The following is a 56390-nucleotide window of genomic DNA, read 5'->3' as shown; positions in this document are numbered from 1 at the left end:
GAGCGCGCGCTCCATCGAGGGCCTGGCGCAGATCATGATCGAGACCCCGCGCGGGCGGGTGCCGCTGTCGCGCCTGGCCAGCATCGAGGACGGCGACGGCCCCAACCAGATCAGCCGCGACGACGGCAAGCGCCGCATCGTGCTCTCGGCCAACGCGCAGGGCAGGGCGCTGTCCGACGTGGTGGCCGACATCCGCCGGGTGGTGGGCGAGACGCGCCTGCCGGATGGCTACTTCATCACCCTGGGCGGCCAGTTCCAGGCGCAGGAGGAGGCCAGCCGCCTGGTGGGCATGCTGGCCGTGGTCTCGCTGGTGCTGATGTTCGTGGTGCTGTACACGCGCTACCGCTCGGCCACGCTGTCGGCGCTGATCATGGCCAACATCCCGCTGGCGCTGGTGGGCGCCGTGCTGGGGCTGTGGATCTCGGGCCAGCCGCTGTCGGTGGCGGCGCTGATCGGCTTCATCACGCTGGCGGGCATCTCGGTGCGCAACGGCATCCTGAAGGTCAGCCACTACCTGAACCTGATGCGCGTGGAGGGCGAGAACTTCGACCACGCCATGATCGTGCGCGGTTCGCTCGAACGCCTCTCCCCCGTGCTCATGACCGCCCTGGTCACCGCCTTCGCGCTGGCCCCTCTGCTGCTGGAGGCCGAGCGCCCCGGCACCGAGATATTGCACCCGGTGGCCGTGGTGATCTTCTCGGGCCTGATCAGCTCGACCTTGCTCGACACCTTCCTGACTCCGGCCCTGTTCTGGCTGTTCGGCCGCAAAGACGCCGAACGTCTGCTGGATGACAAGAACGCCGAGGCTTTCTGAGTTTTTCCTGTTCTCTATTTCTCTATTTCTCTAGTTTTCCATCCACCCTTTGAAAGGACCGTCATGAAAACCACAACCCATCTCTTTGCCGCCCTGGCCCTCACCGTCAGTGTCTCCGGCACAGCATTTGCCGCAGGCGACCACGCCCATGGCCACGACCACAAGCCGCTACACGGCGGCATCGTGGTCGAAGCCAACGACATGGACTACGAACTGGTTGCCAAGCCCGACACCCTCACCCTGCACTTGCGCGACCACGGCAAGCCCGCCAAGACCGAAGGCGTGAGCGCCAAGCTCACCCTGCTGAACGGCACCGAAAAAACTGAGGCCGTGCTGGCGCCTGCAGGGGAGGGCAAGCTGGAGGCTAAGGGTGCGTTCAAGGTCGGAGCTGGCACCAAGGTGGTGGCGCTGGTGACGCTGCCGGGCAAGAAGGCAGCGAATGTGCGGTTTGCGGTGAAGTAAGGGGAAAGGAGGGCAGGGAGCTGCCCTTCCACTCTGCTGGCGCAGTAGTGCCAATTTTTAAGCGAAATCGGGCTCTAGCGCTTATCTATGAAGCGCTGGTAGCTATCAAATCAGTAGTTTCCCCGTTGCTCGCTGGATTGATGTCTCGGCGGGCTCTTGTTGACCAGCAGCAGTCGGAGGCGGTAGATGAAAGCGGACGTTCACTGTAAAGATGACCGGTGACGAATAGCAGTGGCAGAAGATTGAGGACGATATTGGGCGTCCGTCTCGATCGACAAGTTAGCCCATACCCGCGGCTTCCCTACCCAAGACCAATTGTCGAGATGGTTAACCTGCGTCTTTTCTGAGAAGAAAGCGGTCGATCTCGTTATCCAGTACAACGAATCACAGCTCCAAGGAAACTTGGGCAGACCAGTCTCCCGGATCGCGCCGTGGATTTTTCGCTCAAACAAGCCTCTTGCGAATCGCAATCTGAATAAGCGCTACTAAAAAACAAACAGCGGAAATGACCGACGAAAAACCTCTGCCTTGATTGAAGTGTTCGTAAGGCAATATCGCTTGATTTTGAGCAACCAGTTGATAAACTTTTTCCCCGTCGTGCCATACGCTTACGTGTGTACTCTTATCCAAGAAAGATTTCATCTTTTTTGGATCGCATCCTCCTGTCTTTGTGTGGATACATTTTAAATTTTGACCAGTGCTGGTTATCAGGTAAGTAGTTGTCGATACATAGTTTTCCTTTCTCACCATATGGATGCGAGCATCATCCTTTTTAAGCGATTCAAATGCTGGGGCGAACGGCCACAACGCAATTAGCCCAAAGACGCTCGCGAAGGCGAGAAAGAAAATCACACTACCTCGTGTTGGGCCGTTCGAGCTTGCAGTTATTTCTTTGACCATAGGCTGTCTAGAATAATTTCGACTACGTATACCTACAAGGCTTATTTGCGTGTTGATTCCGCGTGCAGGCCTGTCTTTGAATGTAGCGTCACATAACCTCCACGAAACCTACGTTTCCCAGTCGCGTTGGCGTACAAAACTGGTCATAGACGTGTCACGTCGCAGGGAGTCAAGTTGTCTTCGATAGCCATTTTTGACGAAAGGAGTCCACCGTCGGCTCAGGGCCCGCTAGCGCCCCTCGCCGTGGGGCAGAATCCGGCCTCAACCTGGCATTCAGGGATACGCAATAGACATCACGGTGCATGAATGGGACCGTTTCATCAAGGCTGGACAGAGGCCGATATTGACGCCGCGCTTCAGCGTGGCGACCCTGAAGAACTTCTCTACGTTCCAATTGTGCTGGGCATGAATGCCCCGGATTTCGAGCGCGGCTGGGTCGAGGGCATCTGCTTCCACCTCGCAACGCACCCCCACTTTAATGTTCGTGGGAATGCAATTCTCGGGCTGGGGCATGTCGCTCGCACCTGCGGAGCACTTGATACAGAAACCGCTGTTTCCATCAGCGCTCGTGCATTGACTGACGAAAGTGAGTTCGTTCGAGGGCAAGCGCAGTGCGCCACGGATGACATAGAAACTTACCTCGGCGTCAAGGTGACTGGGGACCGATGACTCAAGGGGCATCAAAGCAACCTTCTTAGCAATTGCTGGGGAGCTTCCGCTTTGGGCCCAAACCAGTCCCCATACCGACCATCGTTGCTGTTCTCCGCGCCGTAAAAACCGTTCAAGACGAATCCAAGCAGCGCTAGACAGAAAAATTGCTATTCAATTTATAGCTGCTAGCGCTTTCTGAATAAGCGCTGGAGCCAATTTCCATCAAAAAATTGGCGGTTGCGCACTCGAGAGACGCAGCGTCACCTCTGCACTGCCTCCCCCTCAATACTCCAACCTCTCCGGCCGAATCTCTTGCAGGATCGTCGTCGCAATCTCTTCAATCGACTTCGTGGTCGTAGACAGCCACCGAATCCCCGATCTCCGCATCATCGCCTCGGCCTCGGCGACCTCGTGGCGGCAGTTCACCAGGCTGGCGTACTTGGAGTCGGGGCGGCGTTCGTTGCGGATCTCGGACAGGCGCTCGGGCTGGATGGTCAGGCCGAAGATCTTTTTGCGGTGCGGCTCCAGCGCGGGGGGCAGCTGCCGGCGTTCGAAGTCTTCGGGGATCAGCGGGTAGTTGGCGGCTTTCATGCCGTATTGCATGGCCAGGTACAGGCTGGTGGGGGTTTTGCCGCTGCGGCTCACGCCCACCAGAATCACGTCGGCGCCGGCCAGGTCGCGGTTGCTCTGGCCATCATCATGGGCCAGGCTGAAGTTGATGGCTTCGATGCGGTCGGTGTATTCCTTGCTGCGGCTCACGTCGCTGAACCGGCCCACACGGTGGTGTGATCGGATGCCCAGTTCTTCCTCCAGCGGGTGCACAAAGGTGCCGAACATGTCCAGCAGCATGCCTTTGCAGCCGTCCTGGATGACTTTGAGCACTTCCATGTTCACCAGGGTGGTGAAGACAATGGGTTTTTTGCCCTCGACCTCGCCGGTGTGGTTGATCTGCCGTACGGCCTGGTGGGCTTTGTCCACCGTGTCGATGAAGGGCAGCCGCACGTGTCGCGGCTTCATCTCGAACTGGGCCAGGATGGCATTGCCAAAGGTTTCGGCGGTGATGCCGGTGCCGTCAGAGACAAAAAATACGGTGCGCGAATGCATGGAGGCCCTTTGTGTAAGGACTTGCGCAAATCTGGTTCCGGCAATCGCCGCCCCCTCTTGGGCGCGTAGGTGGCGATTCCCGTTTTGCGCAAGCCGTGTGAAAGCGTCAGCCCGCCGCCAGTGGCACAGGCCTACAATTGTCACAATTATCCAATTCTCACCATGCACACCGTCGGCCTACAACCACAACAACAAAGTCGCAGCCTGTGCATGGCCGCTTGCCTGGGGCTCCCGACAGCCCGGCATGCAGACCCGGTTTCAACTTCTGGAGCTTTCCCATGTCTGCACTTTTCAGCCCGACCGCCCTGGTCGTACCGTTTGAAAACCTGAGAATGACCGATGTCGAGTCGGTGGGCGGTAAAAACGCCTCCCTCGGCGAGATGATCTCCCAACTGCCCCAGGGCGTGCGCGTACCCACGGGCTTTGCCACCACGGCCCACGCGTTTCGCCAGTTTCTGGCCCACGACGGCCTGGCCGATAAGATCAGCGCCAAGCTCAAGGTGCTGGACACCGAAGACGTACGGGCGCTGGCGAAAGTCGGCGCAGAAATCCGCGCCATGGTCGAGGCCCAACCTTTCCCGGCCGACCTGCAACAAGCCATTGCCGACGCCTTTGCCACGCTGAGCGCGGGTAACCCTGCTGCCTCTTTTGCCGTGCGCTCGTCTGCCACCGCCGAAGACTTGCCCGACGCCTCGTTTGCTGGCCAGCAGGAAACGTTCTTGAACGTGGTGGGCATCGACGATGTGCTTCACAAGATGAAGGAAGTGTTCGCGTCGCTGTACAACGACCGCGCCATCTCTTATCGCGTGCACAAGGGTTTTGAGCACGATGTGGTGGCCCTGTCGGCCGGTGTGCAGCGCATGGTGCGCTCTGACCTGGGCGCGGCGGGCGTGATGTTTACCATCGACACCGAATCCGGTTTTGAAGAAGTTGTCTTTATTACCAGCAGCTATGGCCTGGGCGAGACGGTGGTGCAGGGCGCTGTGAACCCTGACGAGTTCTATGTGCACAAGCCCATGCTCAGAGCGGGCAAGAAAGCGCTGATCCGCCGCAACCTGGGCAGCAAGCTGATCCAGATGGTGTTCTCGACGGCGGACGAGAAGGCCCAAAGCGGCAAGCTGGTCAAGACCGTGGATGTGCCGACCGAGCAGCGCAACCGCTATTCGCTGACCGATGCCGATGTGGAGCAACTGGCGCGCTACGCGCTGGTGATCGAACAACATTACGGCCGCCCCATGGACATCGAGTGGGGCAAAGACGGCACCGACGGCCACCTTTACATCCTGCAAGCACGGCCCGAGACGGTGAAGAGCCAGTCCAAGGGCCAGGCCGAGTTGCGTTACAAGCTCAAGGGCCAAGGCACCGTGCTGGCCGAAGGCCGCGCCATTGGCCAGAAGATCGGCACCGGCCCCGTGCGCCTGGTGCACAACATTTCGGAGATGGACAAGGTCCAGCCCGGCGATGTGCTGGTGACCGACATGACCGACCCCAACTGGGAGCCCGTGATGAAGCGCGCCAGCGCCATCGTCACCAACCGGGGCGGCCGCACCTGCCACGCCGCCATCATTGCGCGCGAGCTGGGCATTCCGGCTGTGGTGGGTTGTGGTGATGCCACGGAGCTGCTGAAAGACGGCACGTTGGTCACGGTGAGCTGCTCTGAAGGCGACACCGGCAAGATCTACGACGGCCTGCTGGAAACGGAAATCACCGAAGTCCAGCGCGGCGAGATGCCTCCTATCAAGACCAAGATCATGATGAACGTGGGCAACCCCCAGCTGGCGTTTGACTTCTGCCAGTTGCCGAACGAAGGTGTGGGCCTGGCCCGGTTGGAGTTCATCATCAACAACAACATCGGCGTGCACCCCAAGGCCATCCTGGACTACCCGCAGATCGATGCCGACCTGAAAAAGGCGGTTGAATCGGTGGCCCGCGGCCATGCCAGCCCCCGCGCTTTCTACGTGGACAAGGTTGCCGAAGGCGTGGCCACCATTGCCGCCGCGTTCTGGCCCAAGCCAGTCATCGTGCGCCTGTCGGACTTCAAGTCCAACGAGTACCGCAAGCTGATTGGCGGCAGCCGCTACGAGCCCGAAGAAGAAAACCCGATGCTGGGCTTCCGTGGCGCTGCGCGTTACTTGAGCGCTGATTTTGGCGAGGCGTTTGCCATGGAGTGCGAGGCACTGAAGCGCGTGCGCAACGACATGGGTCTGACCAATGTGCAGGTGATGGTGCCCTTTGTGCGCACCCTCGGTCAGGCCGAGCGCGTGACGCAGCTGCTGGCGCAGCACGGCCTCTCGCGCGGCAAGGACGACCTCAAGGTCATCATGATGTGCGAGGTGCCGAGCAACGCCATCCTGGCCGAACGCTTCCTCGAGTTCTTCGACGGCTTCTCCATTGGCTCCAACGACCTGACTCAGCTCACCCTGGGCCTGGATCGTGATTCGGGCCTGGAACTGCTGGCGCACGACTTTGACGAGCGCGACCCTGCCGTGCAAGCCCTGATCCACCAAGCCATCAAGGCCTGCCTGGCGCAGGGCAAGTACATCGGTATCTGTGGCCAGGGCCCCAGCGACCACCCTGACTTTGCGCAGTGGCTGGCCAAAGAGGGCATCTCGTCGATCTCGCTCAACCCCGACAGCGTGATCGCCACCTGGCAGCAACTGGCAGCCGCTGGCGAGCTGACCTGAGTTGACCTGACCGGACCGGGCTGCCCATGCGTCATCTGCACCAGCTACCCGTGTGCCCGTGATGCTGCAGCCCCGAAACCCCAACCCGCACCATCCCCGTGCGCACGATGCAGAAATGGCGGGCCCGTTCCCGCCGGATCTGCATGACGTGCGGCACCTTTGGCTCAAGGCCGGGCTGCTGGTGGTGTGGGCGCTGGTGTCGTTTGTGGCCACGTATTTCGCCCGCGACCTGCAGTTTCTGGTGGCGGGCGGTTGGCCCCTGGGGTACTGGATTGCGGCACAAGGCGCGGTGCTGGTGTTCATTGCGCTCGTGGTGGTTTATGGCTGGGCCATGAACCGTTTTGAGCGGCAGGATGCAGAGCGGCTTGCCGCCAGCGCCCAGTTGCCCGACGCAGACAAACCGCGCGGTGAAGGGGCTTTGCCCCATGGCTGAGCCCAGCGCGTCTGAAGCGGCGAGCGACCGCGCCTACCTCTGGCGGCTGCACCGCATTCTGGCGCTGTATGTGATTGGCGTCCTCGGCTTTCTGCTCCTCATGGCCTGGGCCGAGCGCCAAGGCCTGTCGCGCCACTGGATTGGCCCCATCTTTCTGTTCCTCACCGTCATGGTCTATGCGGGCATCGGTGTGTATTGCCGCACGACCGACGCCGAGGAGTATTACGTGGCGGGGCGGCGCATTCCGCCCATGTACAACGGCATGGCTGCGGCGGCTGACTGGATGAGCGCAGCCTCGTTCATCAGCCTGTCTGGCGCGCTGTACCTGCAGGGCTTTTCGGGCACGCCGGGGCAAGCGGGTGGTTTGGCCTATCTGCTGGGTTGGACGGGGGGCTTTTGCTTGGTGGCCATGCTGATTGCGCCGCATTTGCGGGCCATGGGCCTGTACACGGTGCCCGACTTTTTCCATGTGCGTTTCGGTGGGCGCTGGCCCCGCGTGATCGCCGCGTTGGCGGCGGTGTTGTGCTCGTTCACCTACGTGGTGGCGCAGATCTACGGTGTGGGTTTGATTGCTTCACGCCTGACCGGCGTGCAGTTCGAGATCGGCATCATGCTGGGCTTGGGCGGGGTGCTGCTGTGCTCGTTTCTGGGCGGCATGCGCGCCATCACCTGGACGCAGGTGGCGCAGTACGTGGTGCTGCTGCTGGCATTTTTGATTCCGGTGTCGTGGCTGGCGTACAAGCAGCTGGGCAACCCATTGGCGCCGTTGGTCTATGGCGCGCAGATCAGCAAGATTGCCGACCTGGAAGCGCAGCTGCTGGATTCGCCCGCAGAACACCAGGTGGTGCAGGCCTACCAACGCCGCGCTAAGGAGTTTGAAGCCCGGCTGCTGGACGTGGAAAGCGCGCTGGAGAACGAACGGGAAAAAGCCCGAGAGCGCATTCGGACCCTGCGCAATCAGAATGCCGACGTGGGCCTCATCGTGTCTGCCAGCCGGGAGCTGGCGGCTTTGCCGCGGGATGCCGCAGCCGCCCGCGAACGCTGGACGCGCGAAATGCGCGAAAACTACGAACGCGCGCGCCCCTTGGGTGGGCTGCCGCTGCACAGCCAGGCCTACGTGGGCGACCCGGACGGCACGCCTGAGGAGCAGCGCGACTACGAGCTGACCCGGCGCAACTTTTTGGCGCTCATGTTTTGCCTGATGGTGGGCACGGCCGGGTTGCCCCATCTGCTGACGCGGTACTACACCTCACCCACCGTGTCGGCGGCGCGCGCGTCGGTGGGATGGTCCTTGTTTTTCATTGCGCTGCTGTATTTGAGTGCGCCCGCTCTGGCGGTGCTGGTGAAGTTTGAAGTCATGCAAAACCTGGTGGGCAGCAGCTTTGAGGCCTTGCCCAACTGGATGGCGCAGTGGGCGCGCGTGGACAGCTCGCTGCTGTCGGTCGAAGACGTGAACGGCGATGGGTTTGTGCAGTTTGGCGAGATTCGCCTGGGCGCTGACCTCATCATGCTGGCCACGCCCGAACTGGGCGGCTTGCCTTATGTGGTGTCGGGCCTGGTGGCTGCCGGGGGCCTGGCGGCGGCGCTGTCCACCGCCGATGGATTGTTGCTGACCATCAGCAATGCGCTGGTGCGGGACCTGTACTTTCCGGATGCGCAACGCAAGGCGTCGCCGGAGCAGCGGGTGATTCTCACCAAATTCACCTTGCTGGCCGTAGCGTTGTCGGCCGCGTTCGTGGCCGCCCTCAAGCCGTCCGAGATCTTGCCGATGGTGTCGGCATCGTTTTCGCTGGCGGCGTCGGCCTTTGTGCCGGTGATGGTGCTGGGCATCTTTTGGCGCGGCACCACGCGCCAGGGAGCGGTGGCAGGCATGTTGGCAGGGCTGGGGGTCGCCGTGTATTACATGCTGTCGCACGTGCCCGTTCTGAAGGTGCTGCCGGCCTGGTTGTTGGCAGATGGCCTGTGGTTCGGTATTCAGCCCATCTCGGCGGGCGTGTTTGGCGTGCCTGCAGGGTTGGTGGCGGCGGTGTTGGTGAGCTGGGCTACCCGCCCTGCGCCCCCGCGGCCCGTGGTGCGCTCTGAAATGTGACTTGCTGGCTCGCTCTGATCAGAGCAAGGTTCTTTTTTGCAAACCGCTGAAAACAAAAAAGCGGCCCTCAGGCCGCTTTGGTTGTCACTGCACCGTGTGGTGGCAGGGCGCAGAGAGCAGCAGCGCTTAGCGGCCGACCTTCAGCAGTTCCACATCAAATTTCAGCGTGGCATTGGGAGGAATCACGCCGCCTGCACCGCGGGCACCATAGCCCAGGGCTGCCGGAATGATCAGCGTGCGCTGGCCGCCGATTTTCATGCCCTGAACACCTTCGTCCCAGCCTTTGATGACCATGCCTGCACCCAGCGAGAACTCGAACGGGTCGTTGCGGTCGCGGCTGGAGTCGAACTTGGCGCCTTGTTCGCCATTGTTGTAGAGCCAGCCGGTGTAGTGCACCGAAACGTTCTGGCCCTTGGCGGCTTCAGCGCCTTCGCCCACAGTGGTGTCTTCGTATTGGAGGCCGGATGCGGTGGTGGTCAGTGCCATGGATGAAATTCCTAGTTTGCTATTGAAAATATAGCTATCAGCGCTTGATGGATAAGCGCTAGAAGCATTTTTGACCCTTATTTTAACGAAAGCCCCGCTCGGACGGGCCGGCGGGGCTTTGCCCAGAACGGGCAGGTCGGTGGGGCAGCCTCCTGGCCTATGCGGCCTTCTTGGCCCTGCCAGCCACCCAACGGGTGGCAAAGGCCTGCACATCGCTGAGGCGCTTGAGCAAATCAGCGCCCGAGGGAGTGACGGTGTAGCCGTCACTGCCGTGGTCCACAAATCCGGCTTCGCGCAGTTCTTTGATGCGGGTGTTCAGCGTGTTGGGGGTGATGCCCCCCACGCTGTCTTGCAGCAGACGGAAGGTCTGGGGGTGGCCATCCTTCAGGGCCCACAGCACGCGCAACGCATAACGGCATTCAAGTCGCTCAAAAAGCTGGTTGATGGCGACATTTTCTTTGGAGCTCATGGACGCTTCTCCTCGCGCAAGTGTTAAATCTAAGTTCGGAGCGGGTGGCCTGTGCCGAGCCCGCTGATGCGCTGAGACTATAGCGCGGAACCCGTTTTGCTACAAGTTTGGTAGCTCAGAACGCACGGCACATATGCGCTAAGGCGAGAAAATACGATATTCGCTATCAAAATGTTGCGAAGCGGCCACGGATCGGCACCGTCATTGTGGGTGGCCCTGCCGGGCCAGATGACTCACCAGCAGGTGTGCCGCCGGGGGCAGGGTCATGGCGCTGCGGTAGCAAATGGCAAACCGCCGCCGCGCCCAAGGATCGCTCAACGGGACGATGCAAACCGGCGCTGATTGGGCAAAGTGTGCCGCCACTTCACGCGGCACCACACTGATGGCCAGGTTGGCACGCACCACGCGCAAAGCGGCGTCAAAGTTGGACACCAGCACCCGGTGCGCCAGCATTTTTCCTTCCACCGCTGCGGCACGCGCCAGCAAGACTTGCACTGCGCTCAGCGCGGGCATGCTCACAAATTCGTAGTCCAGCACATCGGCAAACCGCACGCTGGGCAGCTGTGCCACGGGGTGTGAGGCATGGGCCACCACGGCCAGGTGGTCGCTGCGGTAGCCGCAGGTTTCCAGCCCGGAAAGGTCGGCCGCGTCCCAGCAAATGCCGATGGAGGCACTGCCTTCACGAATGCCTTGGACGACTTCCGGGCTCACGCGTTCTTCCAGGCTGACCTGGATGTCGCGGTGGGCAGGGTCTTGCAGAAAGGCCGCCACATCGTCGGCCAGTGATTCGGCCATGACCGATGCGGTGACCAGCATGCGCACATGGCCCCGGGTGCCGGTGGCATAGGCCGCCATGTCGCGTTCGATCTGCCCCACGCTGGCCAGCATGGTGCGCGCGTGTTCCAGCAAGGTTTCACCCGCTGGGGTGGGCACCACGCCCCGCCGTTTGCGCACCAGCAGTGGGGTGCCAACGGTGTCTTCGAGTTGAGCTAGCCGTTTGCTGATGGCAGAACCCACGATGGACTCTTGCTCGGCCGCACGGGCAATGCTGCGGTGGTCGCACACCGCGGCAAAAAACCGCAGGGTTTGCAGGTCGAGGTTTCGCATGGTTGGGCTTCGAAAGGGGGTTTTGATATTCCGTTTGGGAAGCATAGGGCTTCCAAAATGTATTTTCTGATTCAGTTGGGAATTTTTAGAATCCAACCCATACCGAAAATTCGACGGAGACAAGCTTTGAACACTGCTCTTCATTCCCCCGGGCACAGCGCGCCCACCCACCGTGGGCGCCCGAGCGCTGTGGTGCGCGAAGTGGGCCTGCGCGATGGGCTGCAGAGCATTGCCACCGTGGTGCCCACTGCGCACAAGATCGAGTGGATCAACGCCGCCTACGCAGCCGGTCAGCGCGAGATGGAAGTGGGCTCCTTCGTGCCTGCCCGCTTGTTGCCACAACTGGCAGACACCGCCGACGTGCTGGCCCATGCCAAGACGTTGGCGGGGCTCTTCGCATCCGTTCTGGTGCCCAACTACAAGGGGGCCGAGCTTGCGCTGGACCGGGGCGCTGATCTGATGGTGGTGCCACTGTCTGCCAGCCACGCTCACAGCCTGGCCAACCTGCGCAAAACGCCTGACGAGGTGGTGGCTGAAGTCGCGCGCATTCGTGCGCTGCGCGACGCAGGCGGTCACCACTCGCTGATTGAAGGAGGTGTGGGCACCGCTTTTGGCTGCACCCTGCAGGGCGAGGTGGCTGAAAGCGAGGTTCTGCGCCTGATGCAGGCACTGCTGGACGCAGGCGCTGACCGGGTGAGCCTGGCCGACACCGTGGGTTATGCCGACCCTGCTTCTGTCCATCGCCTTTTCGACAAAGCCCGCGCCTTGGTGGGGGACCGCCTGTGGTGCGCGCATTTTCATGACACGCGGGGAATGGGGCTGGCCAATGCTTATGCCGCTTGGCAAACAGGTATCGCACGTTTTGACGCCTGCCTGGCGGGCATTGGCGGCTGCCCCCATGCGCCGGGCGCCAGTGGCAATGTCACCACCGAAGATCTGGTTTTCATGCTGGAGCGCATGGGGGTGGCGACTGGCATCGACTTGCCCGGGTTGCTGGCACTGCGGCAGCGTGTGGCGGGATGGCTGTCGGGCGAAACACTGCATGGCACGCTGTGGCGGTCCGGATTGCCTCGCACGTTCGTCCACGGTGCGCCCCCTGCCGTATTGGCTGCGGCTTGATGAAGCAGGCGCCTGCTCGCATCCCTTATCGTTAGCCCATGACTTCTACCTCCACCCCCTCTGCTTCATCGTCTGCCAGCGCTTCGGCGCCTCACGCGCCTGACGCGCCCGTGCCACGCCCTTTGCCACTCGACGGGCTGCGGGTGGTGGAGTTCACCCACATGGTCATGGGCCCCACCTGCGGCATGGTGCTGGCCGATCTGGGCGCCGAAGTGATCAAGGTAGAGCCGGTGGATGGGGACCGCACGCGCCATTTGTTGGGCGCAGGGGCGGGTTTTTTCCCGATGTTCAACCGCAACAAGAAGAGCATCGCGCTCGACCTGCGCAGCCCCGAGGGGCTGGAGGTGGCACGCAAACTGGCCGCATCGGCTGACGTGGTGGCCCAGAACTTCAAGCCGGGTGTGATGACCAAGTACGGGCTGGACTACGCTGCGCTGAGCCAGATCAACCCCCGTCTCATCTATGTCAACCACACCGGTTTTTTGCCCGGCCCCTACGAACATCGCACGGCGCTTGATGAAGTGGTGCAGATGATGGGCGGGCTGGCCTACATGACCGGCCGCCCAGGTGACCCTCTGCGCGCGGGCAGCAGCGTGAACGACATCATGGGCGGCATGTTCGGCGCCATTGGTGCCATGGCGGCCTTGATGCAGCGTGGCATCACGGGGCGCGGGCAAGAGGTGGACTCGGCCCTGTTCGAAAACAACGTTTTTCTGGTGGGCCAGCACATGATGCAGTACGCCGTCACCGGCAAGCCTGCTGCGCCCATGCCCGACCGCATTTCATCGTGGGCGCTGTACGACGTGTTCAGCGTGAAGGATGGTGATCAGATTTTTTTGGCGGCCGTCAGTGATGCGCAATGGATCACCTTCTGCGATGCGCTGGGGTTTGCCGACCTGAAAGCCGCCCCGCACCTGGTTACCAACAACGACCGCGTGCGTGCACGCGCCACGCTGATGCCTGACTTGCGCCAGCGACTCGCCGCCTACAGCGGCGCTGAATTGGCAGCCATCTTTGAAAAGCACGGGCTGCCGTTCGCTCCCATCTTACGGCCCGAACAGCTGTTCGATGACCCCCACCTCAACGCTACGGGCGGGCTGGCCGACATCACCCTGCCCGACGGAGAGCGGGCAGGGCAGACCGCCCGCACGACGCTGTTCCCACTGCGCATGGATGGCCAGCGCCTGGGAGTGCGCTTGCAGCCGCCGGTGCTGGGCCAGCACACGGCTGCACTGATGGAAGAGCTTGGCTACACACCCGAAGAGGTGCGGGCCCTGCAGCAAAGGCATGCCGTGGCCTGAGCCGCACAACCCGGTCGTACCGCGGTGGGCACAGCGCCTGGCATTGAACGAATACAACAACGGAGACAAAACGCCATGCATCACGACACACCTTTCACACCACCCCATTTGCAGCGCGGTGGTATGCCGCGGCGCACCGCACTGGCCACTCTGGCGGGCTTGGCAGCGGGCGTTGCAGCGCCTTTTGGCGCCTGGGCGCAAGCGACTGACCGCCCGGTGCGCTTGATCCTGCCGGTGAGCGCTGGCTCGGGCGTGGACGGCCTGGCGCGCGCGTTCGGTCCCAGCTTGGGCAAGTCGCTGGGGCGCCCCGTGGTGGTGGAAAACTTCCCCGGTGCGGGCGGTATCACGGGCACCTCCATGATCGTCAAGGCGCCTAAAGATGGCGCTGCGCTGGGCATGGTGTCGAACAACCACGTGGTCAACCCCAGCGTGTTCAAGAACATCCCTTACGACGCGGTGGACGACATCACGCCGATCACGGTGATTGGCGCTACCCCGTTTGTGCTGGTGGCGCATCCGTCGGTGGCCGCCAGGAATGTGCAAGAACTCATTATGCTGGCCAAGGCGCAACCCGGCACGCTCAACTATGGCTCTTCGGGCAATGGAACCATCCTGCACCTGGCTGCAGAAATGTTCGTGCATGAAGCCCAGGTGGACATCAAACACATCCCCTACCGCGGCATGGGCCCGCTGACGGCCGACGTGCTGGGCGGGCAGATTCAGCTGGCGTTCATCGCCGTGGCGGTGGCGGTTCCCCACTTGAAGGCGGGCACGCTCAAGGCCATCGGGTTGTCGTCCACTACCCGCTCTGCGCTGTTGCCAGACCTGCCCACCATTGCAGAACAAGGGCTGCCGCAGTACGCACTGGATGGCTGGGTAGCCTTGGTGGGACCGGCGGGTCTGCCCAAGGCAGAAAGCGACCGCATCTACCAGGCTGTGCGCGCCACCCTGTCGGTGCCGGAGGCCCGAGACGCCTTGCTGGCGCAGGGCTACCAGTTGCAAGGCACCACGCCTGAGGCGACCACGGCCTTTTTTCGGGCCGAAGTGGTGCGCATGGCGAAGCTCGTCAAGCAGTCGGGCCTGAAGATCGACTGACGCTGTGCTCCGTAGCCTGGCGTTGTAATTCGAGGTTTCAGCGCCCCGGCTGTGACGGCGCAGCCAGTGCGGGTGCACGGAGGGCTCCGCGCAGGCGGAACACCTCTACCGCCTCCACCAGCTGGCGGGCTTGGCCACTCAGGCTGCCCGCCGCGGCCGCACTTTCTTCTACCAGGGCGGCATTTTGCTGGGTGGCTTCGTCCATGCGGACGATGGCCTGCGTCACGCGCAGCATGTCGCTGGTTTGCGCCGCGCTGGCCTGACTGATTTCTTCCATCAAGGCGCTCACGCCCTGGATGGACGAGACTACCTCGGTCATGGTGGTGCCCGCGTTGCGGGCCAGGTCAGATCCCGCCTGTACGCGCTCCACGCTGGTCTGAATAAGTTGCTTGATCTCGCGGGCCGCGCCTGCGCTGCGGGTGGCCAGGCTGCGGACTTCGCTGGCCACCACGGCAAAGCCGCGGCCTTGTTCGCCCGCTCGGGCTGCTTCGACCGCCGCGTTGAGCGCCAGGATATTGGTCTGAAACGCGATACCGTCGATGACGCCAATGATGTCCGCAATGCGGCGCGAACTGTCCTGAATGCCTTGCACCACTTCCACCATCTGCGTCACCACATCGCCGCCACGCTGGGCCACGGTAGCACCGTTGCGCGCGAGCTCGTTGGCGCGTTGGGCGTTGGATGCGTTCTGTTGCACGGTGGCTTGCAGTTGCTGCATCGATGACGTGGTTTCGTCCAGCGACGACGCCTGGTCTTCTGTGCGCATGCTGAGGTCCGCATTGCCTTGTGCGATCTCCGCACTGGCGCTGGCCACGCCTTCTGCATTGCTGCGCACGCCCGACACCACGTTTTCCAGGTTGTCCTGCATGGAACGCAGGGCTTGCAGCAGGCGGGCGGGTTCGTCTTTGCCGTCGACCTGAATGGTGGTGGTCAGGTCTCCGGCAGCCACCTTGTTGGCCACCGACACCGCCACCTGGAGCGGGCGGACCACCGAGCGTGTCAGCAACCAGCCTGCGCAACCGCCCAGGGCGGTCACCAGCGCCAGCGCCACCAGGCTGCTGATGAGTGCCCGCCGCGCGTCCAGTGCGGCTTGCTGCGCAATGGCCGCACTGCTGGCGGCCACCTGCTGCCCCAATGTGGTCAGCAGCTTGGCAGGGCCCTGGTCAATGTCGGCCACATCGGCGTCTCCTGCCGACGGCACAAAACCCAGGGATTGAAACACCTCAAACCCTTTGCGGTAGCCCTGCGCCATCTGGGTGTGTGCGTTGGTGAAGTTCTGCAGCGCGGCTTTTTCCTGCGCATCGGTCAGTTGTGGCTCCAGCGCCTTGGCAGCGTCGGCCACACGTTTCTCGCTGGCCTGAAATGCGGCCCAGTGCAGCTCCCGTTTGCGCGCGTCCTCCCCGCGCAGCAACGTGTTTTTCCATTCCAGCACCTGGGTTTTGAATTCGCTCTCCATGCGGCTCACCGCGCGCTCCTGGGCCACTCGGTCCTGCACGGTGGAGTCGTAGGTGCCGAGGGTCTTGTAAAGGGCTGCGATGCCAAACAGCGCGGCGCCTAAAAGCAGCGCGAGGACAAGGCCCAGTGCGGTGGCCATGCGGGCACCGATGGAGTGGTTGGACATTTTCATCAGAAGATCCTTGCGATGCGTTTCAGCTTGACTGGCTGCAATAGACACTGGCGCGACCCTAGCCAATAGCAATGGCCGCCGTGCAAGGGCTGCCGCGCCGCACGGGTGGCATCTCCCTCGTGGCTAACGCGGGACGCGCTTAAAGGGGTTTCAAGCCTTTAACTTGAGCAAGTACACCATCACCCGCGCCGTGGTGAGGTCCAACTCCATGAACTCTGCCAAATCCTTACCTGCCAGCCAAGAGGGCTCCCACCGGTTCTGTTTGAGCGTACGCAGCCACGATTCGTGCGCTGTGGCTGCTTCTACGGCTGCGAGCATTTCTGCAGTGCGTGCTGCGGACACCCCTTTGCCGGTGAACACCCCGCGCCAGTTGGCCATGGTGGCGTCCAGCCCCTGCTCGCGAAACGCTGGCAGCCCAAAGACGCTGCGGCGTGAGGACACACCGATGGCGCGAAGCTTGCCGGAAGCGATGGCGTCGCTGAATTCGCTGTAGCCAGAAAGGCCCACCGAGGCCGTCCCCGTCACCAGCGCCTCCACCACTTCAGCGCCGCCCGCAAAAGGCTTGTAAACCAGGTCGTCCGGCTTGGCTTTGGACGCACGCGCCAGCACCCCGGCAAAGATGTGGTCCACCCCACCGGCAGAGCCACCTGCGACGGGCATCGAACGCAAATCTGCGCGCATCGCCTCAGACAGATCCTTGGTGTTCTTGATGGGTGACTTGGCGGCCACGGCAGCCACCAGATAGTCACTGGTCAGACGCGCAAGCGGCTGGATCTGCGTCATGTCCACCGCAGGTTTTTGCAATGCTACGGCGCCGACCATCACCATTCCACCCATGAACAGGGCGTTGGCATCGTTGCCATATTTTTCGACGTATTTGGCAAGTCCTATGGTGCCGCCTTTGCCGCCCATGTTTTCGTATTCCACCTGGTCCGTCGCGCCCGCGGCCACCAACGCCGCACCCAGGGCACGGCCAGTCTGGTCCCAGCCTCCACCAGGGTTGGCAGGAATCACGATGCGCAGCGTGCCTGTCAGTTTGGGCGCTTTGGCCGGAGCGGGGCGGGGCGCATTGGTGCTGGTCTGAGCCCAGGCAGAGGGGCCGAATGTGGTCCAGGCCGTGGCGGCCAGTACGGATTGCGCGATGGCTTTGCGGCGGTTGATATCTGCAGACATGGGGTATCCCTTGAGAGGTCGTACGTGGTTCAGAATCACCGGATGCGGCTGTTGCCGTGATCGAACCTTTGGCTGTGCTGCTGTGTGCCAGCAACCCCACCACCTCGCGCGGCATCGAATCTTCCCGATGTGCGGGCAATGGTCGCCCTCCAAACTGTCAGTCTGCTGTCCGTGGCATCAGGGTAAACGAGGAGTGTTTACTTCATCACAATGAAAAACGCCCTGCGCCGCGATTGCGGGGCGGGGCGTAAGCGGTTGGAAGTGCAGGCTTACAGCGAGTCGATAAAGCTGCGCAGCTTGTCCGAGCGGCTGGGGTGTTTGAGCTTGCGCAGCGCCTTGGCTTCTATTTGGCGGATGCGTTCGCGCGTCACGTCAAATTGCTTGCCCACTTCTTCCAGCGTGTGGTCGCTGGTCATTTCGATACCGAAGCGCATGCGCAGCACCTTGGCTTCGCGGGGGGTCAGGCCATCGAGGATGTCCTTGACCACATCGCGCAGGCCGGCCTGCATGGCGGCTTCGATAGGCGCGGTGTTGGCACCGTCCTCGATGAAATCGCCCAGGTGGCTGTCGTCGTCGTCCCCGATCGGCGTTTCCATGGAGATCGGCTCTTTGGCGATCTTCATGATCTTGCGGATCTTGTCCTCGGGGATCTCCATCTTGGCCGCCAGGATGGACGCATCGGGCTCAAAACCAAACTCTTGCAAGTGCTGGCGGCTGATACGGTTCATCTTGTTGATCGTCTCGATCATGTGCACCGGGATCCGGATGGTGCGCGCCTGATCGGCAATCGAGCGGGTGATGGCCTGGCGAATCCACCACGTGGCGTACGTCGAGAACTTGTAACCACGGCGGTATTCGAACTTGTCCACGGCCTTCATCAGGCCGATGTTGCCTTCCTGGATCAAATCGAGGAACTGCAGACCACGGTTCGTGTACTTTTTGGCGATGGAAATCACGAGCCGCAGGTTGGCCTCAATCATTTCCTTCTTGGCATCGCGCGAAGTGGCTTCGCCTTCGTTCATGCGCTTGTTGATGCCCTTGAGCTCTGGCAGCGGCACGACCACACGCGACTGCAGGTCCATCAGCTTTTGCTGCAGGTCCTGAATGGGCGGCACGTTGCGCGCCATCACGGCAGACCAGGGCTTGCCGGCAGCGGCTTGCTTTTCCACCCAGTTCAGGTTCAGCAGGTTGGGCGGAAAGTCCTTCACAAAGGTTTCCTGCGGCATGCCGCACTTGTCCACGATGATGCGGCGCAGCTCGCGTTCCTTCTTGCGCACATCGTCCACCTGGCCGCGCACCATGTCGCACAGCTTTTCGATGGTCTTGGCGGTGAAGCGGATGGTCATCAGCTCGGCCGACAGGGCCTGCTGGGCCTTCACGTACGCAGGGGTGCCGTAGCCTTCCTTGTCGTACACCTTGTGCACCTTTTCGAACAGCTCGCGCAGCTTGTCAAAGCGCTCCAGCGCCTGCTTCTTGAGTTCTTCAAGTTTCTTGGTCAGGGCCTTGGAGCCGCCCTTGCCGTCGTCGTCATCGGCTTCGTCGAACTCGTCGAAGTCTTCTTCGGCCACATAGTCGTCGGCCTCGTTGGGGTTGGAGAAACCGTCCACGATGGTCGAGATGACGACCTTGCCTTCGCGGATGTCCTCGCCCATGTTCAGGATCTCGGCGATGGTGGCGGGCGATGCACTGATCGCTTCCATCATCGCCATCAGGCCGCCTTCGATGCGCTTGGCGATTTCGATTTCGCCTTCGCGGGTCAGCAGCTCGACCGTGCCCATTTCGCGCATGTACATGCGAACCGGGTCGGTGGTGCGGCCGAATTCCGAGTCCACGGTGGACAGCGCGGCTTCGGCGGCTTCTTCGGCTTCTTCTTCGGTGGCGCCTGCGGGGGCGTTGTCCGTGATGATCAGCGCTTCGGCGTCGGGCGTCTGTTCGTACACCGCCACACCCAGGTCGTTCAGGGTGGTGATGACGGCTTCAAGGGTTTCGGCATCGACCAGCTTGTCGGGCAAGTGGTCGTTGATTTCTACGTGCGTGAGGTAGCCGCGTGTTTTGCCCAGCTTGATCAGCGCCTTCAGGCGCGCACGGCGCTTGGCCATGTCTTCTTCGGACAGGACGGTTTCGTCCAGGCCAAATTCCTTCATCAAGGCGCGTTCCTTCGCCTTGCTGATCTTCATGCGCAGGGGCTTGACCTTTTCGACCGTGGCAGCGGTTTCGGTGGTCGTCTCTTCGACTTCACCTTCCAAGTCGGCTTCGATGTCAGACAGATCGGTGTCGTCACCGCTGTCGTCACTGGCGGCACCCGCCTTTGGCTTGCGTCCACGCTTGGCGGGAGCCTTGGCTTCGGCGGCACCTGCGGCTTTGGCGGGACGGCCTGGGCGCTTTTTCGGGGTTTCGTCGTCGTCAGACACCACAGCCTTGGCGGCGGGCTTCTTCTTCAGCAATTCATCGGCAGCTTTTGTCAGCTCGGCAGAACTTTTCACGGGCACAGTTTTCACTTTCTTGGCAACCGGGGCGGGCGCGGCGGCAGCCTTTTTAGGGGCAACCTTGGCCGGGGCTTTGGCAGCGGTTTTGGAGACAGCCTTTGCGGCGGTGCCTGGGGCGGACTTGGATGGCTTCGCGGACTTTTGAGCAGGCATGTAACAACCTCAGGATCAAAAACGGACACAAAGAAAACGCAAGCGCCTTGGGTCCCGGCGCGGGTGGCAACGCAAAGCTACAACTGCTTTGCGCTTCGAGGGGAGGCCCTCAGAGGCAAGATGTCTGGGCGATCATTTGGTGTGCAGTCCTTGCGATAAGTGGGCCCATCAGCGCATAGGTGCGCGTTTGTCACGGTGGCCCGGCTCGGAGGTGCTGCTGTCGCTCTTGCCGATAACTAACCCTACATTATACCTTTGGCGCAGATTTCAAGCCATTTTGACCGCTGCACTCTGCAAAGCGTTGCGCTTTTGCTCCAAGGCGCGGTAGCGCTCCAGCGCCGTCGGGTCTTGCGCCACCTGCAAAACCAGCAGCTTTTGCTGCTCTTTGATCTCTTCGATCTGCATGCGATTGAGCAGATCGCGCAGCTCCAACCGAAGCTCCTGCAGGTCTCCTTCGGTTTGGGCGTGCGACCCGGTCATCACTTTGACGGCCAAGGCCTCGCACTCATGGTCGCGCAGGCTCTCGCGCAGCACGGCCCAGGCCAGGGGGCCGTGTTCGTGAAATTGGTCTTCCAGCCAGGCAAACAGCGGTCCGTGCGGCGACGGCTGTGCGCACAGGGTGGCGTGGTCGTCGTGTGTCAGCTCTTCCAGAAAAGCCATGTGCGACAAAAGCAGGCGCGCCGCGTGATCTGTGCGGCTGGCCGTGGGCGTGCGCGGCAGTCGGGGTTGTGGGGGCCACTGCGCAGCGTCTTTGTCCCGCTTTTTCCAGCCGCCGCCCTTCCAGTCGCCACTTTTGCGAAACGTTGGCGGGCTTTGCTGTTCGACGGAGTGGCCATAGCTGCCGTAACCCGGGTTGGAGGGCTCAGCGTGGGGTGGCCATCCGTCCGAATCCGGTGGGTGGCCCCACGGGGGTGATTCTTCTTGCGCCGGGCTGTGGCTGCGGCGTGGCGGGTTGCCGGGGCCGGGGGAGCGGGGGGCGTCCCGCCCGGTGCCTTGGCTCCACAGCTCTGACAGATCCCGGGCGTTGAGCTGGGTTTGATCGGCCAGTTCGCTGAGCAACTGGCGCTTGAGCACGCCATCGGGCAGTGCCGTCCACAGCGGGCGCGCGTTGCTGGCCATGTGAGCGCGGCCTTCGGCGGTGCCCAGGTCGCAGCCCTCGCTGGCGGCTTCGACCAGAAACCGGCTCAGCGGCATGGCGTCGCCCACCAGGCGGGCAAAGGCCTCGGTGCCGTGGGCGCGGATAAAACTGTCCGGGTCGTGCTCGGTCGGCAAAAACAGAAATTTGATGCTGCGTGTGTCCGTGGCGTGGGGCAGGGCGCCGTCCAGCGCCTTGCGGGCAGCGCGCCGTCCGGCGTTGTCGCCATCAAAGCTGAACACCACTGATTCGGTAAAACGCAGCAGCTTTTGCACGTGTTCTGGCGTGCAAGCGGTGCCCAGCGTGGCCACCGCGTTGGGAAAGCCCAGCTGCGCCAGCGCCACCACATCCATATAGCCTTCGGTGACCAGCGCGTACCCCGCCTCGCGGATGGCCGTGCGGGCCTCGAACAGTCCATACAGCTCGCGCCCTTTGTGGAAGACCGGGGTTTCGGGCGAATTGAGGTATTTGGGTTTGTCGTCGCCCAGCACACGCCCGCCAAAACCGATGAACTCGCCCTTCACATTGCGAATAGGGAACATCACCCGGTCGCGAAATCGGTCATAGCGTTTTCCCCCGTCTTCGTCGTTGACGATGACCAGCCCACTTTCTTCCAGCAGCGGGTCGTCATAGCTGGGGAACACGCTGGCCAGACTGCGCCAGCCTTCGGGCGCATAGCCCAGTCCGTACAGTTTGGCCACCGCACCCGATACGCCCCGGCCCTTGAAATAGCCAATGGCGCGCTGCGATTCGCGCAACTGGCGGCGGTAGGCATCGGCCGCTTTTTCCAGCACATCGCTCAGCGTGGCTTGTTTTTGGCGGGCCGCTGCGGCGCGCTCTTTTTCTTGGGGCGAGACGTCATCGTCCGGCACCTGCAGGCCCACCTGCTGCGCCAGGTCTTGCACGGCCTCCACAAAGCCCATGCCCGCGTGTTCCATCAAAAAACTGATGGCATTGCCGTTTTTGCCACACCCAAAGCAGTGATAGAACTGTTTGGCAGGGCTGACGCTGAAAGAAGGTGACTTTTCGCCATGAAAAGGGCACAACCCCATGAAGTTGGCCCCGCCTTTTTTCAGCTGCACATAGCGGCCCACGATGTCGACCACGTCAACACGGGCGAGCAGTTCCTGAATGAAAGACTGAGGGATCGTCACGCGGCTATTGTCCGCGTAAACTGTTTGTTACCAGATATGCAGGGCAGGGATTGCGGTATGGCCTTCACAACGTGGTGGCGAAGGGCGGGTGCCAGGGCGCAGCAGGCTGCGCGGCGCGGGGGAATGGCTGCGCTGCTTTCGGTAGTTGCTGCGGTTTCTGGGCTGGCTGCGTCGAATGTGCAGGCCGCAACGGTCCTGCGGGTGTTGTCGTGGCCCGGTTATGCGGACCCCGACATCGTGGCGGTGTTCGAGAAGCGGCACGGGGTCAAGGTGGAGATCACCACGGTGGCGTCCGACGACGTGCTGCGTGCCCAGCTTGCCAACACTGGGGGGCCGGGTTTTGACCTGGTGGCCGCCAACACCGCAGAAATATCCCGCTTGGTGGGCCAGCGCTTGCTCACCCCGCTGCCCATGGGCAGCATTCCCAATGCTGCACGCCAGTTGCCGCGGTTTCGTCAGTTGCAGGCCATTGCCGGCATCACGCAAGGCGCCGACGTGTATGCCATGCCCTACACCTACTCCGAAATGGGGCTCATCTACGACCGGCGGCAGTTCATGGCGCCGCCGCAGTCGATTTCGGTGTTGTGGGACCCGCGCTGGCAGGGCAAGGTGCTGGCCTTTGACGGCAGCAGCCACGGGTTTTCGCTGGCAGCCATGTACCGGGGGCTTTCGCCGTTTCGCATTGAACCCGGCCACTTCAGCGCGCTGGCCAAGGACCTGGTGGCGCTGCGGCGCAATGTGCGCTCTTTCTACAGCCTGCCGGAAGAATCGCTGGAGCTTTTTCGCAAGCACCGGGTGGCGGTGATGCACGCCAACTATGGCCAGCAGCAGCTCAAGCAGTTACGTGACGCGGGCCTGGATGTGGGCTATGTGGTGCCACGTGAAGGCGCCTTAGCCTGGCTGGATTGCTGGGCCATCACCCGCCGCTCTACCCAGGTGGCATTGGCTGCAGAGTGGATCAACTACATGCTCGACCCGAGCGTGAGCCGAACCCTTACCCAGCGCCAAGGGTTGGCCAACACGCTGGATGAGCCGCCCGCGCTTTCGGACGATGCGCCTACGGGCGCCATCGTATGGCTGGAGCCGGTCGAAGACGAAGCCCGCCGCGCCCAGCTGTGGCAGCGCATTCTGTCGGGCGACCGGCCCTCGCGGTTCTGAACGGTTCGCCATATGAAATGGGGCATAGCGCTGAGACTCGGGGCCTTGCTGGCCTCGTTCAGCGTTTTTGCGGCTGTTCTGGCGGGCTACTACGCCTTTGATTCCAGCCGCGACCGCCTGCAGGGCCGTGCCGAGCGCTCGCTGATGGACACCACGCAGGTGCTGGCGCGCCACATGCAGGCAGGTTTTGGCTCCGTGGCGCGGGACACGGCCTTTTTGGCCAAAGCGGCGGCGGTCGAACAAGACCTGGACCACCTCACAGAGCTGTTTCAGGCCGGCGTGGTGGCGCATCCCGCCTATCTGCAGATTCGGTTCATCAGTGCACAAGACCATGGACTGGAACTGGTGCGCGTAGACCGCAAGGGCGAAACCACCACCGTGGCTGCGGCAGAAGACCTGCAAGAGAAGGCGCACTTTCCGTTTGTGTTTGAGGCCCTCGCCCTGGCGCCCGGCCAGGTGTACGTGTCCGAGTTCGGCATCAACCACGAAGGCGTGGCCGACGCGGAGACCGTGCCCGTGTTCAGCATGGCCTCGCCTGTGGTGTCGGGCGGCAGGGTGCGGGGTGTGGTGGTGGTGCGTTTGTCTGCCGCGGAGTTCTTGGACAACTTTGACGGCTCGCTGCCTTCACCCTATGGGTTTTATCTGAGCAACCGCTGGGGCGATTTTCTCGTCCATCCAGACGCCAAGCAGACTTTTGGTTTTGACCGCGGCCAGCGCATTCTGGTCCAGGACAGCTTTGCGCCCACGGCGGCGCTCATCAGTGGCGCGCAGCCCTCGGCCGTGTTCAGCCAGCCAGGCACCGCAGACAACGAGGCGCTGGTGTATTCGTTTGTGCGCATGCCGTTTGGCCGCGACGATGAAGGCCGGTTCATGGTGGTGGGCCTCTCGCAGCCGCTGGCCGCGGTGCAGGGCGAGGTGCTGGACCTGGGGCGCAGCATTTTCAAGATCCTGCTGGTGCTGAGCGGGGTGGGGGTGCTGCTGGCGGCGTGGGTGTCCCGCGTGGTGACGCAGCCCCTGCAGACCATGGTCAACGCCGCGCAGGCGTTTTCGCAAGGCCGACCGCACGGTGCGTTGCCTTTGGACCGCAACGACGAGGTGGGCGAACTGGCGCGCAGCTTTCACGACATGGAGCAGCAAATCAGCCGCCAGATGACCGAGCTCAACGCCAGCCGCGACGCCATGGCGCATCTGGCACACCACGACCCGCTCACTGCCTTGCCCAACCGCCGCATGTTCGAACAGCGCCTGGCGCAGGTGCTGGAGCTGTCGCGCCGCAGTGGGCGCAGTTGTGCGCTGCTGTTTGTCGACCTGGACGATTTCAAGGCCATCAACGACACCCGTGGCCACGCGGTGGGCGACGAGGTGCTGCAGGCCGTGGCCCGCACCATTACCGGCGCAGTGCGCCAGGTCGACACGGTGGCGCGGCTCGCAGGCGACGAGTTCACCGTGTTGTGTGAAAACGTGGACACCGAAGAGGCCGCCTTGCAGATCGCCGCCAAGCTGGAACAGGCCTTTGAAGCGCCGCTTTCCATCGACGGCCAGCCCTTTCCGGTGCGCGCCAGCATTGGCGTGAGCCTGTTTCCGCGCGACGCGCAAGATGCGCATACGCTGATGGCCAGTGCCGACGCGGCGATGTACCGTATCAAGCAAAGCCGCCGCCAACGGGTTTGAGCCCCCCTTACACGACGCCGCCCACCCACCGGCAGGCTGTGTGTACCCCGATCACCCCCTTGAAGTGCCCATGACCTCCATCTTTGACCAGCACCTGCCCCGCACCGAGGCCAACTTTGCCCCGCTGTCGCCCCTGTCCTTCATCGAACGCACGGCCGAGGTCTACCCCGACCGCCTGGCCATCGTGCACGGCGACCTGCGCCAGACCTGGGGCCAGACCTACGCCCGCTGCCGCCAGCTGGCCAGCGCCTTGCAGCGCGCAGGCATCGGCAAAAACGACACCGTGGCCGTGATGCTGCCCAACACCCCACCCATGGTGGAGGCGCACTTTGGCGTGCCCATGGCGGGCGCTGTGCTCAACGCCATCAACACCCGGCTCGACCCGGAAACCGTGGCCTTCATGCTGGACCACGGCGAGGCCAAAGCCGTCATCGTCGACCCCGAGTTCACCCCCGTCATGGCCAAGGCGCTGGCGTTGCGCCAAAGTGCTGCACCCCTGCTGGTCATCGAGGTGGAAGACGCCTTGTACGGCCCTGCCAGCCAGCCACTGGGCAGCGTCACATACGACGCATTTGTGGCGGGCGGCGATGCGCAGTTTGCGTGGAGCCTGCCCGCCGACGAGTGGGACGCCATAGCGCTCAACTACACCAGCGGCACCACCGGCAACCCCAAAGGCGTGGTCTACCACCACCGCGGTGCGGCCAGCAACGCCATCAGCAACGTGCTGGAGTGGGACATGCCCAAACACGCCGTCTACCTGTGGACGCTGCCCATGTTCCATTGCAACGGCTGGTGTTTTCCGTGGACGGTGGCGGCCCGCGCAGCCGTCAACGTGTGCCTGCGCCGCGTGGACGCGCAGGCCATCTTCGACGCGATTCGCAACCACGGCGTCACCCACTACTGCGGCGCGCCCATCGTGCAGGGCCTGCTCGTCAACGCGCCCGATGCGATGAAGGCGGGCATCCCCGCAGGCGTCAAGGCCATGGTGGCGGGTGCCGCGCCCCCGGCGTCCATGATCGAGGGCATGGAAAAGATGGGCTTCGATCTGACCCACGTGTACGGCTTGACCGAGGTGTACGGCCCCGCCACCGTCTGCGCCAAACACGAGGCGTGGGACCAGCTGGACATCGGCGAACGCGCCCGCCTCAACGCCCGCCAGGGCGTGCGGTACCACCTGGAGCGCGACGTGCGCGTGCTCGACCCCGAAACCATGCAACCCGTGCCGCAGGACGGCGAAACCATGGGCGAGATCATGTTCAAGGGCAACATCGCCATGAAGGGCTACCTGAAGAACCCCAGGGCCACTGAAGAAGCCTTTGCAGGCGGCTGGTTCCACAGTGGCGACCTGGCCGTGCAATACCCCGACGGCTACATCAAGATCAAGGACCGCAGCAAGGACATCATCATCTCGGGCGGCGAGAACATCTCGTCGATCGAGGTGGAAGACGTGCTCTACCGCCACCCCGACGTGCTGGCCGCCGCCGTGGTGGCCAAGCCCGATGCGAAGTGGGGCGAGACACCCTGCGCGTTTGTCGAGCTGAAGGCCGGTGCGCAGACCACGGCCGAAGACATCGTGGCCCACTGCAAGAAGCACCTCGCGGGCTTCAAGGTGCCCCGCGCCGTGGTGTTTGGCGAGCTGCCCAAGACCAGCACCGGCAAGATCCAGAAGTTCGAGCTGCGCAAGCAGGCCGGGTCGTCCGTGGCCATCGACGTGTAAACGAGCACGGGCGCAACAGCATCGTGAAAGCAGCAGTAAATGCAATCAAATTGATAGCTACTAGCGCTTATGGAATAAGCGCTAGAGGCCAATTTGACTCATATTTTGGAGATCAACCGCAGTCCAAGGCGCGCAGGCCACAACGCATGCCGACAAAGCGGTGGACCTAGCCATGGATTCGGTTTTGTGGATCGTCGCCCTGGGCGCCGTCGCTGCCGGGTTTGTGCAGGGCCTGTCGGGCTTTGGCTTTGGCATGGTCGCCATGTCCTTCTGGGCCTGGACCCTCGAGCCCCGTCTGGCAGCCGTGCTGACCGTGTGCGGCGCGCTCACCGGCCAGCTGGTGGCGGCAGCCACCGTGCGCCGAGGTTTCGACCGCGTGCGCCTGCTGCCCTTTGTGCTGGGCGGCCTGGCAGGCATCCCCCTCGGCGTGGCCGTGCTGCCGCGCCTGGACATGGATGCTTTCAAGATCGTGCTGGGAACGCTGCTGGTGCTGTGGTGCCCGGCGATGCTCATGGCCAAACAACTGCCCCGCATCACCCGGGGCGGCCGCGTAGCCGATGCCGTGGTAGGGCTGGCGGGCGGCGTGATGGGCGGCCTGGGTGGTTTCACCGGCGTGCTGCCCACCCTTTGGTGCACCCTGCGCGGGCTCGACAAGGACGTGCAGCGCGCCATCATTCAGAACTTCAATCTGGCGATGCTGTTTGTGACCTTCGCCACCTACCTCGCCACCGGTCTGGTCACCCGCGAGGCGCTGCCCCTGCTGGCCATCGTCGTGCCCGCCATGCTGGTGCCGACGCTGCTGGGCGCGAAGCTGTACCACGGGATCAGTGAGGCGCGGTTTCGGCAGATTGTGTTGGGGATGCTGACCCTGTCGGGGGTGGCGATGTTGGTGGCGGGAGTGCCGAAGGTGTTGGGGCGGTTGGGGTAGGGTGATGCTCATATATTGAGTCCGTTGGGCTCTTTACATACTCGCGCAGTGCGTGTGAAGCGCTCTTGTGTAAAACAGCCGCGAGTCAAGTCCAAGGGCGTTGCGCATAATGCTGCCAGCCATGTGAAGCTGTCTGCCGAGCATTCCCCTATCACGCATGACTGCCTTGCTCTGTGGTCCGCGGTTTACTCCAACAAGGTTTTTCTGACGCTATGGATGACGATGTGCTTTGCTTGCAGCTTGTCTTGCGTCCGATAAACGCTAATCGTTAGGCGGCGGAGGGAAGATCAATGAGTCCCGAAGGAATCACAGCCGAGATTCAGCGCCTCGCTGTGCAGAACGGCGGTAAGCCATTTGGGGAGCGCCTGTTTCTTGAATCAACTGGGTTGAAGCGCTCCCAGCTTTGGGCGGCTGGCTTTAGTAGCTACAGCGACGCATTGGTGGCTGCTGGATTTGTCAAAAACACGCTCAACCAAGCTTCAGACCCAAACGTTGTGCTCGCTGCCCTAGTCGCACTTATGCGTCGGCTTGGTCGCTTCCCTACCAAAGGCCACATTAAGGCGGCGCGAGCTGGCGACATCACATTCCCTAGCTATGAGGCTTTCCTCACCGCTGCAGGTGGAGCGTTCTCAAATTTGCCAGCCGTGGCCCGAGAATATTGCCGGTCCAATGCGATAGAAGATGTAGCCGGTCTTTTTCCGGCGCCACGAGAGCCACGCAATGAAACATCAGGTACGGCCGCAGTGGTCACTGGTTACGTGTATTTAGTCAAGCACGGCGCACACTTCAAGATCGGCCGTTCAAACGATGTCGTTCGTCGCCGCCGTGAACTTTCGCTGCTCCTGCCTGAAGAACTCCAACACGTGCATGTCATAGAAACTGACGACCCGGAGGGCATCGAGGCGTATTGGCACCGTCGCTTCGCCGGGAAACGCCTGCGGGGCGAGTGGTTCGCATTGGGTGCCCAAGAAGTGGCAGCGTTCAAGCGGCGGCGGTACCAGTAATGGGCGCGCCGCCTAATAATTCGTTCAAGCCGACGCTGCTTCGCGGCGCGGCTTAACTCAAGTGTTTGGCTTTCACATGCAAATTGAGTACGTCACCGATCCGGTTCCTTGGCCCAAGCTCCGCTGCGCCAAGTGCGGCGCGCACGTTCGTCAAATGCGTGAAGACCTGAGTCCTAAGCACAGCCTGCTGGTCTTTTTTTCTGGTGAGCCTTTGGCTTGGTTCATCGTTGGCACTGGCGTTCTCCTTGGCTTTTTCGCTGAGGCCGTGGCTGTTCTTCTTGCAGCCTGGGCGCTCCTTGTTCCTGCGGGGCTTGTTTGGCTCTGGTTCTCTCGGCTTCGCCGGGCTTCGTTTCTGTGCCAAAGCTGTGGCCACATCAGTGCGTATGCTGACGCGCGCAATGCAGCTCGTCGTTGATACCGGTAACGGGTCTCGCAGCTGTGATGCTCAACCCATTGCTCCGCCCTACCGGTGTCAACCTTAGGCAGTCCCTGCGAGTGGCTCCAAGGTCGGACCTCGCCCAATGAAGCATTGAGTTGCTCACCATGACCACCGCAAAGTTCAGTGAAATCCTGGACGGCTACGAGTTTTGCTCCCTCGCCGACCTAATGGACACGCAGGCCTTTGTCAGCCTGGAGCGCGGCACCGTGCATGTCGTCTCTAGCGACTTGGAGCTGGAAGAAGAGCTGCCGGAGGATATTGAAACCGGCCCCTACCTGGCATTGCCGGGCAAAAGGGAGCTGGACCTGGGCCGGGAGCTGGCGATGGAGTTCACGGAAAAGATTCTTCCCGGCAGTGTGGACACCGTTCGTGGTTTCTTTCACCGGCGGGGCGCATACGGGCACTTCAAGGCGCATCTTGACCGCAGTGGGCAATTGAATGCGTGGTTTGAGTTTGAGCGGTCTGCCACAGAGGCTCGTCTTCGCCAGTGGTGTGCGGACCATGGCATTGATCTTGTTTAGTTCAGATTGAGCCTGTCACAGCGTCGCGCGGCGCTTCGACAGGCTCAGCGTGAACGGTTTCAAGGGGATGAAGGAGGGCGAAGCATCGCCCAGCCCAACTCCATCAATCCCCCATCACCACCCCTTCACGCCGTGGGTCCGCCCCACCCATCCACAGCTTCTTGCCATGCGCATTGCCCAGCGTGATCGCTTGCAGACCACTCGTCATATTCATCTCCCGCACCTCGGCGCCGCGTGCGCGCAAGGCCTCGACGGTGGCGGGTGGGAATCGTTTTTCTTCCAGCAGCGTGGGCCCGTTCATGGACCCGAAGTTGGGCAGGTTGATGGCTTGCTGGGGCATCAGGCCCCAGTTGAAGACGCCGTACAGCGTCTTGGCGGTGTAGTGGATGATGGCCGCGCCGCCGGGGCTGCCGCCGCTCATCAGCAGCTCGCCGGTGGCCTTGTCGAACACGAGGGTGGGCGCCATGGAGGAGCGGGGGCGTTTGCCGGGCTGCACGCGGTTGGCGATGGGCTGGCCCTGGGCGTCGGTGGGGGCAAAGCTGAAGTCGGTCAGCTCGTTGTTCAGCAAGAAGCCTTTGACCATCTGGCGTGCGCCGAAGGCGTCTTCGATGGTGGTGGTCATGGCCACGGCGTTGCCGAAAGCGTCGACGATGCTGATGTGGCTGGTGCCGTATTCGGGCTGATCGGGCATGGGGGCGTAGCTGGTCTTCACTGCGGCCGGGTTGCCGGGCTGGGCGACCTTCATGCTTTGTGTGCCGATGAGCTTGGCGCGTTCGGCCAGGTAGGCGGGGGCCAGCAGGCTGCTCCAGCTGCCGCCGGGGGGCTGCACAAAATCAGGGTCGGCCACGTACAGGGCACGGTCGGCAAAGGCCAGGCGGGCGGCTTCGGTGTACAGGTGCAGCCAGTCGGCCGATGGAATACCGTCTTGCAGCGGCTTGGCGGCGGCGTCGGTGTTTTTGAGGATGCCCAGGATCTGCCCGATGGCGATGGCGCCCGAGCTGGGGGGTGGAAAGCCGCACACGCGGAAGTCTTTGCTAGCCACCTGGTAGTCGTGGCACAGCGCCTCGCGCTTTTTGGGCTGGTAACCGGCCAGGTCGGCCATGCTGAGCTTGCCGGGGTTGGTGGGGTGTTTGTTCACCTTATCGACGATGGCCTGGGCGACCTCGCCTTCGTGCAGGGCTTTGCTGCCTTCGGTGGCAATGCGGCGCAGCACCGCGGCCAGTTCGGGGTTGCGCAGGTTGAAGCCCACGTCGCGTGCATCGCCGTCGGGTTTGTAGAAGTAGGCGGCGGCGACTGGGTCTTTCTTCAGATGGGCGTCGGCCTTGACCAGGGTGTTCAGCCGCGCGCTGACCTTGAAGCCGCCTTCGGCCAGGGTGATGGCGGGCTGAAACAGCGTGGCCCAGGGCAGCTTGCCGTGCTGCTTGTGCGCCATCTCCAGCATGCGCACGGTGCCGGGCACGCCGACTGAGCGGCCACCCACCACGCCGTCGTAGAACTGCACGGGTTTGCCGTCGGCACCGAGGAAGAGTTTTTCGTCCGCAGCGGCGGGGGCAGTCTCGCGGCCGTCGTAGGCCTCCACCGTTTTGCCGGTGCTGTGCAGCAAAAAGGCGCCACCACCGATGCCGCTGGATTGGGGCTCCACCAAGGTCAGCACCATTTGCACGGCGATGGCCGCGTCTACCGCCGAGCCACCGGCTTTGAGGATCTGGTAGCCCGCGTCGGTGGCCAATGGGTTGGCGGCGGCCACGGCAAATTTCTCGGTGGCCCAGCCGGGTTTTTCGGTGTAGCCCGACGAGCCTTCGGGCTGGGCGGGCACGGTGTAGGCGAACTGGGATGGAGCGCTGGCGCAGCCCGCAATGGCGACCACGGTGGCGAGGGTTGCGGTGGCCAGCAGGGTCCGGCTGAAGGGGCGGCTGATGAGCCTGCGGCGGGCGGGCGTGGTGAGCGTGTGTGTTTGTGACATGGGACGTCTCCTTCTGTGCAAGAAGCGGCCATGGTACGGCGCCTTCGCGGCGCGGCGCCGCAGCGTTACATCACGCTACAGGCATCTGGAATATGGGCGTTTTTGCCTGGTTGAGTGCCTGGCTCAGATAGACCGTTCGCCCTGAGCCTGTCGAAGGGCTGTTCGCAAAAGCGCCCTGGCTTCGACAAGCTCAGCCCGAACGGTTTGGGGTAAATCTGAGATAAGGAGAAAATCCAGATGTTTTTGGCCTCTAGCGCTTATCCAATAAGCGCTAGTAGCTATGAAAATAGGAGTGTTGTTGCTGGTGTGCCGGGTTGCCTGCGCAACGAAGAGCCAAAGCGCTCAAGTGCTCAATGGCTCAAGCTCTCACCGGGCCGGGCCGCCCGTCTTCCACCACAAAGGATGCGAGCGTGGTGGCCGCGCTTTCTGCGCGCAGCGGGTCGTCCAGCACGCGCAGGGTGGTGGTCCAGCGTGTGGGGGTGATGTCCGCCAGGCCATAGCCGCGTTGGTCGCACCGGGCCAGCAGTACATGCGGGTTGTGGCGGGCGATGGCGTCGACCTTGTCTTGTGTGGTGCCCGGGCGTGAGCTGATCGAGGTGCCGCAGAACTCGCTGGCCACCACGGGCGATTCGGGGCGCTCTGCATCTGCGTGCACGCGGCAGACGTAGTTCTGGTGGATGTCGCCGCCCAGCAGCACCGTATTGCGCGGGCGGTGCTGGGCCACGGCCTGCAGCAGGCGGGCGCGGGCGGCGGGGTAGCCGTCCCAGCTGTCGGTGGACGTGACGCCTGAGGGGTAGTGGCGCGGCGAAAACAGGGTTTGCTGTGCCAGCACGCTCCAGCGGGTGGCGTCTGTGGCGCGTGCATGGGGGTGTGCGTCTTCGGCCAGGCCGGTGCTCAGCCACTGCTCTTGTGCCGCGCCCAGCAGCGTGCGGGCGGGGTTGGACAGGTCGGCGCAGTCTGCCGCGCGCACGGCGCCCGCGCTGGCGGATTGGGGCGTGCGGCAGGCCTGCCAGCTGCGGTACTGGCGGCTGTCCAGCAGGTGGATGTGCGCCAGGCGCCCCCAGCGCAGGCGGCGGTAAACCTGCAGGGCATCCCAGTGGGTGTTGTCAGAGGCGGGCCGGGTCAGGCTGGCGGCGCGCAGGGGCATGTTTTCGTAAAACGCCTGCCAGGCCGCGCCGCGCAATGACAGAAAGCTGCCGTCGTCGCCCCGACCTGCGCCGCTGGCGTAGTCGTTCTGCACCTCGTGGTCGTCCCAGGTCACGGCCCAGGGGCAGGCGGCGTGGGCGGCCTGCAGGGCGGGGTCGCTTTTGTGCAGCGCGTACCGGTCTCTGAAATCTGCCAGCGTGGTGGCGTGGCGCAGGCTGTGGGTGCGTGCCAGGTCGGTGGTGTTTTTGGGCGTGGCGTATTCGTAGATGTAGTCGCCCAGGAAGAGCACCAGGTCCGGCTGGTCGGCGGCCAGGTGGCGCCAGGCGGCGTAGTGGCCGTGTTCCCAGCGCTGGCAGGAGGCAAAAGCCAGGCGCAGCGTGGCGGGCATGTCGCCGGGCGTGGGTGCGGTGCGAGTGCGGCCCGTGGTGCTGACGGCATCGCCCAGCATGAAGCGGTAGTGGTACCAGCGCCCGGGCGCCAGGCCACGCAACTCAACATGCACGCTGTGGCCGAGCGCGGGCAATGCGGTTGCTTCGCCCTTTTGCACGATCTGCGCAAAACGCGCATCGTGCGCCACCTCCCACCGCACGGTGTGGGCAGCTTGCATCTGCGCCGGGTCGGTCAGCACCAGCCGCGTCCACAGCACCACGCCGTCCGGCGCCGGGTCTCCACTGGCCACGCCCAGCGCAAAGGGGTTGGACGGCAGGGATGGCGGGTTGCTCCACGCCCAGCGGGGCAGGGCAGCCGCGGTGGCCGCGTATGCGGCGTATTGCAAAAAGGCGCGACGGTCCATGGGCGGTGGAGTTTCAGGAGGTCGGCAGTAGCAGGCCGAGCAAGGGCTGCCTTGGGGAATCTCTCACATCAGGCGGATGCGCCGCGCCGCCCGGCCGTCGATACCGGCGCGCCCCAAGGCCAGTGCCACCGTGGAACTGGCTTTGCCAGGCCGCGGGTGGCGTCTCCCTCCGGGGGAAGGCGCCGCAGGCGACACAGGGGGGCTTCCGGTCACGCCGCCATCACACGGTTTTTGCCAGACCGCTTGGCCAGGTACATCGCCTGGTCGGCGCGGATGATGGCATCCGTGCTGCTCTCGGTGCCTTGCAACTGGGCCACGCCAGCGCTGAAGGTGATCAGCACTTTTTCGGAGCCCTGCAAAAAGAAGCGTGTGGTCAGCTCGCGCTGCAGGCGGGTCATCGCGGCCACGCCACTTTCGACGGTGGTGTCCGGCATCACCAACACAAATTCTTCGCCGCCGTAACGGGCCAGCAGGTCTTGGGGGCGCATGACCTCGCGGGTGACCTGCGCCAGATGCACCAGCGCGGCGTCGCCACCGGTGTGTCCCACCCGGTCATTCAGGGCCTTGAAGTTGTCGAGGTCGAGCAAGGCCAGGCACAGCGGCGAGCCCAGGCGGCGCGAACGGGCGATTTCGCGCTCCATGGCTTCGTCCAGGCCCTTGCGGTTGAGCGTGCCCGTCAACGGGTCGTGCCGGGCCTGTGCGCTGGCGCGGTCCAGTTCCTCTTGTAGCTTGGCCATTTCGGCGCGTTTGGCTTCGGTGCGCTCGCGCAGGTCGTGCAGCTCGTCGTGTGTGACGCGGCTGTCCAGGGCCATGGCGCGGGTGGCGCTCATGACTTCTTGCAGCAGGGGGCCTATTTCTTCCAGCGTGTTGGCTTTGGCGATGAGGTCGGCGCAGCGCTCCATGGTGCCTTGGTAGGACGTGCTGGAGGCGGTGATCAGCGCCAGGCGTTCAATGAACGTGGCCAGCATGTCCTTCATCTGCTCTTGCGCTTCTACCGTGCGGGCGCGGGCTTCGGTCTGCTTGAAGATCACGTCCTTGAGCCGCCGCTGCACGTCGTCCAGGCGCCGCAGGGTGAGCGGCGGGGTGGACGCAGTCATCAGCGCCTCGGCCTGGCCTTGCAGCCAGCGGTCATCGGCGCTGAGCACGGCGATGTTCTCAAACACCATGTGCAGCAGCTCCAGCAGCGTCGCGCGGATGGCGGCCTGGTCTTCGGTGGCGAACGACACGCGGTAGGTGAAATTGCTCAGCATGAGCTGCGTGGCAGCGACCGGGGGCGGCGTTGGCTCTCGCAGAAAGGTCATGAGCTGCCGCGCCATGTCGAGCACGCGGGCGTCGTCTTCGCCCAGCGCAGGCAGGGTGTTGTCGATCAGGCGGGCGAGGGCCTCGGCGAACTCTGCGGGCAGTTCGCCCAGGGCGGTGGGCGCGTCTGCGGTTTCAATGGGTTTGGAGACGGCGGCAGGGCTGAGGCCCAGGTTGGCGTAGCCCACCATCACGCTTTGCAGCGAGGTCCAGTCCTTGGTGATGATGGCCCGCTCAAACTGGCCCAGCAGTCGCTTTTGGGCGGGTGTCTGGCCAGGCAATACCCGCTGGATGCTGCTCAGCGGCCCCTCGGGAAAGGGCTGCGGGCTCCGAGAGCCCGCAATTTCATCGTAAAGCGCCAGGTAGTTGTCTGGCGTGGGAGCGAGCCGCCGCGCTGCCAGTTGCTTGAGCGTTTCGCGGGCTATCTCGGAGGGTTGTCGGTCGGCCATGTACGGGCACCAGTGTCAGGGGGCTGGGATGCGGGAGTGTGACACAGCGCACGACTTTTGTTACGTCTTGCCGGGGCGCCCCTGTTAGCGGTTGAGAAACCGCCGATGGGGGTCAGTTCACCATCACCAGCTTGCCCATCACGCCCCGCGAGCCCATGTGGGCGTACGCCGCGGGCAATTCAGCCATGGGCATGGTGCGGTCGATCACGGGTTTGATCTTGCCCTGGGCGTACCACTGCGCCAGCTCGCCCATCATGGCGGCGTTGGCCTTGGGTTCGCGCTTGGCAAAGTCGCCCCAGAACACGCCCACGATGGACGCGCCCTTGAGCAGCGCCAGGTTAAAGGGCAGGGCGGGGATAGGGCCTGAAGCAAAACCCACCACCAGGTAACGGCCACGCCAGGCGATGGAGCGGAAGGCGGGCTCGGCAAAGTCACCGCCCACGGGGTCATAAATCACGTCGGGGCCCTTGCCATCCGTCAAGGCCTTGATGGATTCGCGCAGGTTGTCCTTGCTGTAGTTGATGGTGGCGTCAGCGCCGATAGATGTGCACAGCGCGCACTTTTCATCGCTGGAGGCCGCTGCAATCACGCGGGCACCCATGGCCTTGGCAATCTGGATGGCGGCTGTGCCGACACCACCGGCAGCGCCCAGCACCAGCACCGTCTCGCCCGCCTTGAGTTGGGCGCGGTCCACCAGGGCATGGTGCGAGGTCGCGTAGATCATGATGAAGGCGGCGGCATCAACATGCGAAAAACCGTCGGGCAGCGGCATGCACAGGGCTGCTGGCGCAATGGTGTGGGTGCCAAACCCGCCGGTGCCAGACAAGCAGGCCACGTTCTGCCCGACCTTGAGGTGGGAGACCCCGTCACCCACCGCCGCCACCACGCCCGCGTACTCCGAGCCGGGCACAAAAGGCAGCGGCGGTTTCATCTGGTACTTGTTCTGCACGATCAGCAGATCGGGGAAGTTCAGGCTGGCCGCCTTGATCTCGATCAGCACCTCACCTGCCTTGGGCGTGGGCGTGGGCAGTTCGGTCCAGTTGAGCGCGTCAACGCCGGTGGGGTTGGTGCAGAGCCAAGCGTGCATGGGGAAGTCTCCTGTCGGTCTGGTCGGTCAATGATCGCCCGCATGATAGGTGGGGCTGCGGCGCGTGGGTTGTCCCACGAGCGACGGCTGGGCAGGCGGTGGTCGCTGCACGGCGGGCAGGGGATGCCCCACCTACAATCCGTTGCAACCCTCTACTGCGACCATGAAGATTCTCATTTCCAACGACGATGGCTACCAGGCGCCCGGCATTGTGGCCCTGCACGATGCGCTCAAAACCCTTGACGGCGTAGAGGTGGAGGTGGTTGCGCCCGAGCACAACAACAGTGCCAAGTCGAACGCCCTGACCCTGCATTCGCCGCTGTATGTGCACAAGGCCTTCAACGGCTTTCGGTATGTGAATGGCACGCCGGCCGACTGTGTGCACATCGCGCTGACCGGGCTGCTGGGTTATCGGCCCGACCTGGTGGTGTCTGGCATCAACAATGGCGCCAACATGGGTGACGACACGATTTATTCGGGCACCGTGGGCGCTGCCATGGAAGGGTATTTGTTCGGGATTCCGGCCATTGCGTTTTCGCAAGTGGACAAAGGCTGGGGCGAGATCGAAGCAGCGGCCGCCAAAGCCCGCGAAATTGTCGCGCAGATGCGGCAGCAGAACCTCGTCACTGAAACCCCTTGGCTGCTGAATGTGAACATCCCCAACATGCCGCTCGCAGCAATGCAGCCCATCAAGCTGTGCCGCCTGGGGCGCCGCCATGCGGCCGAGCGCGTCATCGTGCAAGAGAGCCCGCGCGGCGAGGCGATGTACTGGATTGGCGGCGCCGGTGCAGCCAAGGACGATGCCGAGGGCACGGATTTTCATGCCACGGCGCAAGGCCATGTGTCGATGACACCGTTGAAGGTGGACCTGACCGATCACGACAACCTGGGGTATTGGGCGCAAACGGCGTCGCAACTGGTGGCGGGGGCGTCTGACGCCCCTGGCGGGTGATGCAACGCCGACCCGGGTTTCCCGCCCGGTTGCCGGGCTCGGGCACCGCACCCGCCAAGGCACCGGTTCTGGCTGCATCAGCGCGCAAACCAGTGGCTGCATCGCCCGCGGGTGTGGGGCTGGATTCGGCGGCGGTGCGGGCACGCATGGTGCAAAAGTTGGCGGCGGGTGGGGTGACCTCGGTACCGGTGTTGCAGGCGATGGGCGCTGTGGAGCGCCACCGATTTGTCGACAGTGCCCTGGGCAATCAAGCCTACGAAGACACCAGTCTGCCTATTGGACTGGGGCAGACCATATCCAAACCCAATGTGGTAGCGCGCATGTGCGAGCTGTTGCTGGGTGCCGAGGGCGCGCGGGTGGGCGGACTGGGGCGGGTGTTGGAGATCGGAACCGGCTGCGGCTATCAGGCGGCCGTGCTGAGTCGGCTGGCACGAGAGGTTTACTCTGTGGAGCGGCTGCGCGGGCTGCACGAAAAGGCCCGCGACAACCTGCGGCCGTTTCGGCTTGCCAACCTGCATCTTTTATTTGGGGATGGCATGCTGGGCTATGCCAAGGGCGCGCCCTATGCCGCCATCATCGCGGCCGCGGGCGGCGACGCCGTACCCCAGGCCTGGTGCGATCAATTGGCGGTGGGCGGGAGGCTGGTGGCCCCCATGGCATTGGCCGGTGGGCAGCAAATGTTGCTTGTGATCGACAAAACCCCACACGGATTGAAACAAAGCGTGTTGGAGCCTGTGCATTTTGTCCCTCTAAAATCGGGGATTGCCTAAAGGGAAATGCTTATGTTCGTATCGCGTGGTCTTGTGGTTGGGTTTACCGTGGCACTGGCGGGTCTGGTGCTCACCGGCTGTGGAACCCGGCTGTACAAGGCTCCAGTGGAAGACCGAGGCACTTCGTCATCGTCTTCCTCTGCGCCTGGTGCGCAGCCAGGTGTGGTGGTGGGCACTCCCATCAAACCGCTGCCCGGCGCTGAAAACGCGGGCAAGCCAGGTTATTACACAGTCAAACCTGGGGATACGCTGATTCGCATTGGCCTTGATTCGGGTCAGAGCTGGAAGGACATCGCCCGTTGGAACAACCTTGACAACGCCAATCTGATTGAGGTTGGCCAGGTGCTGCGTGTGGCACCTCCAGCGCCTGCGGCGCAAGCGGTTGCCTCGGATACCGGGGTGGTCACCCGCCCTGTAACGTCGTCCACCATTGCTCCGGCTGCGCCTGGCAGTGCGCCAGTAGCTCCGGCCAGTGCGCCCAAACCAGCGGCTTCGGCGGCCACCGGCCCGGTTGTGGCGGTAGCGCCCACAACGCCCGCCACCGCACCCGCAGCGGCTGGGGAAGACGATGTTGGCTTTATCTGGCCCGCGTCGGGCTCGCTGATCGCCGGGTTTGACGAGGCGCGCAACAAGGGTTACGACATTTCGGGCAAAGCGGGCGACCCGGTGTTGGCTTCTGCGGATGGGCGGGTGGTGTATGCCGGTGCTGGTTTGCGTGGATACGGCAACCTGGTCATCCTCAAACACAACAATACTTTTCTGACGGCTTATGCCCACAACCAGACTTTGTTGGTCAAGGAAGACCAGTCGGTGCGCAAGGGCCAGAAGATCGCCGAAATGGGCAGCACCGACGCAGATCGCGTCAAGCTGCACTTTGAAATCCGCCGACAAGGCAAGCCCGTCGATCCGTCGCGCTACCTGCCCGCCCGTTGAAGCCTTTGACACCTGTGGCGGAGAGTTTGCCCGACGACAAATCGACCCTGTCGCTGGAGGCGGACGCTGGGCTGAACGCTGACGAAGCCGATGCCTTGTCAGACGCAGAAAGCGAGCTGCGCCCCATGCAGATCGGGACGGAGCAGCATGCAGCCAGGCTGGACCGGGCACTGGTGGACCTTGTGCCCGAGTTTTCGCGCAGTTATTTGCAGCAGTTGCTGGCGCAGGGACTGGTCAGCCTGAATGGGAAACCGGTTCTGAAGGCATCCGCCCGCGTGAAGGCGGGGGACCACGTGGTGCTGGAAATGCGCCCGACCGTGCAGAGCCAGGCCTTCCGTCCGGAGCCAATGCCGATTGATGTGGTGTACGAGGATGCGCACCTGCTGGTGGTGAACAAGCCTGCAGGCTTGGTGGTGCACCCAGCCCCTGGCAACTGGAGCGGTACTTTGCTCAACGGGTTGTTGGCGCGGGACGAAAAAGCATTGCTGGTGCCGCGTGCGGGCATTGTTCATCGGCTCGACAAAGACACCAGTGGGCTGATGGTGGTCGCGCGTGACCGGGCTGCCATGGACGCCCTGGTCGCGCTCATTGCTGAGCGCAAGGTGCAGCGGCAGTATCTGGCGCTGGCCCATGGCGCGTGGACGGGCCCCAAGACCCGCACTGTGAATGCCCCCATCGGTCGTGACCCTCGCAATCGCCTGAGGATGGCGGTGGTCGATCTGGCCATTCATCCTGGAAAAACGGCGCGCACAGACATTCGTTGTCTGGACGGCGTGGATGCGGGTTGCTGGGTGCAGTGCACCTTGCACACCGGGCGCACCCACCAGATCCGGGTGCATATGGCATCGTTGAAGCACCCCCTGGTGGGCGACAGCCTGTATGGTGGGACGCCCATAGATCCGATGCAGCGCCAGGCCCTGCATGCATACCGCCTGGCGTTTACCCACCCGGTGACGGGAGAGGCGCTGGAGTTTCATGCACCGTTGCCCGACGATATGCAGCGGCTTCTGTCATCGTGGGGGCTGCGCTACAATGCGCCCTGACGGCCAGACAGGCCCATGCCCGAAGACGGAATCCCGCCGGGCTCCTGCGTAGCGCCAGCGCTCTTAAACAGCGCGCTATTGTCGCCATTGCCTTTGATTGCCCCCTGCTGTTGATGTGACACCCGTTGCAACGCGTGGCACTTTTCCAGGAATCGCTGAACCATGAATACGGTGGATGCCAAACGGGTCCTCGAAACTGCGTTGATATGTGCGCAGCAGCCTGTGCCGTTGCGCGAGCTGCGCGTGTTGTTCAACGACGCGCTGGGGTCGGACACGCTCAAAGTCCTGTTGCATGAGCTTCAGCTCGACTGGGCGCAGCGTGGAGTGGAGTTGGTTCAGGTAGCCACGGGATGGCGTTTTCAAAGCCGCCCGGAAATGCGTGAGTACCTGGACAGGTTGCATCCCGAAAAACCTCCGCGCTATTCGCGCGCCACGATGGAGACGCTGGCCATCATTGCCTACCGCCAACCGGTCACTCGGGGCGATATTGAGGATATTCGGGGCGTGACGGTAAACAGTCTCATCGTCAAACAGCTGGAAGACAGGGGCTGGGTGGAGGTCATTGGGCACCGCGAAACGGTGGGACGGCCAGCACTGTTTGCTACGACCCGGCAGTTTTTGGACGACATGGGTCTGCAGTCTTTGGATCAATTGCCGGTACTGGATGACCCGACCGGCAATGCGAATGTGCTGGAGGCGATGGCGGCGGCAGCTCAGGGCGTTATTGAGCCCGAGCCAGAGTTGGTTGTCGCCGATCCGCCGGTTGCGGAGCTTCACCAGGTCGGTGCTCTACCCGACAGCAACAACGATGTTCCGCAACCCGCGGACGATTTTTTTCAGGATGCGGAGACAGAAATCCGCGACGACCATGTTGATACCCCGGGCGGTATCCAGGGAAACACTTGATGAACGATTCGACCCCCGAAATCCCTGACGCTGTAGCTCAGGCGGATGCTGCCAACCCTGTGCCGGAGGCCAAGAAGCCCGCGGCCAAGCGTGCGCCGCGCAAAAAGACGGCCAAGGCTGACGATGTTGCTGTTGCTGATGTATCAGGTGCCGAAGCCTCGGAGCAACCGTCTGACGCGCAGGTTTTTGCCCCTTCAGTCCTGGGTGCAGGCGGCGTGACGCCCGAAGTGGGCACTGTCGACGCAGCGCCCGTCGCTAAACAGCGCGAACAGATGAGCCCAGGCGAATCTCGGGGGCGTCAACCACGCAAAGACGGTCCTGGTCGCGACAAGCGCGGTTCTGGTGCACCCGTGGTAGAGGGCTACCAGTTTGAAGATGTCGTCTCGGGGCGATTTGACGAAGACGACGCGACTGCGGAATTGGCGCCTGCCAAACGTGTTTTGTTGCCTCAGGTCGAAACACCCAAACTGCACAAGGTGCTTGCCCAAGCGGGACTCGGGTCGCGGCTGGAGATGGAGCAACTCATCCTGGAGGGGCGTATCTCTGTGAACAATGAGCCGGCACATATCGGCCAGCGCATCCAGTTTGGCGATCAGGTCAAGGTCAATGGCAAGCCCATCCGCTATCGGATTGATCCGCCGCCAGCGCGTGTTATTGCTTATCACAAGCCTGTGGGTGAAGTGGTAACGCATGACGATCCGCAAAATCGGCCTACCGTTTTTCGCAAGCTGCCGCGGCTGATGCAGGGCAAATGGCAATCGGTGGGTCGGTTGGATCTGAATACCGAAGGCTTGCTTCTGTTTACCAGCTCTGGTGAGTTGGCAAACAAGCTCATGCACCCCCGTTTCGGGCTGGAGCGAGAGTACGCAGTGCGAGTTCTAGGCGCGCTTAGCAACGAAGAAAAGCAAAAACTCCTTGATGGAGTGCGATTAGACGATGGCATGGCGTCTTTCGGCTCGATTGAAGACGGCGGTGGTGAAGGCTCGAATTGCTGGTACCGCGTCACTATTTCTGAAGGACGTAACCGCGAAGTGCGCCGCATGCTGGAGTCTGTGGGCCATGCTGTCAGTCGGCTCATTCGCATTCGTTATGGGGCGATGGTGTTGCCGCGTGGACTTAAGCGCGGAGCCTGGCTGGAGCTGGACGATGGTGATATCCGTGCGCTGGTGCAGGCTGCAGGTGCTGACCGGGCCGAACCACTGGAAAAACGTCCGGATGCAGGTCCTGGGCGAAGCGGCGGAGGTGGCGATAGCCGCAACCGGGGACGCAATGGCCCACGTGCGGGTGACGGACCTCGTCGGGACATGTCGCAAGGGGCGCCTGCTGGTGGCCCGCGCGGCCAGAAGCCACGCCGTGATGGTGGCGGTCGACCCGGGCAAAGCGCGCGTGGGAGCAACGCGGGCGGAAATGATCGCCAGACTGGATCTGCTCAGCCAGATCCGTTGAAAACGTCGGTGGGTTATATCGGTGTGGATAGTTTGTCGCGGCATCGCCAGGACAAGCGGCGCCCTGGTGGCGGTGGCCCTCGCCGCGGCGGCGGACGCTGATCAGCTACATCGGCATCAACGGTTAGAATCGAGGGCTTTGTCCGATGGACAAACGAATCACAGCAACATCCAATCAGGAAAATTAACATGGCTATCGAACGCACTCTCTCCATCATCAAGCCCGACGCAGTCGCCAAGAACGTCATTGGTCAGATCTATGCTCGTTTTGAAGCAGCTGGCCTGAAGGTGGTGGCCGCACGCATGGCGCACCTGTCGCGCCTGGAAGCTGAGCAGTTCTACGGTGTGCACAAAGAGCGTCCTTTCTTCAAGGATCTGGTGGATTTCATGATCTCCGGCCCTGTGATGATTCAGGCCCTGGAAGGCGAAAACGCGATTCTCAAGAACCGCGAACTCATGGGCGCTACGGACCCCAAGAAGGCAGAAGCCGGCACGATCCGCGCAGATTTCGCTGACAGCATCGATGCCAATGCAGTGCACGGCTCTGACGCGGCTGAAACCGCCCAGGCAGAAGTAGCTTTCTTCTTCCCTGGCCTCAACATCTACTCGCGTTGATATGGCGATCCCCATGCCTGTTCCCGCTATTGTGGGATATCTGCGCCATGGGGACGACTGCGCTCGGCCCCTTCGAGGGAGGGCGAAGTGACCACCAATCTGCTGGAATTTGATCTAGACGGTCTGGCAGCTTTTTGCCAAGAACTGGGCGAAAAGCGGTTTCGTGCTACTCAGTTGTTCCGCTGGATTCATCAGCGCGGCGCCAATGATTTTGACGCCATGAGCGATCTGGCAAAGGCATTGCGTGACAAGCTCAAGGGCTGCGCTCGCGTCGAGGCCTTGCCCGTTATCTCAGAACATGTTTCTTCGGATGGCACTGTCAAGTGGTTGTTTGACGTGGGCGATGGCAATGCCGTGGAAGCTGTATTTATCCCTGAAGACGACCGAGGGACCCTCTGCGTTTCGTCTCAGGCAGGCTGTGCGGTAGGGTGCCGTTTTTGCTCCACTGGGCATCAAGGTTTCAGCCGTAACCTGACAACGGGTGAGATTGTTGCCCAATTGTGGTTCGCCGAGCATTCGTTGCGTCAACGGCTGAAAACCCAAGACCGCGTGATCTCCAATGTGGTCATGATGGGGATGGGCGAGCCTTTGCAAAATTACTCCGCATTGGTGCCCGCTTTGCGCGTGATGCTGGACGATCACGGGTACGGGCTTTCGCGTCGGCGGGTCACGGTGTCTACATCGGGCGTCGTTCCAATGATTGATCGGCTCGCTCAGGACTGCCCGGTGGCTTTGGCCGTCTCCTTGCATGCGCCCAACGATCCATTGCGCGACAACCTGGTGCCGCTCAATCGCAAGTACCCCATCCAGGAGCTGGTAGAGGCCTGCAATCGTTATCTGGCGCACGCCCCACGGGATTTCATCACATTCGAATATTGCATGCTCGACGGCGTCAATGACCAGTTGGAGCACGCCCAGCAGTTGATCGAACTCGTGAAACCGGCGCGAGGGCTTGGGGTCCGTTGCAAGTTCAATCTTATTCCCTTCAATCCGTTCCCCGCGTCCGGACTCTTGCGTTCGCCTCAGGGGCAGGTGGTTGCCTTCGCAAAAATTCTGAGCGACGCTGGGATTGTCACGACTGTGCGCAAGACCCGAGGCGATGATATTGACGCCGCATGTGGCCAATTGGCTGGGGATGTCAAGGATCGAACCCGTGCCGCAGAGCGGATGGCAAAGCAGCGCACAATCGTGCTCAAACCGGTCACGTGATTTCGTAATTCGGTACATATCAAGGAGGCTCTACATGGTGGGATTGGACGGACGCTGGCGGCAATTTGGCCGCTGGACACTCACGGCATGTAGTGCAGTGCTTTGCGCGGCGACACTTCAAGGTTGCGCGACCAAAGTCGATGGGGTCTCTGGCAGTGACAGCAATGCGGGAAATTTCACTGCGTCGGACGAGCCTGAATCGCGCCGTCGTGCTCGCATTCGCCTTGAACTTGCATCCAACTATTTTGAGATGGGGCAAACGGCTGTTGCGTTGGATGAGGTCAAGCAGGCACTTGCAGCAGACTCAGGGTACGCCGACGCTTTCAATTTGCGTGGTTTGATTTTTATGCGGCTGAATGACTTTCCGCAGGCTGAGGATAGCTTTCGGCGTGCGTTGGCACTGCGGGGTAACGACCCCAATCTGATGCACAACTATGGTTGGCTGATGTGCCAGCAGCAGAAGTACGCCGAGGCCGATCAGCAGTTCATGCAGGCCATTGCGAACCCGACCTACACGGCGCGCAGCAAGACGCTAATGGCGAGGGGGTTGTGCCAATCAGGTGCCGGGCAGTTTGCAGAAGCGGAGCAATCGTTGCTCAAGGCTTACGAGTTGGACGCGGGGAACCCAGTCGTTGGGTATCACCTTGCATCGCTGTTATTGCGCCGCAATGAGTTGACTCGGGCACAGTTTTACATTCGCCGACTGAACAACAGCGAGCTGTCTAACTCTGAATCCCTTTGGTTGGGAATCAAGATTGAGCGCGCGATTGGTGACTCGGTTGCTATGCGGCAGCTGGCAGACCAGTTGCGCAAGCGCTTTCCGGACTCGAAGGAGTTGGGGGCATACGAACGCGGGGCTTTCAATGAGTGAGGGTGATGTGGTCTTGGGCGAGGGAATGACAGGCGGTGGTATGCTGAAAGCAGCCCGACAGGCCTCGGGCATGCACATCGCAGCACTGGCTGTTGCGTTGAAGGTACCCGTTAGCAAACTTGAGGCTCTGGAGGCCGATAACTACGCGGTGTTGCCGGATACGGTCTTCGTGCGAGCGCTCGCTTCAAGCATTTGCCGAACTTTGAAGGTGGACCCCGCACCTATCTTGGCGCTGCTGCCACAAAGCAAAAGTCCTCATCTCAAAGCGGACACAGCGGGTTTGAATGCTCCGGTCAAGGGCCATGGGGGCAGGGCCTCAACGTCCTTTGCATCCTCGTCGTCATTCACCGCTTCTACGTCTCGCTCTGTGACGGTTGTTGTGCTGGCATTGCTTGCCGGGGCTCTGGCACTTGTGTATTTTCCTCGCTCGTCTGATGGCTTGGCAAGCGACCCTTCCTTCTCTCCTGGTGTTGGGCCGCAAGCTCCTGTTGCTGGTGGAGATGTTTCGCCGGTTGGGGTCGTTGCAGCGCCTCTATCGAATCAGGTTGCACCAGATTCGGTGGGCGCTGGTGATCCGTCGGTGGCCGCTGCATCCGAGGCGCTCTCCACCGTAGCATCGACTACAGCCCCTGCACCCGTGGTGTCGGCAAGCGAAGCGGCCAGCACAATCGCTCCGTCGGGAGTTTTGCTTATCCGTGCTCGCAGCGAGTCCTGGGTCCAAGTGAAGGATTCAGCAGGTGCTGTGGTGCTGCAGCGGAATCTGGCGGCGACTGAGACAGTCTCCGTGTCGGGTGCTGTGCCAATGTCTGTGGTGATTGGGCGTGCCGATGCCACGGAAGTTTTTGTGCGCGGAAAACCGTTTGAACTGGGAGCGGTATCGCGCGAGAACGTTGCTCGTTTTGAGGTGAAATAGTGGAAAACGTGCAGCGACATTTAGAGCCGGTGGCGATAGCGTCGCCTTCGCCGCGGCGGTCAAGACAAGCTCAGGTTGTCTGGGGCGCGCGGGTTGTTACCGTTGGTGGTAACGCACCCGTGCGAGTGCAATCCATGACAAACACAGACACGGTCGATGCCATTGGTACTGCAATTCAAGTGAAAGAATTGGCCCAGGCCGGTTCAGAGTTTGTGCGCATTACGGTCAATACGCCGGAAGCGGCTGCGGCCGTTCCATACATCCGCGAGCAGTTGGACCGCATGGGAGAAAGTGTCCCCCTGGTGGGTGACTTCCATTACAACGGCCATCGTCTGCTGACGGACTTTCCGGACTGTGCCCAGGCTTTGTCCAAGTACAGAATCAATCCAGGCAATGTGGGCAAGGGCAACAAGCGGGATTTGCAGTTTGGCCAAATGATCGACGCTGCCATGCGGTGGAACAAGCCCGTACGTATTGGCGTGAACTGGGGAAGCCTAGACCAGGAGTTGTTGGCGGGCCTCATGGATGTGAACAGCCGTCGCACGGCGCCCTGGGAGGGACGCCAAGTGATGTATGAGGCGCTCATTACCTCGGCTATCGAGTCTGCGAACAGGGCGCAAGAGATGGGTTTGGATGGGAATCAAATCATCTTGTCGTGCAAGGTCAGCGGCGTTCAGGACCTGATTGCTGTTTATCGTGAACTGGGGAGCAGGTGTGACTATGCCTTGCACCTGGGTCTTACTGAGGCGGGCATGGGCACCAAGGGCACTGTCGCCTCTGCGACCGCGCTGGCGGTGCTTTTGCAAGAAGGTATTGGCGATACCATTCGCGTGTCATTGACCCCCCAGCCAGGTGAGGCGCGCACCCAAGAGGTCGTTGTTGCGTCGGAAATACTGCAGTCTCTGGGATTGCGTGTATTTGTGCCCAGTGTGACAGCTTGCCCCGGATGTGGACGTACCACCAGCTCGACATTTCAGGAACTGGCTAAGCAGATCGACGATTTCCTGCGGGCGCAAATGCCGGTGTGGCGCGTCCGTTACCCGGGCGTAGAAAACCTGCGTGTTGCTGTCATGGGTTGCATCGTGAACGGTCCCGGTGAAAGCAAACATGCGGACATCGGTATTAGCCTGCCCGGGACGGGTGAAGCCCCGGCAGCGCCTGTGTTCATCGATGGTGAAAAAGCTATGACCCTGCGTGGTGATGACATTGCCAATGAGTTTCACCAGATCGTAGAACGGTACATCGAACAGCGTTTTGGTCGTGGCGTTCTGGCTACTTCCTGAGCGCTGCTAGGCGAGCTCCGTCGGGTTTGAGTGCCCACGGGGGTTGTGGGTACGCCAACCGCTTTTCCTCATCAAGAAAAAATATACCGTGACAATCGAACAAAAAACCGTGTCAAAGAAGCCTGAGAAGCTCGTTGCAGTAAAAGGGATGAATGACATTTTGCCCCCCGATTCAGCGAAGTGGGAGTGGCTAGAGGACAAGGTGCGCGCGTTGATGGCGCGATACGCTTATCGCAACATTCGTACCCCTATCGTCGAGCCAACGCCTTTGTTCGTGCGAGGACTCGGTGAGGTGACGGACATTGTCGAAAAAGAGATGTACTCATTTGAAGATCGTCTCAATGGGGAGCAGTTGACTTTGCGTCCGGAGGCCACCGCCGGTGTAGTGCGTGCTGTTGCTGAGCACAACATGCTCTACGAAGGGGGGAAGCGGCTGTACTACATGGGGCCCATGTTCCGTCACGAACGTCCTCAGCGCGGCCGGTACCGGCAGTTCCACCAAATTGGTGCCGAAGCGCTTGGGTTTCCGGGCGCGGAAGTCGATGCCGAGTTGATCCTTCTGGCCAATACTCTGTGGCGTGAATTGGGTCTAAAAAATATCCGCCTTGAGATCAACAGTCTTGGTGAGCCTGCTGAGCGCAAGGCCCACCGCACGGCATTGATCGCTTATCTGGAGCAGCACGCGGATACCCTTGATGAAGAAGCCCGCAGGCGTTTGCATAGCAATCCCTTGCGAATTCTGGACACCAAGAATCCGGCTATGCAATCTTTGGTGGACGCTGCGCCTCGTTTGATCGATTTTCTGGGTGCCGAATCGCTTGCACATTTTTCGTCAGTGAAGGCCATCCTGGATGCGAACGGGGTGGAGTGGCGAGTCAATCCTCGCCTTGTACGAGGTATGGACTACTACAACCTCACGGTGTTTGAGTTCGTGACGGACCAGTTGGGTTCGCAGGGCACCATCTGCGGAGGAGGTCGCTATGACTACTTGATCGAGCAGGTTGGTGGTAAACCTGCTCCGGCCGTCGGCTGGGCTCTCGGCGTGGAGCGGGTGTTGGAACTCCTGAAGGAGCAGGGTAACGTGGTTCCTGCCCTTGTGCCGGATGTCTACGCGATTGTTCCCTCAGTAGCTGCATTGCCCCTGGCCATGTCCACCGTTGAACGGCTGCGCACACAGGGCGTAAAGGTGCAGATGCACGCGGCGCCTGCTGGCGGAGACGGCATGGGCAGCATGAAGTCACAGTTTAAAAAAGCCGACGCCAGCGGTGCTGTCCATGCTCTGATTTTCGGAGAGGACGAGCTGTCCAGGGGCATGGTGACGTTGAAATCACTCCGTGATGGCGCAGGCGCTCAATCAGAAAGAGCGCTCGATGCGTTGGCCGACTGGGCCCCCCACCTACAATCCATCTCCTGAAACACACATATCCCATGGCAAAACACCTCGATCTCGAAGAACAAGAGCAGCTTGACCAGTTGAAGCATTTCTGGAACACATGGGGCACGTTGATCAGCTCCGTGTTGATCTTGGTTGCCGGAGCGGTTGCTGCATGGAATGGTTATCAGTATTGGCAGAATCGTCAGGCTGTGCAGGCGGCGGCCCTGTTCGATGCGGTTGACGCCGCGGCTCGTTCTGCCGACTCTGTGCGAATGGAGCAAGCATTTTCAGATATCAAGTTGAAGTACGCAGGCACAGCGCAGGCGGGGCAGGCAGGGCTGACCCTTGCAAAAGCTCAATTGGATGGTGGTAATTCGGATGCTGCCAAGCAGACGCTGGCTTGGGTTGCGGAGAAGTCTTCAGACGATGGGCTTAAGGCGCTTGCGAAGCTCCGGCTGAGTAGTGTGTTGATGGATCAGAAGAGTTATGACGAAGCGCTTGCGCTGGTCTCCACCGGCTTTCCACCAGAGTTTGAGGCTGTTTATGCAGACCGCAAAGGTGATATCTTTGTTTTGCAGGACAAGCGTGCGGAGGCCATTGCTGAGTACAACCGTGCTTACAAGGCGTTTGAAGAGGGTGTCGAATACCGCCGTTTGGTAGAGATAAAGCTGAACGCGTTGGGTGTGGCTCCGCAAGGTTCGACGGTGGTATCGGCTAGTACTGCTGGAGGGGCAAAGTGACTATGTATTTTTCTCGGTTCGCAGCGCGCGGTACTGCACGTACTTACCGCGCAGTTGTGGCTCTGGCGGTAGTGGTTGTTCTGGCTGGATGTTCATCACTTTGGAGTGGAGGTAGCTCCAAACCTGTGCCGGGAGATCTTGGCGCGAATGTGGCTGTTCTAGGTGTGCGCCAAGCTTGGACTTCCCGTGTGGGCGGTTTGGCTGGCATGCCGATGGAGGTGCACACTGCTGGTCATCTTGTCACGCTTGCCTCTGTTGACGGTGTCGTAGTGTCTATTGATGCACGCACGGGTGGCGATGTGTGGCGCACCAATCTGGGTGAGCCGCTCTCCGCAGGCGTGGGCAGCGAGGGAAAGGCTGCCGCCGTGGTTTCGCGTGGAAATGAGCTGGTCGTGCTGGATGCTGGGCGAGAACGCTGGCGACATGCGATGGGTGCTCAGGTGTTTACGCCTCCGCTGCTGGCAGGTGGGCGTGTTTTTGTGCTTTCCGCGGATCGAGCTATTTCTGCGTTTGATGCCGTGACTGGTCGCAAGCTGTGGACACAGCAACGGCCTGGTGAGGCCTTGGTTTTGCGCCAGGCTGGTGTATTGCGCCCCGTAGGAGATACCTTGCTTGTCGGTTTGTCGGGTCGCTTGGTGGGGCTCAATCCAGACAACGGAAGCGTTCGGTGGGAGGCTCCATTGGCGAGCCCTCGCGGCACCAATGATGTTGAAAGATTGGTTGAGTTGGTGGGGCGGACAACCAGAGACGGTGAAAGCGTGTGCGCACGTGCTTTTCAGGCGTCTGTGGGTTGTGTAAACACTGCGCGTGGTGCCGTTGCTTGGACCCAGCCTGCCAGTGGTGCCGAAGGCGTCCATGGTGATGGAGATGCCGTTTTTGGCACTGAAAGCAATGGATCAGTGATTGCTTGGCGCCGCATGGATGGTTCTCGTCTATGGGCCACAGATCGTCTTAAACATCGCAAGCTAACGGCCCCCTTGCTTCTCGGGCGCTCGGTGGTAGTCGGTGACGACACAGGGCTGGTTCACTTGCTTTCTCGCACCGATGGCGCCCCGCTCAACCGTGTTTCCACCGACGGTTCTGGTATTGGTGCCGCTCCGGTTGTAGCTGCGGATACTTTGGTCGTGGTGACACGTAACGGCGGCATTTTTGGCTTCCGTCCTGATTGATTGATAGGTCTTATTCAATGAAGCCAGTTATCGCCCTTGTTGGGCGTCCGAACGTCGGTAAGTCCACGTTGTTCAATCGCCTGACAAAGTCTCGTGACGCCATCGTCGCCGATTTTGCGGGACTTACGCGTGACCGGCATTACGGGAATGGCAAGCAAGGTAAGCACGAATATATCGTCATCGATACCGGCGGGTTTGAGCCAGATGCATCGACCGGCATCTACAAAGAGATGGCGAAACAGACCCAGCAGGCTGTAGCAGAGGCTGACGTGGTTGTTTTTGTCGTGGACGCACGCGCGGGGGTGTCCGCCCAAGACCATGACATCGCCAACTATCTGCGGCGTCTTAGCAAACCTTGTGTGTTGGTGGCCAACAAGGCGGAAGGAATGTTGGAGGGGGTTCAGCTCGCCGAGTTCTACGAACTTGGATTGGGTGAGGTCTTTCCGGTATCTGCTGCACATGGGCAAGGCATTCGGGGCTTGGTGGAGATCGCATTGGAGCCTCTCCAACTGCCAGATCCGGAAGATGCGGATGGTGGGCCTGACAAGAGCATTGTTAAGCTGGCTGTGGCAGGACGACCGAATGTAGGAAAGTCAACGCTGATCAATACTTGGCTGGGCGAAGAGCGGTTGGTTGCATTTGATATGCCGGGGACAACTCGCGACGCTATTTCCGTTCCTTTTGAGCGGAACGGTCAGAAGTTTGAACTTGTGGATACGGCAGGCCTTCGGCGCAAAGGCAAGGTGTTTGAGGCGATCGAGAAGTTTTCAGTGGTAAAAACGCTGCAGGCCATTGAGTCTGCTAACGTTGTGCTGCTGCTGCTAGATGCAACCCAAGGGGTTACTGACCAAGATGCTCATATAGCTGGGTACATCTTGGAAAGTGGTCGCGCAGTGGTCGTTGCGGTCAACAAATGGGATGCCATTGATGAGTATCAGCGTCAGCTACTGGAAAGATCCATCGAGACCCGTTTGGCCTTCTTGAAGTTTGCTTCGCTGCATTACATATCTGCTAAAAAGAGGCAAGGCCTTGGTCCTCTCTGGGCCTCCATTGTGCAAGCACACAAAGCAGCTACATGCAAGATGTCTACACCAGTTCTCACTCGACTGCTGCTTGAGGCGGTTCAATTCCAAAGTCCGAAGCGTGCCGGTATGTTCCGTCCCAAGCTGCGCTATGCGCATCAAGGTGGGATGAATCCACCCGTAATCATCGTTCATGGAAACTCCCTCGAACACGTCACAGATGCATACAAGCGATTTCTGGAGGGACGCTTCCGGAAAGAGTTTGATCTGGTGGGGACACCGCTCCGCATACAAATGAAAACGTCTCACAATCCTTTTTCCGACAAGGACGACGACTAAGTAAAAGCTGAATTCTGAAGGGGGCATGTCGAGTTGCAACGAGCCGCCTGCATGGCTGTGGTAAGGTGCTGGTTTACAACAACATTTTGAACACGGAGAATATCGTGAGCAATAAAGGCCAGCTTTTGCAAGACCCGTTTCTGAACGCTTTGCGTCGAGAGCATGTTCCGGTTTCCATCTATTTGGTCAACGGCATCAAGCTTCAGGGGCAGATCGAATCTTTCGATCAGTATGTGGTGCTACTGCGCAATACAGTAACCCAAATGGTTTACAAGCATGCTATTTCCACCATCGTTCCTGGCCGTGCCGTAAATTTCTCAACGACTGAAACGCCGGAAGCTGATGCCGGCAGCGCCTAAGTCGTTGTTGTCTTCTTCGCTTTTTAGAGCTCGGATTGGTTGGGAAGGCGGTAGGCTTTGAGTGGAGCCAGATTTTCATCGTCACCCCCGAGTACTACTGTCCTTCTGGTTGGGGTGGATTTTGGGTTGCCCCACTTCGACTTGGAACTTCAAGAGCTGGGATTGCTTGCGCAAACAGCTGGGATGACTCCGGTTGCGCGAATCGCCTGCAAGCGCAAGGCGCCTGATGCGGCGCTGTTTGTAGGGAGTGGCAAGGCCGATGAGATTCGCGCCCTTGCACAGATGCATGGTGCTACCGAAGTCCTCTTTGATCAGTCGCTCAGTCCTGCGCAACAGCGCAATCTGGAGCGCCACATAGAGCTGCCGGTCAATGATCGGACGCTTTTGATCCTTGAGATTTTTGCGCAAAGAGCTCGGAGTCATGAGGGCAAGCTCCAGGTTGAGTTGGCTCGGCTTCAGTATTTGAGCACGCGCCTTGTTCGCCGATGGTCTCACTTAGAGCGCCAGACCGGAGGTATTGGTGCACGAGGGGGCCCTGGAGAGAAGCAGATCGAGTTGGATCGTCGCATGATCGGTGACGCCATAAAACGCACTCGTGAGCGGCTCGTGAAACTGAAGCGCCAGCGTTCGACGCAGCGGCGGCAGCGCGAACGCAGGGACACCTTCGACATTTCGTTGGTGGGTTACACCAACGCTGGCAAGTCCACAATTTTCAATGCGCTGGTCAAGGCGCGAGCGTATGCGGCGGATCAACTCTTTGCCACGCTGGACACGACTACGCGGCAGCTCTACCTTGGAGCCGCAGGGAGATCAGTATCGTTGTCCGATACGGTCGGATTCATCAGAGACCTTCCGCATGGTCTTATTGATGCATTTCAGGCAACGCTGCAGGAGGCCGTAGAAGCGGACCTGTTGCTTCATGTCGTGGATTCATCGAACCCTGAATTTCCCGAGCAGATGACACAGGTGCAGCGTGTCTTGCGAGAAATTGGAGCCGAGGGTATTCCACAGATTCTTGTATTTAACAAGATTGATGCCTTGGAGTCAGATCGATACCCTGCAATCCTGGAAGACTGCTATGAGGTGGATGGTCATATGATTCCACGCCTATTCGTGAGCGCTCGTTCGGGAGAGGGCCTTGACGGCCTGCGCTCAATACTCTCATCCAAGGTCTTGGCAGCGGCTGGAGTCATGACCCCAGATACCGCCATTGAATTGCCAAGTGAATTGCCCTGATTGGGCACAATGTCTGCATTGATCAACGCCAGTAGAGAACCAGAGACTTTGCGCATGAATTTTCAGAATCGAACCCTGCGGTGGGCCTCATTGCCAGAACGTATCCGGGGTATGTTCAACTTGAATGATCCCCGCTGGGGTCGCGGCGACGAAAAACCAGACGACGCGGTGCGTCCCGAGGAGCGTCCGGTACCGCCAACATCTGGTAACCGCGGCCGTGAGCAGGGCGGCAACAACGGGAACGGACAACCACCGGATCTCGATGAGTTGTGGCGAGACCTCAATCGCAAGCTTGGAGGTCTGTTTGGTGGCAAGGGTGGTGGTCGGGGGACGGGAAGCAGTGGTGGTTCGGGTGGTGGTTTTCAGCCCGATATGAAAAATGCCGGTGTAGGTGTTGGACTCATTCTTGGCATTGTTTTTGTGATCTGGCTGGGTACTGGTTTCTTTATTGTGCAAGAAGGTCAGCAAGCCGTTATCACCCAGTTTGGAAAGTACAAGAGCACGGTAAGCGCGGGCTTTAATTGGCGACTGCCTTACCCAATTGAGCGTCACGAGCTTGTTTTTGTGACTCAAATTCGATCTGCGGATGTTGGGCGCGATAGCGTTATCAAAAGCACGGGATTGCGTGAGTCCGCCATGCTGACAGAAGACGAAAACATTGTTGAGATCAAGTTCGCGGTTCAATACCGATTGAACGACGCAAGGGCATGGCTTTTTGAGAGCAAAAACCCGACGGAAGCGGTGGTTCAGGCTGCGGAGACCGCAGTTCGGGAAGTTGTGGGCAAGATGCGCATGGATACGGCACTTGCCGAGGAGCGCGATCAGATAGCCCCTCGCGTGAGGGCGCTCATGCAAACCATCCTGGACCGGTACAAGGTCGGCGTTGAAGTCGTCGGTATCAATCTCCAGCAGGGCGGTGTCCGCCCTCCTGAGCAAGTGCAGGCATCGTTCGATGATGTACTCAAAGCGGGGCAGGAGCGCGAGCGAGCGAAAAATGAGGCTCAAGCGTACGCGAATGACGTCATTCCCCGTGCTGTAGGCTCTGCGTCGCGCTTGAATGAGGAGGCTGCTGCCTATAAGGCACGCATAGTTGCTCAGGCCCAAGGTGACGCGCAACGATTCTCATCGGTGCTTGCTGAGTATCAGAAGGCACCAACTGTGACGCGTGATCGAATGTATTTGGAGACCATGCAGCAGATATACGGCAGCGTCACCAAGGTCTTGGTCGATTCGCGCCAAGGTTCAAATCTGCTCTATTTGCCGCTGGACAAAATCATGCAAGGAGTTGTTTCGGGAGCGGGGCCTTTGGAGCAATCGCTGTCTTCTGCATCTACTTCGCCTGCGGCGGTTCCATCGGTGCCATCCTCTTCCTTATCCACTGACCCGCGGGCGCGTGACACTAGTCGTACGCGTGATCGTGAAGCCCGCTAGGAGCTACCTGTGAACAGAGTCGGATTTATAGCCTCTACTTTTTTGGTGGTGCTTGCGTTAATGAGCTCGATGCTCTTTGTTGTGGATCAACGCCAGTTTGGTGTTCTTTATGCCCTGGGTCAGATTAAGGAGGTTATTACCGAGCCGGGCTTGAACTGGAAGCTCCCCCCCCCTTTTCAGAACGTTTCCTACATCGACAAGCGGCTGCTGACCTTGGATAGCACCGATACGGAGCCCATGCTGACTGCAGAGAAGCAGCGTGTGGTAATCGACTGGTATGTTCGTTGGCGCATTTCTGAGCCCACTGAGTACATCCGCAATGTCGGCCTTGACGAAAACGCAGGTGCCATGCAGCTCAATCGCGTGGTTCGCAATGCATTCCAAGAGGAAATCAACAAGCGAACTGTCAAAGAGTTGTTGTCGCTGAAGCGGGAAGACCTAATGGCAGACGTAAAACGCGAAGTGCTTGAGTCGGTTCGCGGAGTGAAGCCGTGGGGTGTTGATGTGGTGGATGTCCGAATCACCCGCGTCGATTATGTGGAGGCGATCACTGAGTCTGTGTATCGGCGTATGGAGGCTGAGCGTAAGCGTGTCGCCAATGAGCTTAGATCCACCGGTGGGGCTGAAGGCGAAAAGATCCGCGCCGATGCCGACCGCCAGCGCGAAATCGCCATTGCCAACGCCTACCGCGATGCCCAGAAGCTCAAGGGCGAGGGCGATGCCGAGGCCGCCCGCATCTACGCCGAGGCCTTTGGCCGCGACCCGCAGTTTGCGCAGTTCTACCGCAGCCTGGAGGCCTACAAGTCCAGCTTCAACAAGAAGAGCGACGTTATGGTGGTGGACCCCTCGTCGTCCGAATTCTTCAAGGCCTTCCGCGGTGGCACCGCTGCATCCGCGGCGCAGCCTGCCGCCCCGCGCAAGTAAAAAAGCGGCGCCAGGCGCGCAACGGCAGCCTCTGCATTGCAGGGCTGCCGTTTTTTTTGGGCCGCTCTCCCTCCTATGGGACAGGGCGGCGCCATGTGTTTCTCGCGCTTGATGGCCTTGTTGGTCGGTCCCCGTTGGAGGGGCCTTGGCCGGTGCCGGTAGAATCACGATTTTAACAGCCTCCCCTTTTCTCATGTCTGCTTGGGTCCTGCCGGATCACATTGCCGATGTCTTGCCG

General features: G+C 61.4%; 48 protein-coding genes. 35 read left to right on the top strand and 13 right to left on the bottom strand.

Annotation, left to right across the window (positions count from 1 at the left end; translation table 11 throughout):
* Together ACK41V_RS12850 and ACK41V_RS12845 are read left to right on the top strand one after the other, a co-directional pair.
* Window positions 1–814, top strand: an 814-nt coding sequence (locus tag ACK41V_RS12850; RefSeq protein WP_409782896.1) for an efflux RND transporter permease subunit, incomplete at its 5' end; no start/stop codon positions are given.
* A 63-nt stretch (window positions 815–877) separates the two neighbouring features.
* Window positions 878–1276 (top strand): hypothetical protein, encoded by a 399-nt coding sequence (locus ACK41V_RS12845; protein ID WP_409782894.1) that lies wholly within the window; start codon window positions 878–880, stop codon window positions 1274–1276.
* A gap of 444 nt (window positions 1277–1720) precedes the next feature.
* On the opposite strand, the gene ACK41V_RS12840 is transcribed toward ACK41V_RS12845, so the two are convergent.
* Window positions 1721–2128, bottom strand: a complete 408-nt coding sequence (locus ACK41V_RS12840) for a hypothetical protein (protein WP_409782892.1) — start codon at window positions 2126–2128, stop codon at window positions 1721–1723.
* A 354-nt stretch (window positions 2129–2482) separates the two neighbouring features.
* On the opposite strand from ACK41V_RS12840, the gene ACK41V_RS12835 reads away from it, so the two are divergent.
* Window positions 2483–2845, top strand: coding sequence for a hypothetical protein (locus ACK41V_RS12835; RefSeq protein ID WP_409782890.1), 363 nt, complete (start codon window positions 2483–2485; stop codon window positions 2843–2845).
* Window positions 2846–3109: 264 nt separating this feature from the next.
* Here the strand turns inward: ACK41V_RS12835 and ACK41V_RS12830 are convergent, their stop codons facing one another.
* Window positions 3110–3931 (bottom strand): pyruvate, water dikinase regulatory protein, encoded by an 822-nt coding sequence (locus ACK41V_RS12830; RefSeq protein WP_409782888.1) that lies wholly within the window; start codon window positions 3929–3931, stop codon window positions 3110–3112.
* A gap of 278 nt (window positions 3932–4209) precedes the next feature.
* Between ACK41V_RS12830 and ppsA the strand changes: the two genes are divergently transcribed.
* From ppsA to ACK41V_RS12815, 3 genes are all read left to right on the top strand, one after another.
* Window positions 4210–6615: a phosphoenolpyruvate synthase gene (gene ppsA, locus ACK41V_RS12825; protein WP_409782886.1), complete on the top strand. Its 2406-nt coding sequence runs from the start codon at window positions 4210–4212 to the stop codon at window positions 6613–6615.
* 61 nt (window positions 6616–6676) lie between these two features.
* Window positions 6677–7048, top strand: coding sequence for a DUF4212 domain-containing protein (locus ACK41V_RS12820; RefSeq protein WP_409782884.1), 372 nt, complete (start codon window positions 6677–6679; stop codon window positions 7046–7048).
* A complete protein-coding gene (locus ACK41V_RS12815) occupies window positions 7041–9137 on the top strand; it encodes a VC_2705 family sodium/solute symporter (protein WP_409782882.1) in 2097 nt (698 codons plus the stop codon). Before ACK41V_RS12820 ends, ACK41V_RS12815 begins: the two co-directional genes overlap by 8 nt.
* A gap of 126 nt (window positions 9138–9263) precedes the next feature.
* Here ACK41V_RS12815 and ACK41V_RS12810 read toward each other — a convergent pair whose 3' ends face one another.
* From ACK41V_RS12810 to ACK41V_RS12800, 3 genes are all read right to left on the bottom strand, one after another.
* A complete protein-coding gene (locus tag ACK41V_RS12810; protein WP_056173849.1) occupies window positions 9264–9623 on the bottom strand; it encodes an FKBP-type peptidyl-prolyl cis-trans isomerase in 360 nt (119 codons plus the stop codon).
* Between the two features lie 157 nt (window positions 9624–9780).
* A complete protein-coding gene (locus ACK41V_RS12805; protein WP_409782880.1) occupies window positions 9781–10092 on the bottom strand; it encodes a winged helix-turn-helix transcriptional regulator in 312 nt (103 codons plus the stop codon).
* 201 nt (window positions 10093–10293) lie between these two features.
* Window positions 10294–11199, bottom strand: a complete 906-nt coding sequence (locus ACK41V_RS12800; RefSeq protein WP_409782879.1) for a LysR family transcriptional regulator — start codon at window positions 11197–11199, stop codon at window positions 10294–10296.
* A 126-nt stretch (window positions 11200–11325) separates the two neighbouring features.
* Here ACK41V_RS12800 and ACK41V_RS12795 point away from each other — a divergent pair, with 126 nt between their 5' ends.
* The 3 genes from ACK41V_RS12795 to ACK41V_RS12785 all read left to right on the top strand — a co-directional run bounded on the left by ACK41V_RS12795 (window position 11326) and on the right by ACK41V_RS12785 (window position 14714).
* Entirely contained in the window at window positions 11326–12318 is a 993-nt protein-coding gene (locus ACK41V_RS12795) for a hydroxymethylglutaryl-CoA lyase (protein WP_409782877.1), read from the top strand.
* Between the two features lie 38 nt (window positions 12319–12356).
* On the top strand, window positions 12357–13619 hold the full coding sequence (locus ACK41V_RS12790; protein ID WP_409782875.1) for a CaiB/BaiF CoA transferase family protein: 1263 nt from the start codon (window positions 12357–12359) through the stop codon (window positions 13617–13619).
* 75 nt (window positions 13620–13694) lie between these two features.
* Window positions 13695–14714 carry a tripartite tricarboxylate transporter substrate binding protein gene (locus ACK41V_RS12785; RefSeq protein ID WP_409782873.1) on the top strand — a complete coding sequence of 340 codons (1020 nt, stop codon included), beginning with the start codon at window positions 13695–13697 and terminating at the stop codon, window positions 14712–14714.
* A gap of 37 nt (window positions 14715–14751) precedes the next feature.
* Here ACK41V_RS12785 and ACK41V_RS12780 read toward each other — a convergent pair whose 3' ends face one another.
* From ACK41V_RS12780 to dnaG, 4 genes are all read right to left on the bottom strand, one after another.
* Window positions 14752–16341: a methyl-accepting chemotaxis protein gene (locus ACK41V_RS12780; protein WP_409782871.1), complete on the bottom strand. Its 1590-nt coding sequence runs from the start codon at window positions 16339–16341 to the stop codon at window positions 14752–14754.
* 150 nt (window positions 16342–16491) lie between these two features.
* A complete protein-coding gene (locus ACK41V_RS12775; protein ID WP_409782869.1) occupies window positions 16492–17514 on the bottom strand; it encodes a Bug family tripartite tricarboxylate transporter substrate binding protein in 1023 nt (340 codons plus the stop codon).
* 269 nt (window positions 17515–17783) lie between these two features.
* Window positions 17784–20153 (bottom strand): RNA polymerase sigma factor RpoD, encoded by a 2370-nt coding sequence (gene rpoD, locus ACK41V_RS12770; protein WP_409782867.1) that lies wholly within the window; start codon window positions 20151–20153, stop codon window positions 17784–17786.
* A gap of 267 nt (window positions 20154–20420) precedes the next feature.
* Window positions 20421–22442: a DNA primase gene (gene dnaG / locus ACK41V_RS12765; protein WP_409782865.1), complete on the bottom strand. Its 2022-nt coding sequence runs from the start codon at window positions 22440–22442 to the stop codon at window positions 20421–20423.
* 123 nt (window positions 22443–22565) lie between these two features.
* Between dnaG and ACK41V_RS12760 the strand changes: the two genes are divergently transcribed.
* The 7 genes from ACK41V_RS12760 (at window position 22566) to ACK41V_RS12730 (ending at window position 29880) form a co-directional block, all read left to right on the top strand.
* Window positions 22566–23600: a PotD/PotF family extracellular solute-binding protein gene (locus ACK41V_RS12760; protein WP_409782863.1), complete on the top strand. Its 1035-nt coding sequence runs from the start codon at window positions 22566–22568 to the stop codon at window positions 23598–23600.
* A 12-nt stretch (window positions 23601–23612) separates the two neighbouring features.
* Window positions 23613–25271, top strand: a complete 1659-nt coding sequence (locus ACK41V_RS12755) for a diguanylate cyclase domain-containing protein (protein WP_409782861.1) — start codon at window positions 23613–23615, stop codon at window positions 25269–25271.
* Between the two features lie 70 nt (window positions 25272–25341).
* Window positions 25342–26988 (top strand): acyl-CoA synthetase, encoded by a 1647-nt coding sequence (locus ACK41V_RS12750; RefSeq protein ID WP_409782859.1) that lies wholly within the window; start codon window positions 25342–25344, stop codon window positions 26986–26988.
* A 172-nt stretch (window positions 26989–27160) separates the two neighbouring features.
* Window positions 27161–27916, top strand: a complete 756-nt coding sequence (locus ACK41V_RS12745) for a sulfite exporter TauE/SafE family protein (RefSeq protein WP_409782857.1) — start codon at window positions 27161–27163, stop codon at window positions 27914–27916.
* Window positions 27917–28206: 290 nt separating this feature from the next.
* On the top strand, window positions 28207–28920 hold the full coding sequence (locus tag ACK41V_RS12740) for a GIY-YIG nuclease family protein (protein ID WP_409782855.1): 714 nt from the start codon (window positions 28207–28209) through the stop codon (window positions 28918–28920).
* A gap of 76 nt (window positions 28921–28996) precedes the next feature.
* Window positions 28997–29335 (top strand): hypothetical protein, encoded by a 339-nt coding sequence (locus ACK41V_RS12735; RefSeq protein WP_409782853.1) that lies wholly within the window; start codon window positions 28997–28999, stop codon window positions 29333–29335.
* 128 nt (window positions 29336–29463) lie between these two features.
* On the top strand, window positions 29464–29880 hold the full coding sequence (locus tag ACK41V_RS12730; RefSeq protein ID WP_409782851.1) for a hypothetical protein: 417 nt from the start codon (window positions 29464–29466) through the stop codon (window positions 29878–29880).
* Between the two features lie 103 nt (window positions 29881–29983).
* On the opposite strand, the gene ACK41V_RS12725 is transcribed toward ACK41V_RS12730, so the two are convergent.
* The 4 genes from ACK41V_RS12725 to ACK41V_RS12710 all read right to left on the bottom strand — a co-directional run bounded on the left by ACK41V_RS12725 (window position 29984) and on the right by ACK41V_RS12710 (window position 36617).
* Window positions 29984–31843: a gamma-glutamyltransferase family protein gene (locus ACK41V_RS12725; RefSeq protein ID WP_409782849.1), complete on the bottom strand. Its 1860-nt coding sequence runs from the start codon at window positions 31841–31843 to the stop codon at window positions 29984–29986.
* Between the two features lie 358 nt (window positions 31844–32201).
* Complete coding sequence (locus tag ACK41V_RS12720) at window positions 32202–33782, bottom strand: alkaline phosphatase D family protein (protein ID WP_409782847.1); 1581 nt, start codon at window positions 33780–33782, stop codon at window positions 32202–32204.
* 209 nt (window positions 33783–33991) lie between these two features.
* On the bottom strand, window positions 33992–35530 hold the full coding sequence (locus ACK41V_RS12715; RefSeq protein ID WP_409782845.1) for a GGDEF domain-containing protein: 1539 nt from the start codon (window positions 35528–35530) through the stop codon (window positions 33992–33994).
* Between the two features lie 112 nt (window positions 35531–35642).
* Window positions 35643–36617 carry an NADPH:quinone oxidoreductase family protein gene (locus ACK41V_RS12710; RefSeq protein WP_409782843.1) on the bottom strand — a complete coding sequence of 325 codons (975 nt, stop codon included), beginning with the start codon at window positions 36615–36617 and terminating at the stop codon, window positions 35643–35645.
* Window positions 36618–36780: 163 nt separating this feature from the next.
* On the opposite strand from ACK41V_RS12710, the gene surE reads away from it, so the two are divergent.
* The 19 genes from surE (at window position 36781) to hflC (ending at window position 56152) form a co-directional block, all read left to right on the top strand.
* Window positions 36781–37569, top strand: a complete 789-nt coding sequence (gene surE / locus ACK41V_RS12705; protein ID WP_409782841.1) for a 5'/3'-nucleotidase SurE — start codon at window positions 36781–36783, stop codon at window positions 37567–37569.
* Window positions 37569–38339 carry a protein-L-isoaspartate(D-aspartate) O-methyltransferase gene (locus tag ACK41V_RS12700; protein ID WP_409782839.1) on the top strand — a complete coding sequence of 257 codons (771 nt, stop codon included), beginning with the start codon at window positions 37569–37571 and terminating at the stop codon, window positions 38337–38339. The genes surE and ACK41V_RS12700 overlap by 1 nt, the downstream gene beginning before the upstream one ends.
* A gap of 12 nt (window positions 38340–38351) precedes the next feature.
* Entirely contained in the window at window positions 38352–39272 is a 921-nt protein-coding gene (locus ACK41V_RS12695; RefSeq protein WP_409782837.1) for a peptidoglycan DD-metalloendopeptidase family protein, read from the top strand.
* 47 nt (window positions 39273–39319) lie between these two features.
* The gene (locus ACK41V_RS12690) at window positions 39320–40315 is read left to right on the top strand and encodes an RluA family pseudouridine synthase (protein ID WP_409782906.1); all 996 of its coding nucleotides are present in this window, start codon (window positions 39320–39322) and stop codon (window positions 40313–40315) included.
* Between the two features lie 162 nt (window positions 40316–40477).
* Window positions 40478–41221 (top strand): SMC-Scp complex subunit ScpB, encoded by a 744-nt coding sequence (gene scpB, locus ACK41V_RS12685; RefSeq protein WP_409782835.1) that lies wholly within the window; start codon window positions 40478–40480, stop codon window positions 41219–41221.
* On the top strand, window positions 41221–42768 hold the full coding sequence (locus tag ACK41V_RS12680) for a pseudouridine synthase (RefSeq protein ID WP_409782833.1): 1548 nt from the start codon (window positions 41221–41223) through the stop codon (window positions 42766–42768). The genes scpB and ACK41V_RS12680 overlap by 1 nt, the downstream gene beginning before the upstream one ends.
* Window positions 42769–42855: 87 nt before the next feature.
* The gene (ndk, locus tag ACK41V_RS12675) at window positions 42856–43281 is read left to right on the top strand and encodes a nucleoside-diphosphate kinase (protein ID WP_409782831.1); all 426 of its coding nucleotides are present in this window, start codon (window positions 42856–42858) and stop codon (window positions 43279–43281) included.
* A gap of 87 nt (window positions 43282–43368) precedes the next feature.
* On the top strand, window positions 43369–44490 hold the full coding sequence (gene rlmN / locus ACK41V_RS12670) for a 23S rRNA (adenine(2503)-C(2))-methyltransferase RlmN (RefSeq protein WP_409782829.1): 1122 nt from the start codon (window positions 43369–43371) through the stop codon (window positions 44488–44490).
* A 34-nt stretch (window positions 44491–44524) separates the two neighbouring features.
* On the top strand, window positions 44525–45361 hold the full coding sequence (pilW, locus tag ACK41V_RS12665) for a type IV pilus biogenesis/stability protein PilW (protein WP_409782827.1): 837 nt from the start codon (window positions 44525–44527) through the stop codon (window positions 45359–45361).
* A gap of 40 nt (window positions 45362–45401) precedes the next feature.
* Window positions 45402–46274 (top strand): helix-turn-helix domain-containing protein, encoded by an 873-nt coding sequence (locus ACK41V_RS12660; protein ID WP_409782825.1) that lies wholly within the window; start codon window positions 45402–45404, stop codon window positions 46272–46274.
* Window positions 46275–46282: 8 nt separating this feature from the next.
* Window positions 46283–47557 (top strand): flavodoxin-dependent (E)-4-hydroxy-3-methylbut-2-enyl-diphosphate synthase, encoded by a 1275-nt coding sequence (gene ispG, locus ACK41V_RS12655; protein ID WP_409782904.1) that lies wholly within the window; start codon window positions 46283–46285, stop codon window positions 47555–47557.
* Between the two features lie 148 nt (window positions 47558–47705).
* Window positions 47706–48971: a histidine--tRNA ligase gene (hisS, locus tag ACK41V_RS12650; protein WP_409782902.1), complete on the top strand. Its 1266-nt coding sequence runs from the start codon at window positions 47706–47708 to the stop codon at window positions 48969–48971.
* A gap of 14 nt (window positions 48972–48985) precedes the next feature.
* Window positions 48986–49672 (top strand): YfgM family protein, encoded by a 687-nt coding sequence (locus tag ACK41V_RS12645; protein WP_409782823.1) that lies wholly within the window; start codon window positions 48986–48988, stop codon window positions 49670–49672.
* Between the two features lie 2 nt (window positions 49673–49674).
* Window positions 49675–50841 (top strand): outer membrane protein assembly factor BamB, encoded by a 1167-nt coding sequence (bamB, locus tag ACK41V_RS12640; protein WP_409782900.1) that lies wholly within the window; start codon window positions 49675–49677, stop codon window positions 50839–50841.
* A gap of 17 nt (window positions 50842–50858) precedes the next feature.
* Complete coding sequence (gene der / locus ACK41V_RS12635) at window positions 50859–52202, top strand: ribosome biogenesis GTPase Der (RefSeq protein WP_409782821.1); 1344 nt, start codon at window positions 50859–50861, stop codon at window positions 52200–52202.
* 104 nt (window positions 52203–52306) lie between these two features.
* Window positions 52307–52561: an RNA chaperone Hfq gene (gene hfq / locus ACK41V_RS12630; RefSeq protein ID WP_409782819.1), complete on the top strand. Its 255-nt coding sequence runs from the start codon at window positions 52307–52309 to the stop codon at window positions 52559–52561.
* A 57-nt stretch (window positions 52562–52618) separates the two neighbouring features.
* Complete coding sequence (gene hflX / locus ACK41V_RS12625) at window positions 52619–53797, top strand: GTPase HflX (protein WP_409782817.1); 1179 nt, start codon at window positions 52619–52621, stop codon at window positions 53795–53797.
* A gap of 54 nt (window positions 53798–53851) precedes the next feature.
* Complete coding sequence (gene hflK / locus ACK41V_RS12620; protein ID WP_409782898.1) at window positions 53852–55228, top strand: FtsH protease activity modulator HflK; 1377 nt, start codon at window positions 53852–53854, stop codon at window positions 55226–55228.
* A gap of 9 nt (window positions 55229–55237) precedes the next feature.
* Window positions 55238–56152 carry a protease modulator HflC gene (gene hflC, locus ACK41V_RS12615; RefSeq protein WP_409782815.1) on the top strand — a complete coding sequence of 305 codons (915 nt, stop codon included), beginning with the start codon at window positions 55238–55240 and terminating at the stop codon, window positions 56150–56152.
* The last annotated feature ends 238 nt before the right edge of the window (window positions 56153–56390 follow it).

The sequence above is a fragment of the Acidovorax sp. genome (genome assembly GCF_046291265.1).
In the GTDB taxonomy this organism is placed as follows: Bacteria; Pseudomonadota; Gammaproteobacteria; order Burkholderiales; family Burkholderiaceae_C; genus Acidovorax.
This window is presented reverse-complemented; position numbering and strand designations above follow the sequence as displayed.

Coding starts and splice junctions, on each gene's coding strand:
- ACK41V_RS12845 (WP_409782894.1), top strand. CDS start 878: ATGAAAACCACAACCCATCTCTTTGCCGCCCTGGCCCTCACCGTCAGT.
- ACK41V_RS12835 (WP_409782890.1), top strand. CDS start 2,483: ATGGGACCGTTTCATCAAGGCTGGACAGAGGCCGATATTGACGCCGCG.
- ACK41V_RS12830 (WP_409782888.1), bottom strand. CDS start 3,931: ATGCATTCGCGCACCGTATTTTTTGTCTCTGACGGCACCGGCATCACC.
- ppsA (WP_409782886.1), top strand. CDS start 4,210: ATGTCTGCACTTTTCAGCCCGACCGCCCTGGTCGTACCGTTTGAAAAC.
- ACK41V_RS12820 (WP_409782884.1), top strand. CDS start 6,677: ATGCTGCAGCCCCGAAACCCCAACCCGCACCATCCCCGTGCGCACGAT.
- ACK41V_RS12815 (WP_409782882.1), top strand. CDS start 7,041: ATGGCTGAGCCCAGCGCGTCTGAAGCGGCGAGCGACCGCGCCTACCTC.
- ACK41V_RS12810 (WP_056173849.1), bottom strand. CDS start 9,623: ATGGCACTGACCACCACCGCATCCGGCCTCCAATACGAAGACACCACT.
- ACK41V_RS12805 (WP_409782880.1), bottom strand. CDS start 10,092: ATGAGCTCCAAAGAAAATGTCGCCATCAACCAGCTTTTTGAGCGACTT.
- ACK41V_RS12800 (WP_409782879.1), bottom strand. CDS start 11,199: ATGCGAAACCTCGACCTGCAAACCCTGCGGTTTTTTGCCGCGGTGTGC.
- ACK41V_RS12790 (WP_409782875.1), top strand. CDS start 12,357: ATGACTTCTACCTCCACCCCCTCTGCTTCATCGTCTGCCAGCGCTTCG.
- ACK41V_RS12785 (WP_409782873.1), top strand. CDS start 13,695: ATGCATCACGACACACCTTTCACACCACCCCATTTGCAGCGCGGTGGT.
- ACK41V_RS12780 (WP_409782871.1), bottom strand. CDS start 16,341: ATGAAAATGTCCAACCACTCCATCGGTGCCCGCATGGCCACCGCACTG.
- ACK41V_RS12775 (WP_409782869.1), bottom strand. CDS start 17,514: ATGTCTGCAGATATCAACCGCCGCAAAGCCATCGCGCAATCCGTACTG.
- rpoD (WP_409782867.1), bottom strand. CDS start 20,153: ATGCCTGCTCAAAAGTCCGCGAAGCCATCCAAGTCCGCCCCAGGCACC.
- ACK41V_RS12760 (WP_409782863.1), top strand. CDS start 22,566: ATGGCTGCGCTGCTTTCGGTAGTTGCTGCGGTTTCTGGGCTGGCTGCG.
- ACK41V_RS12755 (WP_409782861.1), top strand. CDS start 23,613: ATGAAATGGGGCATAGCGCTGAGACTCGGGGCCTTGCTGGCCTCGTTC.
- ACK41V_RS12750 (WP_409782859.1), top strand. CDS start 25,342: ATGACCTCCATCTTTGACCAGCACCTGCCCCGCACCGAGGCCAACTTT.
- ACK41V_RS12745 (WP_409782857.1), top strand. CDS start 27,161: ATGGATTCGGTTTTGTGGATCGTCGCCCTGGGCGCCGTCGCTGCCGGG.
- ACK41V_RS12740 (WP_409782855.1), top strand. CDS start 28,207: ATGAGTCCCGAAGGAATCACAGCCGAGATTCAGCGCCTCGCTGTGCAG.
- ACK41V_RS12735 (WP_409782853.1), top strand. CDS start 28,997: ATGCAAATTGAGTACGTCACCGATCCGGTTCCTTGGCCCAAGCTCCGC.
- ACK41V_RS12730 (WP_409782851.1), top strand. CDS start 29,464: ATGACCACCGCAAAGTTCAGTGAAATCCTGGACGGCTACGAGTTTTGC.
- ACK41V_RS12725 (WP_409782849.1), bottom strand. CDS start 31,843: ATGTCACAAACACACACGCTCACCACGCCCGCCCGCCGCAGGCTCATC.
- ACK41V_RS12720 (WP_409782847.1), bottom strand. CDS start 33,782: ATGGACCGTCGCGCCTTTTTGCAATACGCCGCATACGCGGCCACCGCG.
- ACK41V_RS12715 (WP_409782845.1), bottom strand. CDS start 35,530: ATGGCCGACCGACAACCCTCCGAGATAGCCCGCGAAACGCTCAAGCAA.
- ACK41V_RS12710 (WP_409782843.1), bottom strand. CDS start 36,617: ATGCACGCTTGGCTCTGCACCAACCCCACCGGCGTTGACGCGCTCAAC.
- surE (WP_409782841.1), top strand. CDS start 36,781: ATGAAGATTCTCATTTCCAACGACGATGGCTACCAGGCGCCCGGCATT.
- ACK41V_RS12700 (WP_409782839.1), top strand. CDS start 37,569: ATGCAACGCCGACCCGGGTTTCCCGCCCGGTTGCCGGGCTCGGGCACC.
- ACK41V_RS12695 (WP_409782837.1), top strand. CDS start 38,352: ATGTTCGTATCGCGTGGTCTTGTGGTTGGGTTTACCGTGGCACTGGCG.
- scpB (WP_409782835.1), top strand. CDS start 40,478: ATGAATACGGTGGATGCCAAACGGGTCCTCGAAACTGCGTTGATATGT.
- ACK41V_RS12680 (WP_409782833.1), top strand. CDS start 41,221: ATGAACGATTCGACCCCCGAAATCCCTGACGCTGTAGCTCAGGCGGAT.
- ndk (WP_409782831.1), top strand. CDS start 42,856: ATGGCTATCGAACGCACTCTCTCCATCATCAAGCCCGACGCAGTCGCC.
- pilW (WP_409782827.1), top strand. CDS start 44,525: ATGGTGGGATTGGACGGACGCTGGCGGCAATTTGGCCGCTGGACACTC.
- ACK41V_RS12660 (WP_409782825.1), top strand. CDS start 45,402: ATGCTGAAAGCAGCCCGACAGGCCTCGGGCATGCACATCGCAGCACTG.
- hisS (WP_409782902.1), top strand. CDS start 47,706: ATGAATGACATTTTGCCCCCCGATTCAGCGAAGTGGGAGTGGCTAGAG.
- ACK41V_RS12645 (WP_409782823.1), top strand. CDS start 48,986: ATGGCAAAACACCTCGATCTCGAAGAACAAGAGCAGCTTGACCAGTTG.
- bamB (WP_409782900.1), top strand. CDS start 49,675: ATGTATTTTTCTCGGTTCGCAGCGCGCGGTACTGCACGTACTTACCGC.
- der (WP_409782821.1), top strand. CDS start 50,859: ATGAAGCCAGTTATCGCCCTTGTTGGGCGTCCGAACGTCGGTAAGTCC.
- hflK (WP_409782898.1), top strand. CDS start 53,852: ATGAATTTTCAGAATCGAACCCTGCGGTGGGCCTCATTGCCAGAACGT.